Genomic DNA, 46,670 nt, shown 5'->3' on the forward strand with positions numbered 1-46,670 from the left:
TGACCACGACGTGAGCGAGAAGAAGCCGGGCACGCTGCTGCTCGCTCCGCTCGCCACGCGCCGCTCCGCATCCGCCCTGCTGGGCGCGTTCGGCTGCGGAGCCGCACGGCTGCACGTCGATCTGTGCCGCCTGTCCAGCGCCATGTGTCCGCGCTGCGCCGACGTCTGACCCGGCCGAGCCCGGGGCGTGCGGCTCCCGCCGTCCGTACCCCGTACCTCTCGCGTCACCCGACGCCCTTCCGTGGCACGTCGCACGTACCGCATATCCCGCACATACCGCCGTGCCACGGACGCACCGCCACCGTCACCGCACCCACTCCGACAGGAGAACTTCCCATGGCCATCGAGGTCCGCATCCCGACCATCCTGCGCAACTACACCGACGGCAAGAAGGCCGTCGAGGGCAGCGGCGATACTCTCGCCGACCTCTTCGCCGACCTGGAGAGCCGGCACACCGGCATCCGGGAGCGCCTGGTCGACGGCGAGCAGCTCCGCCGCTTCGTGAACGTCTACCTCAACGACGAGGACGTCCGCTTCCTGGCGGGCATCTCCACCAAGCTGGCCGACGGCGACAGCGTGACGATCCTGCCGGCGGTGGCCGGAGGAATGAGCTGACGGTGCGGTACGACTCCCCGCTGGCGGCGGTCGGGAACACCCCTCTCGTCCGCCTCCCGCGCCTCTCGCCCTCCGATGACGTCCGCATCTGGGCGAAGCTGGAGGACCGCAACCCCACGGGCTCCGTCAAGGACCGGCCCGCGCTGCACATGATCGAACAGGCCGAGAAGGACGGCCGGCTCACCCCCGGCTGCACGATCCTGGAGCCGACCAGCGGCAACACCGGCATCTCGCTCGCCATGGCGGCCAAGCTCAAGGGCTACCGCATGGTGTGCGTCATGCCGGAGAACACCTCGGCGGAACGGCGCGAACTGCTCGCCATGTGGGGCGCCGAGATCATCTCCTCGCCCGCGGCCGGCGGGTCCAACACGGCGGTCCGGGTCGCCAAGGAGCTCGCCGCCGAGCACCCCGACTGGGTGATGCTCTACCAGTACGGGAACCCCGACAACGCCGGTGCGCACTACGCCACCACCGGCCCCGAGATCCTCGCCGACCTCCCCTCCGTCACCCACTTCGTGGCCGGGCTGGGCACCACCGGCACGCTGATGGGCGTCGGCCGCTATCTGCGCGAGCACGTCCCCGGCGTGCAGATCGTCGCCGCCGAGCCGCGCTACGACGACGTGGTCTACGGTCTGCGCAACCTCGACGAGGGCTTCGTCCCCGAGCTGTACGACGAGTCCGTGCTCACCACCCGTTTCTCGGTCGGCTCCGAGGACGCGGTGCGCCGCACCCGTGAACTCCTCGCCGAGGAAGGCATCTTCGCGGGCATCTCCACCGGCGCGGTCCTGCACGCCGCGCTCGGTGTCGGCCGGAAGGCGGTCCGGGCGGGCCGGAGCGCCGACATCGTCTTCATCGTCGCCGACGGCGGCTGGAAGTACCTCTCCACCGGTGTCTACACCGCCGAGTCGACGGAGGCCGCGATCGCGGCGCTGCAGGGCCAGCTCTGGGCCTAGGCCCCGTTGTCATGGCGTAGGTCCTGTTGTCGTACGGGGTGCCCCGGGCGCGTGCCGCCGGGAGCACCCCGTACGGGCGTACGGGGGGTCAGCCCGGACTGGTGATTCCGCCCACAGCTCGCCCCGCCGGAGGAGCGACACGACCTCTCGCGCCTTACGCTCGTGGGCACCGCACCGACCGTCCAGGGCCCGGCACGACCCGGCAAGGCCCCGCCGGGACGACCCGACCGCCGGCCGCCGACCGCCGCCCCCGCCCACGGAGGTTCACGCCCGTATGAAGCTCACTGTCGTCGGATGCTCGGGGTCGTTCCCCTCCACGGAGTCGGCCTGTTCGAGCTACCTCCTGGAGGCCGACGGCTTCAGGCTGCTCCTCGACATGGGCAATGGCGCCCTCGGCGAGCTGCAGCGCCACTCCGGCCTCTACGACCTCGACGCCGTACTCCTGTCACATCTGCACGCCGACCACTGCATCGACCTGACCGGCTACTTCGTCGTGCGCTACTACCCGCCGGACGGCGACCGGTGCGCGCCCATGCCGGTCTACGGGCCGGCCGGCACCGAGCACCGGCTGACCGCCGCCCACGCCGACCTGCCGCACGACGGCGCGATGAGCGAGGTCTTCGACTTCCGCACACTGGAACCGGGCACCCGCGCCATCGGGCCGTTCACCGTCCGTACGGAGCGGGTCAGCCACCCCATGGAGGCCTTCGGCTTCCGTATCGAGCACAACGGCAGCTCCCTGACGTACTCCGGTGACACCGGGCCCTGCGCGGCGCTGGACACCCTCGCGGCCGGTACCGACCTCTTCCTGTGCGAGGCGTCGTTCACGTACGGGAAGGAGGACATCCCGGATCTGCACCTCAACGGGAGGGAGGCCGGTGAGCACGCCCGGCGGGCCGGCGCCGGCCGGCTGGTGCTGACCCACATCCCGCCGTGGACCGACCCGGACATCAGCGTCCGCGACGCGCAGAAGGTCTACGACGGGCCGGTCGAGGTCGCCAAGGCGGGTGCGGTCTACGAGATCTGACCCGGCCGGGCCACGGACCGCTGCTGCGGGTCAGGCGGACGGGACGGCCGGCGGCGGGGAGCCGGCGTGGGACAGCATCGTGCGGAGCGCGGTGATTTCGGACGCCAGTTTCGCGCCGGATCCCCATGCGGTCGCGTCATGGAGAGCGCTGAGGGTGTGTTCGTAGCGGCCGCTGGCGAGTGCGAGCAATCCGTGGAGCTCGTGGAGCCGTCCCGTCTCTCTCGCGGTGCGCCGCCCCTCCCCGCGCGCGGCGGCGGCGGCTGAATCGGCAAGCCGGGAGAGGTGATTCAGGGTCTGACTGGCGGAGACCACGACTTCGAAGTACGTGGCTTCGGCAGCCCGGCGGGCGCTGCGCAGCAGCGGGGCGTACTGGGCGATCTCGGCTGCCCCGCCGAAACGGAGGGCGAGCTCACACAGCAGTGCCCAACTGTCCTCCCGGCGCTCGGCAATGTAGTCGGCGGAATCAGCGGGGAGGCCCGACAGGGATGCCGCAAGGGCGGTGAAGAGTGCGTGCGCGCGGGCCGGGTCCAGGTTGTCGATCAGCTCGGCCCGGGTCTGGTAGAAGAGCCACTTGGGGTTGTGCGGCTCCTCCCCGCGGCAGATGTCCAGAAGTCGGGAATGGCGCCGCAGCTTCTCTTTGCTTTCGATGACTTCCGGACGGTATCCGTGGTGGGTGAAGTGGATGCCGGCGAAGGCCGTCGGGGGCTGGTTGCCGTCCTGGTCGTAGGGGCGTTCATGAATGCGTCCGCGGTAACGCAGCGCGGTGCCGGCCCGGAGCGCGCGGGGGAGATCGCGGTAGACACCACCGCTGTCGTTGACATCGGTGATGTGCGGGCAGACGACGAGGTCGGACTGGGGCACGACGGTGTCCAGCGCGGAAAGGCAGCGCCGAAGGTCTCCGGAGGATGCGGGATCCAGAATTTCGTCCGCGTCGACCATGACGATCCAGCCCTCGGTGACGTGGTCGAATGCCACGTTCCGCTGGAGCGCGAAATCGTCCGCCCAGGGGGACTGGATCACGCGTGTCGGCAGGCTCGTTTCCCGCACGATTCGCAGTGTGTCGTCCTGCGAGCCCGAGTCGATGACGAGCACGTCGTCGACGTCGGCGGCCAGAGCCTCGATGCAATGACCGACGGTCTCTTCCTCATCGCAGGTGAGGATCACCGCTGTGATACGAGGAGACGGCGCCTGCGCACCGGCCGGACGCGCACGTATACCGGTGGACGTTTCGGCCAACCGGGGAGAGACCTCGTGGATGAGTTGCAGATCTTCTTCCCAGGAGGGTGCCGCGCTGTCGCGCCGACGCGACGCGACCAGTAGTTCACCGAATTGCATGACCGACACTCTCCTTGGCCGTCTGGTTTCCGATGTGGCCGTCCAGGTTGACGACGTGGTCGAACGCGAGGTCGGCCGCGTCCGTATGGGAGACCACGACCTTCGATGCGGGCAGAGAGGCGAGATTCGCCCAGATTCTGCGCACCGTATCGCGGTCGATTCCGCTGAACGCCTCATCGAGGAGGTAGACATCCGGAGCATGCAGGACTGCTCGTGCCAGAGCCAGGCGTTGGATCTGCCCGCGCGACAGGCCGCTGCCATCCTCCCGGACTCCCCAGGCCAGCCCTTCGGGCAGACCTTCGACCACCTCGTCGAAGCATGCGAGGCGACAGGCCCGCTCGATCTCGTCCTCTCCGGCCGGCCTGCCGAGGGTGAGGTTTTCCCGCAGATCCGCCGTGAGCAGGAGGGGGCTGTCGCTGAGATACAGGATTCGCTGTCTGATGTCGCGCTCACGGAGGTCGCCGAGGTCGCGCCCTCCGATTCTGATACTTCCCTGATAGTGGGCGAAGAATCCGGCGACAGCCTTGAGGGCCGTGCTCTTTCCTTGGCCATTCGCGCCCGCGACGAGAATCGTGGCGCCCGGCGGAACGGTGAGTTGGAAGTCCTCGACAGCCGGGCGGGTGGCGGCAGGGTAGGCGACGCTCAGGTCACGGACATCGATACGTGCTCCCGCCGCGTCGCCGGGCCCGGCCTGTGGAGCGGGCTCCGCCTGCGGAGCGGTTGCGGCGGGCTCCAGCCGGGGATCCTCGGACTGGTTGATGACGTCGCGGTACCGCCCCACCGCGACGAAGAGCCTTTGCAGTGTTACCTGAAGTGCAGCGACCGAGTTGGCAGAGGACAGGAAGAACCCGGCGAGGGAGACCGAGGAAAAGATCTCTCCGACCGTCAGGGTTCCGGACAGGCAGAGTTCAAGGCAGATCCAGGTGGCGAATACCGTGGTCAAGCCCAGGTTGATGGTCATCACAACAGAGCCGGTGTTTCCGAGCCGGCCCAGGCGGGTTTCGGAGACGATCCTGCGGTCCAGGTGCTTGCGGACCCTGCTCATCGCGAAGTCTCGCTTGGCGTAGGAAACGACCTGCTCATAGTTGTGCACGATATTGAAGAGTTCAGCCTTGAGGCTGGCGTCCCGCTGCAGTGCTTCTTCGGAGGCGGTTCTGATGGGGGAGAAAAGGAAGCGTGACGTCAGCACATTCACCAGTGCGGAAAGCAGCAGAATGCCGAGTACGAACGTGTTGGTGTAGGCGAGATATGCGCCCACGCCGAGTATGACTCCGACGTCCATGGAAGCCTGCACCGTTGAGGTGGAGACGAGTGCTTGGATCTCCTGCACGTCGTCGAGGCGACTCACCAGGTCGCCGGCCCGTCGGCTGTGATGGAAGGTGACGGGCAGCCGCAGCAATTTGCGGACGTAGGACTCGGACAGCTGGCGCTGCAGCGCCTGCCCCAAGGAAACGGCCAGTCTGCCGCGTATGTATTGCGCGACGCCGATGACGACAATTACTCCGGCGACTGCGGCTGTCAGCATATTGACCGCTTGCATGGACTGCTCTCGCACCATGCGGTCCACCGCTACTTGCAGAAAAATGCTGGTCAGCATGGAGGCGCCGGAGACCAGCACGGTCAGCGCAAGAATTGCCGCCAGGACCGGCCAGCGGCTGCGAACCAGTGGCCACACCACTCGCTGAGAGCGCAGCTCTCCCAGCCTGGCGCGCAGGGAAATCCCGGCTGCGGGCGACTCCGTGACGAGGACGTCTCCCGTGAACATCTCCGCCAACGCGTCTGCGCCGACCTTCGTCGGCCGGGAGAGCAGCGGGTCGCTCACCATGAATTGGCCATGACGTTCGGCATGCACCACGACGAAGTGCGGCCGGCTCATCACACGTACGCGGACAATGGCCGGGCCGGCGATGTGCACCGCCTGCGCGAGCTGTTCGGCGTCAAGATGCAGGAGCTCTGAATCGACTCCGTACTCCGCCAGCACCTGTTGCAGGCGCAGCAGGGAAGAGCCGCGGCGCCCCAGACCCACCGACTCGCCGAGAACGGCCATGTCGACCAGTTTGCCGTGGCGCCTCAGGACGGTCCGCACACATGCTGGCCCGCAGTCCGTGTCCCCGGTCTGGCTCGTGTGATACCGCCGGAAGGTCTCCACTTCCCTACCCTTCACCTACACGCGTTCGGCCCTGGCTTCGAGGTGAAGCCAGGGCCGAACGGAGAATGCTACTTGCAGAACTGGTTGTACATCTTCAGGTAGTCCGTCGGCGTACCGCCGCAGGAGATGACCGTGCTGGTGAAGCTCAGGGCGTACAGGTGGGCGCACTGAGCCTTGCTCAGCTTGCGCCCCTCGCCGTCCGCCTGCTCCGCGGCGGCCTCGCTGAGCGCGGGAAAGTTCATCGAACGCAGCTGTGCCAGACTCATCGTCTTCAGCCTCTTCTCGGTCTATCGGTGTGTCAGAACACGCTGATCGTCCGTTCCGGGGCGCTGGTCGGGCAATCCATAGATCGGAGGGTGGATCCGCCACATGGCGGGGGTCGCGCCATGCGGCGGACCGCACGCCGGAGCCGGCTCAGCCCCTATACGTAGGCAAGGCGAGCAGTTGACGGAGTCGGCAGGTAGCCATGCGAGGCGATACTTTCGTGGTGCGCCTCGATGTCCGACGGCCAGTGGATGATGCCCGCCCGGTCGGCGATGACCGCGGCTTGCACTCGGGTGACGTTTCCGAGTTTCGTCAGCAGTGCACTCACGTGATCCTTGGCGGTGCTGGCCGCTATACCCATACGCCGTGCTATCTGGGTGTTGGTCAGCCCGCAGCCGAGAAGGGACAGCGCGTAACGCTCCCGAGGGGAGAGGCGAGCCACGAGTTCGGCGGCTTCATCGACCCGGCAGCGATCCAGGTAGCCGGTGATAATCGCCGAAGCGACATCTGGCGCCAAGGGCCGCCGTCCGGCTTTCAGGCTCCTGATGTCCTGGGCAAGCTGCTCCGGATCGGAGTCTTTCAGCAGATAGCCTGCGGCGCCGAGGAACAGCGCATCGGAAAAGTACTCCTCCTGGCAGGACTTGGTCAGTACGATGACCTTCGGGGAGTCCTTGAGGGATTGAATCTGGCGCAATACGGTCATTCCGTCGGCGCCGAGCATCTGGATATCCAGCAAGGCGACGTCGGGGCGATGGTGTGCGAGGAACGGGACGGCTTCCTGTCCGGCGCAGGTGCCCACAACTTCGATGTCGGGTGTTGTGTCGAAAAACCTTTGGAGGGTGATCCGCATCAGTGGTTCGTCATCCACGATGGCTACCCGCACGGAATCGGCCCTTGCCCGGCCTCCGCCGCCCGTCATGAGCATGATCAGTTCCCCCTGTCAGCTTTGCTAGGTCTCCGACATATTAGTTGTCGCCTCCTGACGCTGAACTCGTGGTGTCGTATGGGGTCGAATAAATCCGCTTCCGCTGACGGGGTACGCTGCCAACCGGAGAGACGCCGGGCGATTAGCGAGGAGAACCACGATGCTTGGGCCGGGACTTGCGGGTATGCCCATGGAAGAGTGGAAGATCCGGACGGCCAAGGGCAAGGAGTACGTCTTCGACAGCGAAGACGAAGCCTATGAGGCGCTGCCCGAGTACGGCGAGGGCAGCACTGTCTGGAAGCGCCGAGTACACCGGGGAATCGCGAACATCTCCCTGTCGTCGACTGGTTGGATCGATGTGACGCCGACCGGCCGGTAAGTGCGGCGCGCCACCGGAGAGCTCGGGTCGACCTCGATCCCGCATAAGGGCCTGTCAGTTTTCTGACGGCCCTTTTCTGCGTGTTCGGGGCCGCTCGGCACGGAAAAGCGGCAGTCCCCTCGCCCGTATGAGGAGGAGACTGCCGCCGGCCGTTGTGCGGTGGAACAGGCTTACTTGGTCTTCGCCTGCGCTGCCTCTAGATCGCCCTCTTCGGGTTCACGACCCGGCGTCGGGATGTTGAACTTGATGATCGCGAAACGGAAGACCACGTAGTAGAGCGCCGCGAAGCAGAGGCCCACCAGTGCCAGCAGCCACGGCTTGGTCGCGATGCCCAGGTTGAGCAGGAAGTCGATCGCGCCGGCCGAGAAGCCGAAGCCGTCCTTCATGCCCAGGGCCCAGGTCAGTGCCATCGAAATGCCGGTCAGCACCGCGTGGATCGCGTACAGAACCGGGGCGATGAACATGAACGTGAACTCGATCGGCTCCGTGACGCCGGTGACGAAGGCGGTCAGGGCCAGGGAGGCCATCATGCCGCCCACGACCTTGCGGCGCTCCGGGCGGGCGCAGTGCGTGATCGCCAGGCAGGCGGCCGGGAGGGCGAACATCATGATCGGGAAGAAGCCGGTCGTGAACTGGCCGGCGGTCGGGTCGCCGTGCAGGAAGCGGGCGATGTCGCCGTGGTACTCGACGCCCTTGTCGGTGAACGAACCTGCCTGGAGCCACGGGAAGGAGTTCAGCAGGTGGTGCATTCCCACTGGGATGAGCCCGCGGTTGGCGACGCCGAAGATGCCCGCGCCCACGGCGCCGGAGCCGACCAGCCACTCGCCGAAGCTGTGCAGAGCGGTGCCGAGGACCGGCCAGACGTAGCCGAAGGCCACGCCTATCAGCAGGCCGGCGAAGGACGACAGGATCGGCACGAGGCGCCGGCCGCTGAAGAAGCCCAGCCAGTCCGGGAGCTTCTTGCGGCTGTAGCGCTGGTAGAGCAGGGCGACCACGATGCCCATCACCACACCGCCGAGCACACCGGCGTTCACCGGCGGTGCGACCTCGGCCACCTTGCCGTCGACGACCTGCTGGACCTTGGGCAGGCTGCCGTCCGTGAAGGTGCCCAGCACCTTGCTGAAGACCAGGTAGCCGACGACGGCGGCCAGTCCGGTGGAACCGTCCGCCTTCTTGGCGAAACCGATGGCGATACCGACCGCGAACAGCAGCGGCATGTTGTCCAGGAGGGCACCGCCGCCCGCCGCCATGAACTCGGCGATCTTGTTGATGAAGGCGGGGAACGACTCCCGGCCGAGCATGTCGTCGTGGCCCAGGCGGACCATCAGCGCGGCGGCGGGCAGAGTGGCGATCGGCAGCATGAGGCTGCGGCCGATGCGCTGGGCCACGGCCATCACACTGGAGCCGCGGCCCTTCTTGTCGGGGGCCGCCGTGGCGGTGGCCGAACTCATCGGATTCCTCCTGGTGAGGCGGGCACTCGGGAAGGGGGACGGCCCGCTGGTTGGGGTGCACCTGGTCTACACCACTAGTGGTTTAGACCAGTTTTAGCATGTGCGCAAGGCGCAAAGGAATCCATTCTTCCAAGTGGTATGGACCACACGGTGACCGGCCCCCGGGGCATGCCGCCGATGCGGCTACGCGATGTTCTCCCGCTCCATGGCGTCCCCCACCTCAGCCGGCTCCCGCCCCGGAGTCTGCAGATCGAATTTCATGATCGCGAAACGGAAGACGGCGTAGTAGAGCACCCCGAAACACAGGCCGACGGGAATGATCATCCACGGCTTGGTCGCCAGCCCCCAGTTGATGACGTAGTCGATCAATCCGGCCGAGAAGCTGAAACCGTCATGCACCCCCAGCGCCCAGCTCACGGCCATCGACGCACCCGTGAGTACGGCGTGCAGTCCGTACAGCACCGGCGCCACGAAGAGGAAGGAGTACTCGATCGGTTCGGTCACGCCCGTGACGAGCGACGTCAGGCCGACCGAGAGCATCATCCCCGCGATCTCCTTGCGACGGTGCGCTCCGGCGCAGTGGGTGATCGCCAGTGCCGCGGCCGGCAGGGCGAACATCATGATCGGGAAGAATCCGGTGGTGAACTGGCCGGCGGTCGGGTCGCCCGCGAGGAACCGGTTGATATCGCCGTGGACGATCGTTCCGTCCGGTTTGGTGAAATCGCCGAACTGGAACCAGACGAACGTATTGAGGAACTGGTGCAGGCCCACCACCAGCAGCGCACGGTTCGCCACCCCGAAAATTCCCGAACCCCACGCATCCCGTGCCGTCAGCCATTCACTGAAATGCGTCAGCGCGTCACCCACCGGCTGCCAGGCGAACAGGCACAGCACCGCGAAGGTCAGCCCGGTGAACGCCATGATGATCGGGACCAGCCGGCGGCCGTTGAAGAAACCCAGCCAGTCCACCAGCTTCACCCGGTGAAAACGCCGCCAGAGCCAGGCGGTCAGAAACCCCAGCACGATGCCGCCGAAAACCCCCGGATTCTGGAATGCGGCCTGTGTCACCGTCGCGGACGTATCCACGCACACCCCGCCCCACAGTCCCGCCTGGGTATACGTCTGCCCCGCGGCGCACCCCGACGGGAAGGCGTGCAGCACCGAGTAATAGACCAGAAAGCCGGTCACCGCGGCGAGCGCGGTCGACCCGTCCGCCTTCTTCGCCATTCCGATCGCCACGCCGACGCAGAACAGCAGCGGCAGCCCCAGCCCCGAATCCAGCAGCGCCCCGCCGGCCGCCGCGAACACCGCGCCCACCGCATTCCAGCCCAGCCCCTCCGTGCCGAACACATCCGGCTGGCCGAGACGGTTGAGAATCCCGGCGGCGGGCAGTACGGCGATCGGCAGCTGGAGACTGCGCCCCATCTTCTGCAGCCCCTGGAAGAGGTTCGCCCCCCAGCGCTTCCCCGGCGCCGCCGCCGCATCCGAACTCATCCGCGTCCTCCCGGCAGTCGGCCCGTCGACGACCGGCCCGGTGCGTGCCGCATACTGGTGGCCATACTGGTGGTGTAGACCACTCGTAGACCACTCGGTGCGTACCGGACGGCCGGAGAGACGGCCGTCCGGCGCGCACCGTGGCGATCACCGTCCTGGTGATCGCCATCCTTCGCCAGGCGACGGATATCCGCCCAGATAGTTGGGCTGAACGTGCGTTAACGTGCGTTACGGTGTGAAAACCGCGCGGCTGAACCGCCGGCGGCCGAGACAAGCAGGAGTGGACATGGCCAGCAAGGCTGAGAAGATCGTCGCCGGGCTCGGCGGCCTCGACAACATCGAAGAGGTCGAGGGCTGCATCACCCGCCTCCGCACCGAAGTCAACGACGCCTCGCTGGTCGACGAGGACGCCCTCAAGGCCGCCGGCGCCCACGGCGTCGTCAAGATGGGCACCGCCATCCAGGTCGTCATCGGCACCGACGCCGACCCGATCGCCGCCGAGATCGAAGACATGATGTGAGCTGACACCGGCGAGCCCGGGCCCCGTTCCGGACCCCCTGACCATGCCGGAACGGGGCCCTCGGCATTCCCGATAGGGTCTGTGCCATGTCTCGCATCGACGGCCGCACCCCCGAACAGCTCCGCCCGGTCACCATCGAACGCGGCTGGAGCAAGCACGCCGAAGGCTCCGTCCTCGTCTCCTTCGGCGACACCAAAGTCTTCTGCACCGCATCCGTCACCGAAGGTGTACCGCGCTGGCGCAAGGGCACCGGCGAAGGCTGGGTCACCGCCGAGTACTCGATGCTGCCCCGCTCCACCAACACCCGCGGCGACCGCGAATCCGTCCGCGGCAAGATCGGCGGCCGTACCCACGAGATCAGCCGCCTCATCGGCCGCTCCCTGCGCGCCGTCATCGACTACAAGGCCCTCGGCGAGAACACCATCGTCCTGGACTGCGACGTCCTCCAGGCCGACGGCGGCACCCGCACCGCCGCCATCACCGGCGCCTACGTCGCCCTCGCCGACGCCGTCACCTGGGCCAAGGACAAGAAGCTCATCCGCCACGGCCGCCAGCCCCTCACCGGCACCGTCGCCGCCGTCAGCGTCGGCATCGTCGACGGCACCCCCCTCCTCGACCTCTGCTACGAGGAAGACGTCCGCGCCGAGACCGACATGAACGTCGTCTGCACCGGCGACGGCCGCTTCGTCGAGGTCCAGGGCACCGCCGAGGCCGAACCCTTCGCCCGCGAGGAACTCAACGCCCTGCTCGACCTCGCCGTCGCCGGCTGCGCCGAACTCGACGCCGCCCAGCGAGCGGCGCTGGCCGCGACCCTCTGACAGCCGACTACGCACCGGCCCGGGACGGGGGGGGAGAGTCACTCCTCCCCCGGTCCTTCCCGCCCTGCGGCGCTCCTGTGACGCGTTTCTCAGCGGCCCGTCCCCCTCCGGCTCTGGGCAAGCCGCCCCGGAACGCGCACTGTGGACCCATGCCCAGCACCTCCGCCACCGCGCCCCGCACCCGTACCGGCATCGGCACCCGCATCCGTACCGGCGGCCCCGGGGACGACGGCTCCACGCGCCTCGAGAACCTCGCCGGCTGGACCCTCGTCGTCGTCCTGGCCATGCTCCTCACCCAGACCGGCCTCCTCTGACCGGCCTCCTCTGACCGGCGTCCGGCCGAACTCCGCCCGCCCGTACGCCTTTTCGGGCAACCAAACACCCCCGCCCCGCGTTTCTTCCTTTGCCCAGGCATGACCATGACCTGGCCATGACACAACGGAAGGATCCGCGCCATGGCTCCTCGCACCTCCCGGACGCGCCGCCGCCCGCTCACGCCCGCCCTCGCCGCGCTGGCCGCCGCCACCGTCGCCGTCCCCCTGCTCGCCGCCTGCGGAGCGGTCCAGAAGGCCGTTGGCTGCGCCAGGACCGCCACCTCCGTCGTCAACGCCGTCGACAAGCTCCAGCAGGCCGCCGGCGACTCCCTCACCGACCCGCAGAAGTCCCAAGAGGCCCTCGACGACATCGAGCAGAACCTGAAGAAGGTCAGCGACGAGGCCGGCGACCCCGAGCTGTCCCAGGCCGTCGACAAGACGAACAACGGCATCAAGGACGCCCGCAAGGCGATCGAGGACGGCAAGGCACCCAACATCAAGCCGATCGCCGACGGTGCGAGCGAGATCGCCAAGGTCTGCACACCCGGATAGCCACTGCCGGACAGCCACTGCCGGCCGGGACGCGCCGGCCGGGACGCGCCGGCCGGGACGCGGCCGGGATAATGACGTCCCATGCAGTCACCAACCGGCGGTCACCCCGCGACCCCCCGCCGCCTCATCCTCGCCACCCGCAACGCCGGCAAGCTCACCGAGCTCCGCGCCATCCTCGACGCGGCCGGCCTCGCCGTCGAACTCGTCGGCGCCGACGCCTACCCCGACATCCCCGACGTCAAGGAGACCGGCGTCACCTTCGCGGAGAACGCCCTCCTCAAGGCCCGCGCCCTCGCCGAGGCCACCGGCCACCCCGCCGTCGCCGACGACTCCGGCCTCTGCGTCGACGTGCTGGGCGGCGCGCCCGGCATCTTCTCCGCCCGCTGGGCCGGGAGCCACGGCAACGACCGGGCCAACCTCGAACTCCTGCTGGCCCAGCTCTCCGACATCTCCGACGAACACCGCACGGCCCACTTCGCCTGCGCCGCGGCCCTCGCCCTCCCCGACGGCACCGAGCGCGTGGTCGAGGGCAGGCTCGAGGGAACCCTCCGCCGCGCCCCCGCCGGAACCGGCGGCTTCGGCTACGACCCGATCCTCCAGCCGGCGGGGGAGAGCCGCACCTGCGCCGAGCTGAGTCCCGAGGAGAAGAACGCGATCAGCCACCGGGGGAAGGCGTTCCGCGCGCTGGCCCCGGTACTGGAGGAACTGCTGGGCTGAGCCCCGGCGGCCGGCGACTGACCGGCGGCCGGTGAACGGCGAAGGCCCGGACCTGCGTTGCGCGGGGCCGGGTCGTCGAATCCAAGATCAGTGCGGCCGGTGGGACTCGAACCCACACGCCTCGAAGGCACTGGTACCTAAAACCAGCCTGTCTCACCAGTTCCAGCACGGCCGCGCGTCGTGGCCATACTACTGGTCGGCGGGCGCGCGGTGGCGAGGGGGCGGCGTCCCGGCCGCCTTTCCGGCGCCAATTTCCGGTGATCGCCCGGAAGTTGGGCCGGGGCGGGGCCGGAGGTGTCAACAGGCCCCCGGTGTCGCGCAGGTGGCGGAACATTGCCGCGCACCCGCGAGGGGGCGCAGGGCTTGTTACAGGACTGGTACAAAGCTGCGCGGTCACCGCAGTAATCGGGCAATCAGCCCGTGCAGCGGGGACGGGAGAGTGGTAGGGCCGGGCGCGGCATAGGTATGGGCAGGTGGGGGTACGGGGCGTGATCCCCGGGAGGAGATGGTGATGACCGACCGCGAAGGGTCCCGCTGGGTTCGGGGCCGTATCGCGCTGGTGGCCTTCGTCGTGGTGACGGCGCTGGCGGCCGGCGGGGTGTGGTTCAGCCAGGTGACGGACCGCGCGTCGGCGGTGGATGCGGCGCCGAAGACCTCGGCGGTGCAGGACGGCAAGCAGGCCGCCAAGCAGTCCGGGGGGCTGCCGGGCGTGCGGGACTGCGGGTTCGGCAAACCGGAGATCAAGCCCGAGGTGATCACGCTGGCCTGCGCCGATGCCGGGATGGTGGCGACCGGCATCAGCTGGGAGAAGTACGGCACGAAGGACGCGCTGGGTGTGGGCGTGGTGCAGGTGCAGAAGACCGCGGCGGGCGCGGGGGTGGACGCGGGGTTCCCGGCGACGTTCCGGCTGTACGGGCCGAAGGCGAGGGACGGCGAGCTGGCGTTCACCGGCCTTGAGGTGACGTACGAGGGCTCGACACCGTTCGGTGACACTACGGAGATGTACAACCTCGCGTGATGGGCATTCGAGGCCGGATCGCCCTGGCCATATCAGGTATGACGGCACTGGCCGCGGTGGTGCTGGGCATCGCCGTGCACCACATCGCCGGTGCGGAGCGGGAGCGCGCGGCGCGGGCGGCCGCGGACGACCGGCTGAGTGCGGCGCTGCAGATCTACGAGCGGGCCGGCACGCCGGTGCTGGGTGCGCAGCTGGACGATATGACGTTGCCGTTGCCGCTGCGCGAGGCGGTGTTCAAGGGCAGGTCGGGCACGTACGTCAGCGGTGGTGAGGATCCGCGGGTGTGGGCGGCGACCGGGGTGGGGGACCGGGGCGGGAGCGCCCCGGAGCGGACGCTGTCGGTGTCGGTGGCCTATCCGGACGACGATCCGACGCAGGAGGCGCTGGACCGGGCGCTGGTGATCGCCGGGTTCGGCACGGTGTCGTTGATGGCGGTGGTGTCGTGGTTCGTGGCGCAGCGGCTGTCGCGGCGGCTGCGGCTGAGTGCGGCGGCGGCGCGCCGGATAGCGGCGGGGGAGGCGCCGGACGCGGAGGCGCTGGCGAGCAGCGGCCGGGACGAGGTGGCCGAGCTGGGCCGCAGTGTGCATCACATGGCGACGTCGTTGGCGGCGCGGGTGGAGGCGGAGCGCGAGTTCACCGCGGATGTGGCGCATGAGCTGCGGACGCCGGTGGCCGGGCTGGTGACGGCGGCGGAGCTGCTGCCGGAGCCGCGGGCGGTGGAGATGGTCCGGGACCGGGCGCAGGCGATGCGGCGGCTGGTGGAGGACCTGCTGGAGGTCTCGCGGCTGGACGCGGGCGTGGAGCGGGCGGATCTGGACGCCTGTGAGCTGCCGTCGCTGGTGCGCGGGATCGTCCAGCGGGCGGCGCGGCAGCGTGGGGTGGACGAGGTGTCGGTCACCGTCGAGGGGGAGCCGCGGATCGTGGAGACGGACCGGCGCCGGGTGGAGCGGGTGCTGGTGAATCTGCTGGCGAACGCGGCGAAGCACGGGAAGCCGCCGATCGAGGTGGTGGTGTCCGGGGCGCGGATCGTGGTGCGCGATCACGGTCCGGGGTATCCGGCGGAGCTGTGTGCGGAGGGCCCGCGGCGGTTCCGTACGGCGGCGCCGGAGCGGGGTACCGGGCACGGTCTGGGGCTGACGATCGCGGCCGGGCAGGCGGAGGTGCTGGGGGCGCGGCTGGACTTCGGCGCCGCCGCGGAGGGCGGCGCCGAAGCGGTCCTGGAGCTGCCGGACCTGGCGGAGCAGGAACCGGCTCCGGCGGCTACAGCCCCAGGTCCTTGATGATCTTGGCGACGTGGCCGGTGGCCTTGACGTTGTAGAGGGCGCGCTCGACCTTGCCGTCCTCGTCGACGATGACGGTGGAGCGGATGACGCCGGTCACGGTCTTGCCGTAGAGCTTCTTCTCGCCGAAGGCGCCGTAGGCGGTGAGGACCGTCTTGTCAGGGTCGCCGAGGAGCGTGACCTTGAGGTCCTCCTTCTCCCGGAACTTGGCGAGCTTCTCCGGCTTGTCGGGGGAGATGCCGATGACGTCGTAGCCGTGGCCGGCCAGGAAGTCGAGGTTGTCGGTGAAGTCGCAGGCCTGCTTGGTGCAGCCGGGGGTCAGGGCGGCCGGGTAGAAGTAGACGATGACCTTGCGGCCCTTGTGGTCGGCGAGCGAGACCTGCCGGCCGTCCGCGTCGGGCAGGGTGAAGGCGGGGGCGGTCTCGCCGGGCTGCAGTCGCTCGGTCATGGCTCTCCTTGCGGGGCGGTTCGGAGTGGGTGGGTGGCTCGGTCGGTACGCCCCCGACATTAGCCAGCCGGGGCGCGGGGCGGCCGCCGGGGCGGCGTGCGCGTGCGAAACGGGGGTGCTGTGGGGCGCGTCCGCAGGTGAGCTGACAGACTGGCCACCACGAATGACGCGAGATTGACGCGAGATGACGGAGGCAGCGCGGTGGCGGAGGCCAGGACCCCGGCGCAGATCGAGGCGGACATCGCCGCAAGACGGCAGGAGCTCGCCGTCACGCTCGACGAGATCGGGGTGCGGCTGCACCCGAAGACGATCATCGACGGCGCGAAGGCGAGGACGATGGCCGCGGTGGACCGTACGGCGGGGCGGGCGTACGTGGTCGCCAACCGCGCGATCTCGGACGTCCGGGCACAGCTGGTGGCGGAGGACGGGGCACCGCGGCTGGAACGGATCGTTCCGGTGGCCCTGGTCGGTGTGGCCGTGGTGGGCCTGCTGTCGATGCGGGCCAAGCGGCGCCGCTGACGGACGCCGCGCGGCAGCCCGCCGGACCGCCTCCCCGGACCGGCCCGGGGACCCACCCGGCCCGGTCCGCGGTGCGTGGCGGCGCCGCCGGGCAGGTACGGTCATGCCGTGAGCCCGAATAACACCAAGGACACCCACGACAAGCTGCCGATCCGGATGCTGCACGACCGAGTGCTGGTCCGGACGGACATCCCCGAGGGCGAGCGGCGCTCGTCCGGCGGCATCGTCATCCCCGCGACCGCGGCCGTCGGCCGCCGCCTGGCCTGGGCCGAAGTGGTCGCGGTGGGACAGAACGTGCGGACCGTCGAGGTAGGGGACCGGGTGCTGTACGACCCGGAGGACCGCGCCGAGGTCGAGGTGCGCGGTGTGGCGTATGTGCTGATGCGTGAGCGTGATCTGCACGCGGTGGCCGCGGAGCGGCTGGAGGGCGCAGAGGACTCGACCGGGCTCTACCTGTAGCGGTAGCCCATTCTGCGGTTCTGCATCCCCTGCGGTTCGGTAACCCCTGCGGTTCGGTATCCGCGCGGTGCGGGCGGTGACCTGGGTCACCGCCCGTTTCGCTGCCCTTTGCTAGCCTCGGAGGCATCCCGACGAGACGCGCCGTACCGGGTCAGGACAAGACGACGCACCCCAGATGAAGCTGCTCGGGCTCCTGCGCGGAGCGCGAGCTCCTGCGTGGAGGTGCCGTCATGGCCTGGATCCTGCTCATGGTCGCCGGTCTGCTGGAGGTCGGCTGGTCGGTCGGGATGAAGTTCACCGAGGGATTCACCCGGCTGTGGCCCAGTGTGTTCACGGGTGCGGGCATCGTCGCGAGCATGGTGCTGCTGTCCTGCGCCGCCAAGACCCTGCCGATCGGCACCGCGTACGGAGTCTGGGTCGGCATCGGTGCGGCGGGCGCGGCCGTCGTCGGCATGCTGGTCCTGGGTGAGCCCGCCACCGCCGCCCGTATCTTCTTCATCTGTCTGCTTCTGGTGGCGGTCGTCGGGCTGAAGGCGACGTCCGGCCACTGACGCGACGTCCGGCGGCCGGCCCGGCGGGGCCGGTCAGTCGCCCCAGTCCCTCTTCAGGCGCCAGTCCAGGTCGTCGTCCCCGGGGTCCGCGGTCGGGAAGTCGTTGGTGGGTTCGGTGGCCGGCGGGGTTTCCGGGGGGACGGTGGGGGTGCCCGGGCCGGTGGTCGGCGGGGTGGTGGGGGACGTGGTGCCCGGCCCGGTGCCGGTCGGGGAGGGGGACGGGCCGCCGGGGGTCGGGGAGGCCGGGCTTCCGCTGGCGGAGGGCGAGGCGCTGTCGGAGGGGTCGTCGGAGGGCGGGGGTTCGGCGCCGGGGGCGAGCTGGAGGTCGAAGTTGCGGGCGGGGCGGGTGCTGAGGGCGGCCGCGGTGTAGTCGGCCCAGATCTGGGCGGGGAAGTCGCCGCCGTTGACCCGCGGCAGGCCGCCGGCGCCGTACAGCGGCTCCTGTGCCGCGCTCTCCGGGTGCTGCCCCAGTACGGCGACGACGGTGGCGAGATCGGGCGTGTAGCCGGCGAACCAGGCGGCCTTGTCGTTCTCCGCGGTGCCGGTCTTGCCGGCCGCGGGCCGCCCGGCGCCCTGGGCCGCGGTGCCGGTGCCGTTCTCGACGACGTCGCGCAGGATCGAGGTGGTGGTGTCGGCGGCCTCGCGCGGGATGGCGGTGGTCTCCTCGCGGTCGGGGAGCGTGAGGTCCTCGTCGTTCTTGGTGACCTTGTCGACCAGGCTGTACGGCCGGTGGGTGCCGTGCTGGGCGAGGGTGGCGTACGCCTGTGTCATGTTCAGGACGCTGGGGGTGGCGGTGCCCAGGGCGATCGCGCCCCGGGACGCGGCCAGGCCCGGGGTGGCGGCGGGGATGCCCAGGTCGACGGCGGTGGCCTTCACCTTGTCGGGTCCGACGTCGATGCCCATCTGGGCGTAGACGGCGTTGACGGACTTGTCGGTGGCCTCGGTGACGGTGATCGGGCCGTAGGACCGGTCGTCCTCGTTGGCGGGGGCGAAGCCGGTGGCGCGGCCGTGGCTGACCGTCATCCGCTTGTTGGTGCCGTCGTAGACGGTGTGCGGGGTGATGGCGTCGCCGTCCTGGGTGGTGGAGTGGTGCTGGACGGCGGAGGCGAAGACGATCGGCTTGAAGGTGGAGCCGACCTGGTAGTCGCTGCGGGTGGCGCCGTTGACGTACTGCTTGGCGAAGTCGATGCCGCCGTAGAGGGCGACGACCCGGCCGGTCCTGGGGTCGATGGAGGCGCCGCCGGCCCGGACGTAGCGGTCGACCGGGCGGGAGTCGTCGAGCCGGTCCATCAGCCGGCTGTCGACCGCCTTGACGAAGGCGTTCTGGCGTTGCCTGCTGATCGTCGTGGTGATGCGGTAGCCGCCGGCCCGCAGGGTGTCCTCGTCGAGGATGTGATGGTCCCTCAGGTACTCCTTGACGGCTTCGACGAGGTAGCCGCGCTGGCCGGCCAGGCCGGGGGAGGTCTTGGCCGGCCGGGGCACGGGGAACCGCGTCGCGGCCCGTTCGCCGGGGCTGAGCCACTTCTGCTTGACCATGCCGTCCAGGACGTAGTTCCACCGGGCCAGCACCCGCGGCTTGTTCCCCGGATGGGCGGTGATGTCGTAGAGGCTGGGGGCGTTGAGGAGGGTGGCGAGGTAGGCGCCCTGAGCCAGCGTCAGCTGCTCGGCGTCGCGGCCGTAGTAGGCCTGGGCGGCGGCCTGGATGCCGTAGGCGTTGCGGCCGTAGTAGCTGGAGTTGAGGTAGCCGAGCAGGATGTTGTCCTTGGTCTCCTCGCGGTCGAGTTTGATGGCGATGAAGAACTCCTTGGCCTTGCGGGTCAGGGTCTGCTCCTGGCCGAGGTAGTAGTTCTTCACGTACTGCTGGGTGATGGTGGAGCCGGACTGCGTGCCCTTGCCGGTGGCGGTGTTCCAGGCGGCGCGCAGCATGGCCGCGGGGTCGACCGCGGACTCGGAGTAGAAGTCGCGGTCCTCGGCGGCGAGTACGGCCCGCTGGACGTGCCGGGGGACCTGGCTCAGCTGTACGTTCTGCCGGTTGACGTCGCCGTCGCGGGCCAGTTCCGAGCCGTCGGAGTAGAGGTAGATGTTGCTCTGTGCCTTGGCGGCGCTGTTGGCCGGCGGGATGTCGACGAGGAGGTAGCCGGCGATCAGGGCGCCGACGAGGAGCAGCAGGAACAGCAGTACGGTGCCGAGCATGGTGCGCCAGGTGGGAAGGGCGCGGCGCCAGCCTGTGCGTTGTCCGCTCATATCGGTGTGGACTCCTCGGCGGCCGCCGGAGGTTGTCCTGCGGCGGGGATGGGTGTCGTGTCGGGGCATTCGCGCCGTACGCCGGAGAGCAACGGTCGCCCGTTGAAGGCGACTGCCGCCCGTTGGGCAACTTTCGCATCATGCGTCCCGGCCGGCGGGGGTGGCGCGCACCTGGGACCGCCACCTGACCGGCCGGATGGCGCCCATGCCTCACCCGAAAGGGTGGTAATTCGATGGTGCCCGCCGCGTCCGCGACTTAGGCTCCGGTGCTTTGGCGGCGGATACCGACGGGCGGATACCGACGGGCCGTCCGCCGCGGTACGGGAACGGGCGGGGGGAGCACGGCGTGTGGTACGTGGCGGTGGCGGCCGGCAGCTTCCGGCGGTACGCCACCTATCGGGTGGCCATGGCGGCGGGGGTGTTCACCAACACCGTCTTCGGCTTCATCCTCGCGTACACCTACCTCGCCCTGTGGGACGCCCGGCCGCACCTGGGCGGCTACGACCAGGCGCAGGCGCTGACGTTCATGTGGACCGGGCAGGCGCTGCTGGCGGCGGCCGCGCTGATGGGCGGCGGGAGCCTGGAGGAGCTGCTGGAGCGGATCCGGACCGGCGACATCGCGGTGGACCTGTACCGGCCCGCGGATCTGCAGGTGTGGTGGCTCGCCGCGGATCTGGGGCGGGCGGCGCTGCAGCTGGTCGGCCGCGGGGTGGTCCCGATGGCGGTGGGCGCGCTGGCCTTTCCGCTGGCGCTGCCCGGGGACGTGGCGACCTGGGGCTGGTTCCTGGTGTCGGTGCTGTTCGGGGTGGTGGTCAGCTTCGGACTGCGGTATCTGGTCGCGCTGTCCGCGTTCTGGCTGCTGGACGGCGCGGGGCTGGTCATGATCGCCGGCCTGGCCTGCCTGTTCTTCTCGGGCATGCTGCTGCCGCTGCGGGTCTTCCCGGGCGGCTTCGGCGAGGTCGCCCAGCTGCTGCCGTGGGCGGCGGTGCTCCAGGTGCCGGCCGATGTGCTGGTGGGGGTGCGCACCGGCGGCGCCCTGGTGAACGGGCTGCTGTTCCAGGCGGCGTGGGGCCTGGCGCTGCTGGCGCTGGGCCGGCTGGTGCAGTCGGCGGCGACCCGGAAGGTGGTGGTGCAGGGTGGCTGAGACCCCTCCCGGTGACCGCCGGATCCCCGGGTCCCGTCCCGGCGGGGGCCGGTTCGCCCAGGGGCTGTACGCGTACGGGCTGATCGTCCGGATGTGGGTGCGCTCCACGCTCGCCTACCGGGCGTCGTTCGTGATGATGGCGTTCGGCAACTTCGCCGCCACCGCGCTGGACTTCGTCGCGATCCTGCTGATGTTCTCGCACGTCGACGCGCTCGGCGGCTTCTCGCTGGCCGAGGTGGCCTTCCTGTACGGCACGTCCGGTGCCGCGCTGGGCCTGGCGGATCTGCTGCTGGGCAGCATGGACCGGCTGGGCCGGCGGGTCCGCGACGGCACCCTGGACGTCCTGCTGCTGCGTCCCGCGCCGGTCTTCGCGCAGGTCGCCGCGGACCGTTTCGCGCTGCGCCGGCTGGGCCGGATCAGCCAGGCCCTGCTGGTGCTCGGCTGGGCGCTGACCCGGCTGGACGTGGACTGGACGGTGGGCCGGGTGCTGCTGGTGCCGCTGATGGTGCTGTGCGGTACGGCCATCTTCGGGGCGGTGTTCACCACGGGCGCCGCGTTCCAGTTCTGGGCGCAGGACGCGGCCGAGGTGCAGAACTCCTTCACGTACGGCGGCAACACCCTGTTGCAGTACCCGCCGACGGTGTTCGCCAAGGACCTGGTGCGCGGCGTCACCTTCCTCGTCCCCCTCGCCTTCGTCAACTGGCTGCCCGCGCTGCGCCTGTTGGGCCGTGACGATCCGCTGGGGCTGCCCGGCTGGGTGGACTTCCTGGGCCCGGCGGTGGCGGCGCTGATGTGCGCGGCGGCCGCGCTGGCCTGGCGCACCGGGCTGCGGGCGTACCGGAGCACCGGAAGCTGACGACGGCTCAACGGACGGAGGACGCATGGGGAGCGGGAGCGGTGCCGCGGCGGAACGGCCGCTGATCGAGGTGGACGGGGCCGAGAAGGTCTTCTCGGTGCGGCGCAGGACGGGCCGGCTGCGCCGGACCCGCCAGGAGGTGCGGGCCGTGGACGGCATCACCTTCCGGGTGCCGCGCGGTGAGATGGTCGGCTACATCGGGCCGAACGGCGCGGGGAAGTCCACCACCATCAAGATGCTCACCGGCATCCTCACCCCCAGCGGTGGCCGGCTGCGGGTCGCGGGCATCGACCCCGCCCGCGAACGCACCCGGCTGGCCCGCCGGATCGGGGTGGTCTTCGGCCAGCGCACCACCCTGTGGTGGGACCTGCCGCTGCGGGACTCGTACGAGCTGGTGCGCCGGATGTACCGGGTCCCGGACGCCGTCTACCGCGCCAACCTGGACCGCTGTGTGGAGCTGCTGGACCTGGCCCCGCTGCTGGCCGTCCCGGTCCGCCAGCTCTCCCTCGGCCAGCGGATGCGCGGTGACATCGCGGCGGCGCTGCTGCACGACCCCGAGGTGCTCTATCTGGACGAGCCGACCATCGGGCTCGACGTCATCAGCAAGGCGAAGGTCCGCGGCTTCCTCCGCGAGCTGAACGCCGAGCGCGGCACCACGGTCCTGCTGACCACCCATGACCTGACCGATATCGAGCAGCTGTGCCGCCGGGTGATGGTCATCGACCACGGGCATCTGATCTACGACGGCGGGCTGGAGGGCCTGCGGGCGGCCGGCGACGGCGAGCGGACGCTGGTGGTGGACCTGGAGCGGGAGCTGCCGCCCATCGAGGGCATCCCGGGCGCCCGTACGGTCAAGGTCGACGGCCCCCGGCAGTGGCTGGCGTTCCCGGCGGCGCGGAGCGCGGCGCCGCTGGTCACCGCGGTCGCCGAACGCTATCCGCTGGTGGACCTGTCGGTGCGGGAGCCGGACATCGAGGAGGTGATCGCCCGGCTGTACGCGGCGGGCGGCCGCCGGCCGGAGCCGGGACGGGAGTCCGGACGGCAGCCGGGCTGAGCGGCCGGGCTGAGCGGTCGGCTGTCCACGCACGGGCCCTGGTCCTACAGCGCCGCCGGCGCCGCCTGCCGCAGGCGGCCGAGGTCGACGGCGTCGGCCATCGCCAGGTAGCCCGCGTCGCTGGGGTGGAGGTGGTCGCCGGAGTCGTAGGCGGGGAACAGCCGGTCCGGGGCGGCGGGGTCGCGGAGGGCCGCGTCGAAGTCGACCACCTCGTCGTAGACGGTACCGGCCCGGATGACGCGGTTGACCTGCTCGCGGACCGCGTCCAGCCGGGCCGAGTAGCCGCGGTGCCCGCCGAACGGCAGGAGGGTGGCGCCGGTGACCCGAACCCCGCGGGCGTGCGCCTGGCGGACGAGCTGCCGCATGCCCGCGACGATCTTCTCCGGGTCGAGCTGGCGCGGGGACTTCAGCAGGTCGTTGACGCCGATCTCGACGATCACGGCCCGCACGCCCGGACGGGTCAGGGCGTCCCGCTCGAAGCGGGAGAGCAGGCTGGGGCCGTTGTTGGGGGAGAACCTGCTGCCGTCGAGCAGCAGGCGGTTGCCGCTGATGCCCTGGTTGAGGACGCCGTAGCGCGGTGCGCCGGGCTCGTCGCGCAGCCGCGCCGCGAGGAAGTCGGTCCAGCGGTGGTTGGCACCGGCGGTGGAGGTGATGCCGTCGGTGATCGAGTCGCCGATCGCGACGACCGTGCCGTGCGCCTTGGAGCTCCAGACGTCCACGCCGGTCAGGTAGCGCCAGTACGGGCTCTGCTCGGTGTACGCGGCACCCGTGGCGTCCTCGGCGCGGTCGCCGCGCGCCAGGTAGGAGGTCTGGCGGGCGTACGGGTGGTACGTGGCGGGGCCCGAGGGGGACGGGGAGTACGTGGTGACCAGCACGTCCGTGTCGCCGGGCACCGTCAGCCGCACCGGGTCGCTGGTGACCGCGCCACCGGCCGGGACGGTCACTGCGGGCTTGCCGCCGAAGGCCAGCCGGCGCATGGTGCCGGCCGCGGCGGTGGGCTCGCTGGGGGCCAGGGCCAGGGCCAGCGAGGCGTGGCCGACCACCAGCGGGCGGGTGCCGTAGAGGTTGGAGAGCCGGATACGGACGGCGGAGCCGCCGACGCTGGTGTGCACGACGTTCCGCATCGACATCCCGGCGTACCCGTCCAGGGTTCCGGGCTCGGCCGCCGCCGCGGCCGCCGACCAGGTGCCGACCCACTGCCCGGAGACCGCCGGTTCCGCGGGGTCGTGCGGCGTGTGCGGCCCGCGGCCGGGGCCGCCGTCCGGGCCGCCGAAACCGACGAATATCGCGGTCGAGATCAGCACCACCGCGGATGCCAGGCCGATGAACGGCGTGTAACCCACACTTCTCTTCATACGGGAGCGGTCTCCTGGGTGAAGCGGAGCGGGGTGCTCCGGGCGGGCAAGGGCGGCGGATGAGCAGCGGCACCGTTGCGGTCCGATCGGGCCCTCATGATCCCACGGACCTCCCTGGAGCCGCCTGGCGCCCCGCTCGGCGCTTCGGTGTCAGGGACGCGGGGAACTCGTGGCGCGTTCCGGGAGTAGGTCAGAGTGGGACCGGGGACCCATGGCCGGAAACCACGGCCGGCCGGTGGCCGGACGCGCGGCGCAGGACGGGCCGCGCGGACGACCGGCCGCAGGACGACGGGGGCAGGCAGGAGCAGTGGTGGAGCGGATGGAACGCACTCAGGCGGATACGGGCCCGCATCGGGAGACCGCCCCGATGGCGGGCGCCCGGAAGGGCCCGGCGGGGCCCGGCGGCTTCGCGTACGACGCGGCCGACGCGGCCCGCCGGCGCGCCGTACGCCGGATGAAGACGCTGGCCACCGGCCTGCTGCTGGCCGTCGCGCTGGTGTACGTCCTGGCGAAGTGGGCCGGGAACGCCGGGGCGGGCGGCTGGACCGGGTTCGTCGCCGCGGCGGCGGAGGCCGGGATGGTCGGTGCGCTGGCCGACTGGTTCGCGGTCACCGCGCTGTTCAAGCGGCCGATGGGGCTGCCGATCCCGCACACCGCCATCATTCCGACGAAGAAGGACCAGCTCGGACAGAGCCTGGGCGAGTTCGTCGGCGAGAACTTCCTCTCCGGCGAGGTGGTACGGCGCCGGCTGCGCTCCGTGGGCATCGGCCGCCGGCTGGGCGGCTGGCTCGCCGAACCGAAGAACGCCGACCGGGTCACCGCCGAACTGTCCACCGCGCTGCGCGGTGCGCTGACCGTCCTGCGCGACTCCGACGTCCAGGCGGTGGTCGGCGAGGCGATCACCCGCCGTGCGGACGCGGCGGAGATCGCTCCGGGAATCGGCACGATGCTGGAGAAGGTCGTCGCCGAGGGCGGCCACCGGCGGGTGGTGGACCTGTTCGTGGCCCGCGCCCATGACTGGCTGGTCGAGCACGGCGACTCCGTCATGACGGCGGTCTCCGGCGGCGCTCCCGGATGGACCCCGCGGTTCGTCGACCGCAAGGTGGGCGAACGGGTCTACAAGGAGCTGCTGCGCTTCGTCACCGAGATGCGGGACATGCCGGAGCACCCGGCGCGCGGCGCCATCGACCGCTTCCTGCGGGACTTCGCGGCCGATCTGCAGACCGACCCGGACACCCGCGCCAAGGTGGAGCGGCTGAAGTCCGAGGTCCTGGGCCGCGGCGAGGTACAGGACCTGATCGCCTCGGCCTGGGGCGCGGTCCGCGCGATGATCGTGGCCGCCGCCGAGGACGAGCGCAGCGAACTGCGGCTGCGGGTGCGCGCGGCGCTGCTGTCCCTGGGCCGCCGGCTCTCCGACGAGCAGCGGCTGCAGGGCAAGGTGGACGGCTGGCTGGAGGGCGCGGCGGTGTACGTGGTGACCACGTACCAGGGGGAGATCACCTCCCTGATCACCGACACCGTGGCCGGCTGGGACGCCGAGCACACCTCGCGGAAGATCGAGGCGCACATCGGCCGTGACCTGCAGTTCATCCGGATCAACGGCACGGTCGTCGGCGCGCTGGCCGGTCTGGCGATCTACACCGTCTCGCAGGTCCTCGGCGGCTGACGGCGGCACGGCCCGACGAGGGCGGGGCCCGGGGCCGCGGCAGGGCCGCCCGGCCGCGCCGTTACGCTCGTAGGTTGTGCTCTCCCACTCCTCCGGCGGGCGGCCCCCGCGCCGCCGTCCCGGCCGCCCCACGCTGCTGTGGCTCCTGGTCCCGTACCTGCTCCACCTGGGCGCGCTGCCCCTGGTGAACCGGGTGACCCCCACCGTCCTCGGCCTCCCCTTCCTCTTCTTCTGGCTGCTGCTGGCCACCCTGCTGACCCCGGTCGCGGTATGGCTGGCCCGGCGCGGTGACAGGAAGCGGGGCCGGGTATGAACGCCGCGGTCGCGACCTCGGTCTTCGGGGCCTTCATGGTGCTCACCGTGGCCCTCGGCCTGCTCGCGGTACGCGGCAGGGGCAGGGGCGGGGGCCTCACCGAGTGGTCGGTGGGCGGCCGGAGCATGGGCACCGTCTTCATCTGGGTGCTGATGGCCGGTGAGGGCTACACCAGCTTCAGCTACCTCGGCGCCGCCGGCTGGGGCTACAACACCGGCGCCCCCGTGCTCTACGTGCTGGCCTACATGTCCTGCGGGTATGCGATCGGGTACGTCGTCGGCCCGATGCTGTGGGCCTACGCCCGCCGGCACGGCCTGGTCGGCATCACCGACATCGTCGCGCACCGCTACCGCCGGCCCTGGCTCGGCGCCGCCGTCGCCCTGCTCGCCACCGTCTGCCTGCTGCCGTACATCCAGCTCCAGATCACCGGCATGGGCGTGGTCGTCTCGACGGTCTCCTACGGGACCATCAGCCTCAACTGGGCCTACTTCATAGGCTTCGCGGTCACCACCGCCTTCGTCGTGATCAGCGGGCTGCGCGGCAGCGCCTGGGTCTCCGTCCTCAAGGACGTCCTGGTCATCGCCACCCTCGGCTTCCTCGCGGTCTATGTGCCGCTGCACTACTTCGACGGCTACGGGCCCTTCCTGGACCGGATCGTCGCCGAGAAGCCGCAGTGGCTGACCTTCCCCGGACACGGCCCGGGCGGCCTGGGCCAGGTCTGGTTCATCACCACCACCGTCGTCAACTCCCTCACCGTGGTGATCTTCCCGACGACCGTGGCGGGCTACCTGGGCGCCCGCAACGCCGACGCGCTGCGCCGGAACGCGATGTACCTCCCCTTCTACAACGTGCTGCTGTTCGTGCCGATGCTGCTGGGCATGGCGGCGCTCTTCGTGGTGCCGGGGCTGACCGGCGCGGACTCCAACCTGGCGCTCTTCAAGCTGGTGGTGGACTCCCTGCCGGCCTGGGCCGTGGGCGTGATCGGGGTGGCCGCGGCCCTCTCCTCCATCGTGCCGATGGCCGTGTTCATGCTGGTCATCGGCACGATGTGGGGGAGGAGCGTACTGGGCGCGCTCCCCGGCCGAGCCGCCCGGCCGGACCGTCAGAAGCGGTGGTCGCAGCTGGTCGTGGTGGCGGCCGGCACGGTGGCGCTGCTGCTGACCTACACCGCCCCCAACACCCTTGTCCGGCTGTCCCTGATCTCGTACGAGGGCATGGCGCAGCTGGTACCGATGCTGCTGCTGGGACTGGTGTGGCGGCGGCTGACGCTCCGTGCCGCGGTGAGCGGCCTGGCGGCGGGCTTCGCCCTGGTCTGTGTCCTGGTCTTCCGGGGGCACGACCCGGTGTGGGGGGTGAACGCGGGGCTCGTCGGGCTCGCCGTGAACGTCGCGGTGGCGCTGGCGGTCACCTGGCTGGGCCCGCCCGATACGGACGACGACCGTCCGGACGCCGAAGTGCTGGCGCTGGACGACGCGTTCCCCGAGGACTCCGCCCGGCCCGAGGAGTCTCCCCGGCCCGAGGAGTCTCCCGAGGTGGATGCCGCGCCGCTCAGGGCGTCGCCGTGACCTTCTTGCCGTCCTTGGAGACCGCGAACCACAGGCCCGTCTTGCCCTGGCCCTTGATGTCCCCCGGCTGTTTGTCGCCGGTGAAGGTGTAGACGGGCCAGCAGTCGACGGCGAGCTGGCGCAGCCCGTCCGGGCGGGTGACGGTGGTGATCAGCTTGGGCGGAATGCCCTTCAGCCGGGAGCGGTCGGCGGGTTTGACGGGCTTCCAGGTGTCCAGGCAGGCGTCGTTGCAGCCGAACTTCATCGGCCAGGCACTGTCCTTGTCGAAGCGGTAGAGGGTCATGCCCTTGCCGTCGACGAGGATCTCGCCGAGCTCGGGCTGCCGGAACACCGAGACGTCACCGGTCTGCCGGTCACCGGCCTTCGTGCCGTCGGCGGCGAGCGCGTGCCAGGTGCCGCCGACCCCCTCGCCCTTGGTGTCGCCGGGCGCGGTGTCCTTGGCGAAGCGGTAGGCGGGCCGGCCGCCGATGGTCAGCTGCTCGGTACCGTCGGTGCGGGTGACCGAACCCAGTGCGCTCCGGGCGATCCCCGCAGGCGCCGAGGCGCCGTCGGACGGGACCGGCGGCCAGGCGGTGGCGCAGGACCCCGAGCAGTTGGACTGCGGTGGTTTCGCGGTGTCCTTGTCGAAGCGGTAGAGGGTCATGCCCCGGGAATCGGTGACGACGGGGCCGAGCTCGGCGTCCGGGCGCAGCGCCAGCGTCCCGGCGCCCGGCCCGGCCGCCGCCGGCTCACCACCGCTGCCGCCGGAGCCCGACGCGCTGCCGCCCGGGCCGGACCCGCCGTAGCCGTAGTCATTGGTGCCCTGCCCGGCGGGCTGGACGGTGTCGGTGGCGGGCGTGGTGCTGCCGGCCCCCTGGCTGCCGCTGCTGCCGCAGGCGGCGGTGAGCGCCAGGGTGGCGACCGCCGCGGTCGCGAGGCCCGCACGACGTCGCATGCTGCTCATGGTGTCTCCTTCGTTGTCCGTTGAGTTGGCCGTCAGTAGTCCGTCAGTTGTCCGTGGAGCGGGGGTCGGGGCTGCTGGGGGGAGGCTCGGAAGGTTCTGGAGGAGGCCGGAAGCCTTGCGGGTGTGGTCAGTTGCCGCCGGCCTGTACCCGTAGCGCCAGTGCCGGACAGCGGCGCACCGCCAGCTGCGCGCGGCGCCGCATCCGGGGCGGCAGCGGCATGCCGGCCCGCTCCGGGTAGCCGTCCGGCCCGAGCTTGACCACGCCGGGCACCACATCGGCGCACAGGCCGTGGCCCCGGCACAGCGTCCAGTCGACCAGCAGCCGCTCCTGCGGCGGGGCGGGCTCCGGCGTGGCGGCGGGAGCCGGGGCGGTGACGGGGGTGGCGGAAGGGGGCGTCCGGTGCCCGGTGACCGGCAGGGCCCCGGTCACCGGGCGGCCGCACCCGAACCCGTGCGCATGGCGCTCGAACTCCTCGGGGAAGGCCGCGAGAGCCGAGGCGACGAAACGCGCGGTGCCGTCCGGGTGGCTGCACGCGCCGCGCCGCTCCACCGCCCGCATCCGGGCCCGTACGGCGTCCAGCGCGGCCTCGCCGCCGCCCCGTACGGCGCGGGCCAGGGCATCGGCGAGCGCCGGCAGCCCCAGTACGCAGGGGCCGCACTGCCCGGCCGACTCGGCGGCCATCCACCGCGCGACCCGTACCGTCTCCCCGGCCGGACAGGTCTCGTACGGCAGCGGCAGCACCGCGCCCGCGCCCAGTACCGCGCCGTGGCCGGCCAGCGCCTCCCGGGACAGCGTCGCGGTCCGGGCGTCGGCGGGGGAGAGGAAGGTGCCGTGGTAGCCGCCGAGCAGGACGCCCAGCCCCGGATCGGACCCGCACAGGGCGAGGACCCGCATCAGGGAGACCCCGTAGGGGACCTCGACGACCCGGCTGCCGCCGACCGTCAGCAGCAGTGTGCCGGGCTCCGTGGGCAGTCCCGCCGTGCGGTAGCCGAGCGCGCCGAGCCGGGCGGCGACGGCGAGCTGGGCGTAGGTCTCGGTGTTCGACAGCAGCGTCGGCACACCGTTCAGGCCGCGCTCGCTGGAGCGGACCTTACGGCCCGACGGCAGGCCCGGCCCACCGCCCAGCCCGCTGGTCATCGCCGTGCCCTCGCCGGTGACGAACCGCTCGGTCAGCAGGGTGACCCGCAACAGCGGCCGGACCGGCCCGCGTTCGCGGATCGCCCGCCGTACCGACACCTCGACGTCCTTACGGGTCACCCCGACGGCGACCTCCTGCGCGCCGAGCGCGTCGGCGGCCAGCAGCGCGCCGTCCAGCACCAGATGCGGGACGTGCAGCAGCAGCGCGGTGTCCTTCAGGCAACTCGGCTCGCCCTCACTGCCGTTGACGACCACCGCACCCTTCCCGTCGGCGCGCCGCATCCCGTCCATGACGGCCGTCAGCTTGCGCGCGAACGGGAAGCCGGCGCCGCCCCTGCCCCGCAGACCGGTGTCCTCGGCGAGCGCCACCAGCTCGTGCGGCGCGAGCCGAGGCAGACCGCCGTGCAGGGTCAGGTGGGCCACCCGGTCCAGCCGCGGCACCTCGTCGAGCCCGGCCAGCAGCCGTGGCGGCCCGACGGACGCCAGCGTCGGCACGGACCCCGGCACGGACTCCGGTCCGGGCACGATCACCGGCAGCGGGCGGGTGGGCGCGGGAACGGAGGGTGGAGCGGGAACGGAGGGGAGAGCAGGGGCGGAGGGGAGCGCGGGGGCGAAGGCAGGGGTGAGGACGGGGGCGGGAGCGTGGGCGTGAGCGGGGGCGGTCATGCGAGATGTTCTCCGGGTTCTCCTGATTTCCTGCGGGAATCGCGCAGCCGCAGGGCCAGCCGTCCGGCCACCGCGGCAAGACATACGGCGTATCCGGCGACGGCCCAGCCGGCCGCCGGACGGCCCGACTTCAGGCCGTGCACCAGGGCCAGCGCCCAGGCGAGATACGCGCTCATGTGCAGCGCCCGCCACCAGCGGGACGTGGCGGCGCCGGTGAACGCACCACGTACCGCACCGGTCACCGCGACCGCGACGAACGCGTACGCGGCGAGCGTGCCCAGGCCCATGAGCACGGGCCGGGCGGCGTCGGTGAACGGCACCGCGACCGACGCCGTACCGACGTGTCCCCCGGCTGCTTTCACCCAGATGTGCAGGCCCAGGAAGCCGAGCCCGGCGGCGCCGGTGCCGCGGTGCACGGCCTGGGCGAGCAGCCGGTGGCCGGAGCGCAGCACCATCCGGTCCGTGGCGGCCAGCCCCCACAGCACCGTGACCGACAGCGAGACCAGTGCGAGCACCCCGGCGCCGTAATCCAGGAAGCGCATCAGGGTGTCCATCGCGCCGGAGTGCAGGGTGACGGCGATGAAGAGCAGCAACGCGGCCGGAAGTGCCGGACGCAGCAGGGCGGTTGGGGGAAGGCCCCCGGCCGGACGGCGGGCCGGCGGCCGGGGCTCGCCCGGCGGGCGGCGGGGGCGGGGCCGGGGCCGGAGCCGGGGGGCGGCCGGGGAGGGCCGCGCGCGGTGGCGGCTCCGGCGGCTCTCCAGGCGCGGTGCGGACATCGACCCTCCGTAGTCGGGGCGCGGGGTCATCGGGTGCGGGACGGCGCAGGGCGCGAATTTCGACGACATTTCCCCGCGGCGGTATTTGCCCGGCGGCTTTTGTATGGGTGACCGCCGGTAACGCAAACCTTCCGTAACCAGCCGCATACGCAGGGCCGTTATGCGGCCGTGATCCCGTCGTGATCCGGGTGTCGAAAGCATCGCCGAGCGCGTTAAGGCTTTCGTAGGGTTTATCGCGCTGTGACAAATTCCGGTACCGGCATCGCGGGGGCCCGCCGGTACTCCGGATGATGCCGACTCAGGCGCACGGAGCGCCCAACTCCCCCAACTCCCCCATGTCCAAGCCGCATCCCCGCCAGGATCGAGGTAGCGATGTGTGATCTGCTGAACCGCATCTGGTCGCGTCCCCGAGGCGAGTGGAGCCGGGTAGTGAGAAAAGAACTCCCGGACCTCGCCGAGAAGGTGGTCGCGGAGTTGCAGCGGGGATTTCCCGCATTGGCGGCGCTACTTGGCGATACCCCCGTAGAAGAGGCGCAATGGGCCCTGGAACAGGCTCTGCTGACAGTTCTGGGTTACCAAAAAGAGTCGGAAAGTAAACGTCCGGAGGTATCGTCCGTCGTCACGCCGATGCCCGTCGCACGGGCCCGCCAGGACCTCTTCGAGGTGCTCGCCGGACAGCGCACGGCGCCCGGTGAAGGCCTCGGCGAGCTGGCCCGCGCGGCCGGCTGGCCGGTCCCCGAATCCCTCCAGGCCGTCGTCCTCGCCACCCCCGCCGAGGCCCCCCAGCTCGCCGCGGCCCTGGGCCATGCCCTCATCGGCACCGTCGACGGCTACACCTGTCTCTTCGTCCCCGACCCGGTCACCCAGACCCGTGCCCGCCTGGAAGCGGCCCTCAAGGGCCGCCCGGCGGCCGTCGGCCATGCCGTCCCCGCGACCGACACCGCGTCATCCCTCCGCTGGGCCCGCTACCTGCTCACCCTCGCCCCCGGCCGGGTGGGACCCGACTCGCGCCCCGCCTTCGTCGACGACCATCTCTCGGCCCTCCTGCTCCTCCAGGACGAGTCCCTCGCCGACGCGCTGACCTCCCGCTGGCTCGGCCCCCTCGAACAGCTGACCCCCCGCCAGAGCGAGCGCCTCGAAGTGACCTTGCTGGCCTGGCTGGAGGGCGGCGGCGCCCCCGAGGCGGCCAGGCTCCTGCACGTACACCCCCAGACGGTCCGCTACCGCCTCCGCCAGATAGAGAAGCTCTTCGGCCCGGTCCTGCGCGACTCCCGCGCCCGCTTCGAACTGGAGATGGCCCTGCGCGGCCGCCGCTTGATGGCCCACGTCCGCACCCACCGCGCCCGCGCGGGCCGCCGGGCCCGCGCGGCGGCCTCGTCGATCCGCCCCCTGGGTGTGGCCCGCGAGGCCCGCGTCAACGGCCTGTGACGAAGGGTGGATCCGGCTCGCGCGCCCCGGGCCTGGCCCCGGCCCCGGAAGAACCTCCGGCCCGGGGCCACTGGCCTGCGCGCGACACTCAACCCACCGCGGCAGCGCGCTCACGTACGGCTAAAAACTTCCTGGTAACGGTCACCCTGGAACGGCCAGCCTGGTCCCCGCGAAGATCTGTACCTCCGCCGGTCCACAGGCACCGAAATTCCTCATCATCCCTCATCGGGAAGGAAGTTCACGATGTCCGCGTCGTCGCCCCTGCCGCGTCGCCCCCGCTCGGCACGCAAGGCCTCGCTCGCTGCCGCCACCGGCCTCGCCCTGGCGGCCCTCCTCACCCCGCCGGCGACCGCCCAGCCCACCGCCGCCCAGCCCGCCACCACGCAGCCGGCCGCCGGGCACGCCGCTGGGGCGCGGGCCGTCGGCGTACAGGCCGAGCCCCTCACCCCCGGAAAGCCCTACTACCTGCTGGCCTCCAGCAAGGAGAACCGGGGCGTCACCTTCGAGCCGTACGCCGACCGGGACTACGCCCTGCTGACGAACACGGCGAACACGAACGGCACCGCCGTGGTCTTCGAGAAACAGGACGACGGCTACGTCATCAGGTCGACCCGGTCCAACTGGTCCGGCCACCACGTCTGGTGCGCCACCGGCAGCGGCATCAGGCTGGACAAGGAAGGCGGCTGCGCCACCCACTGGCAGCTCTTCCCGACGTACGCCGGCTACCTCCTCAAGGCCGCGACGGGCGACGCCTACCTGTCCAACCCCGCGGGCCGCGGCAAGCAGTGGCTCCGAACCGTCAGCTCCGCCCTCCCCGGGTCCCGCGAGTTGACCGCTTTCAAGCCGATCGCAGCGGAGTAGCCCCGGTGGCGGTGGAAACGGCGGTGGAAACGCTGTCGGGCGGACGGCGGCGCCGGTGTGCGGGGTCCGGTTGCGGCGCTGCCGCCCGCCGCGCCGCCGCCCCTATCGGCAACGGCGCCCGGTGTTGATGCAGTTGACGGCCGTGTTCATCAGGGCGTCCGGCATCACATTGATGAAGTCGCCGTGGTCGGTGACCGGTTTGCGGAGCTGCTCCGGGAAGCTGTCGACGGCGAAACCGGTTCCCGGGGGAACGTCGTAGGTGACCCGCTCGACCAGTTGGGGGATGCGCCGGAAGGTGTCCGGGCAGTTGCCGTTCCGGTCGGAGAAGGCCACATGGGCGCGGTGGTTCGCGCTGTCGGTGCCGCGGCCGTCCCAGCAGTTCTGGAAGGCGAAGGTGCGGACCACCTGGGACCCGTTCGGGCAGAGCGGGTACCTGTCCTTGAGCTGGCGGTCCTCGAAGCCGGTGCAGCTCCAGGAGGCGTTGGCGTTCTGCGTACCGTTGGTGAAGGCCTTCGCGTCGCCGGTGATGACGCGGAGGAAGCGCGGCATCGCCTGGACGGTGCCGGCCTGGCTGCCGCGGAAGGTGAGCGTGACGGTGGCCGGTGTCAGGACCGAGCCGATGTTGCCGTCCAGTGCGGCGCCCGGCTTGCGCTCCGCGTTCTGGTCGAGCCGGCGGAGCACCGGCCAGTAGTAGGTGGACTGATCGCCGTTGCGGCAGGTGGTGCCGGAGGCGGCGAGGGACCGGTCGGTGGAGAAGCCGTCGGTGGAGGTGTTGCCGACGTAGTCGTGGGTGTGGTGGGCGCCGTTTCTGACGCCCGGGGTGACGATGACGTTGTCGGAGTTGAAGTGGCCTTCCTCGTTGCGGCCGCACTCGGTGGTGAACGTGCCGGTCGTGGCGTCGCGCCCCTGGGGGGCGGCGAACGGCGGGGCGTCCGCGTTCGGCCGGACGGTGGTGATGTCGACGAAGTCGGCGGGCGAGGGTCCGCCGGGCCGCCCCTGCCCCCGGTTCCGGGCTTGTTGTGCGGGCTGGCCGGGCTGGCCGGGCTTGGTGGTGCACCCGCTCAACGTGGTGAGATATTCCGGCCGTTCGGCGTCCTTGGCGATGGCGGTGACGATCGTGCCGATGGTGCGGTCGCGCTGCTGCCGGAGCCGGGGGAGGAGGGTGCCGCTGTCGGTGCCGCCCATCATCGCGTGGTAGGCGTCGTGGACCTGGCGGTCGAGGGCCGCCAGGCCCTTGGAGACCTGGAGCTGGGCGCTGCGCGGCACCTCGCGCAGCCGTTCGCCGACATCGGGGCACGAGAGCGTGGCGGCCACGACGGCGCTGTGCCGCTGATGACCGTCGGCCGCCTCGGGGGCGGCGTCGCCGGCCAGGGCCGTGGTGGCGACCGCTGCCAGTCCGCCGCCGCCCAGCAGGAGCGCGGCCGCTGCCACCAGCATTCTGTTCGCCAGTCGGGAGCGTTTGTGGACGGGCTGGGGCTGCCCATGTCGTTGCCTCATGAGATCACTTCGCTTTGTCCGGTGTGAGGGGGCTGAGCCGCTGGTGTGGCGGGCGGGTCAGCTGCTGTGGAGGACGGTTCAGTTGCTCTGGCGCGCGGCTCAGCTGCTGTGGAGGGCGTCGAAGTCGACCTGCCCGGTCTTCTCCAGGACGGTGATGTGGTCCAGCACGACGGCGTTGGCGCGGTCCGCCAGGGCGCGCACCATCGCGTTACGGGTCCGGTCGCGGACCATCGCGATCAGACCGAAGACCTTGCCGTGCGACCGGCGCAGCAACTCGGCGAAGAGCCGGGGGTACTCGGCGTCCGCGGCGGAGTTCAGCTGGCCCAGCCAGCCCTGCTGCTCGGGGGTGGGCTGGTTGGCCAGCGCGATGCCCAGCGTCCGCCCGGCCTCCACCGACCTCCGGTCCAGCTCGGTGTGGCCGGCCACGAGATGGTCACCGGCCGTACGTACCGCCGCGGTCCGCCCGCGGGCCTGGGCCTGCCGCCCCGCGGGCAGCTCCCACAGCCCGGCCAGTCTGACCTTGCGTACGAAGTCCCGGTCCATCGCGGTCAGCGGACCGTGGCGGGTGTGCACGGTGCCGCCGCCGTCATCGTCGTACGTCACGGTGTTGCCGGCCGCGGACGCGGTCTCACCGAAGAGCTGGACGGGTAGCAGCAGTGCCGCGAGCGTGGCCACGAGCGCGGTGACCACCAGTCCGGTGGCGAGGGGCCGCCCGGATGTCGCGGAGTTGCCGAGGGCGGATGCGGAGGTGCTGAGGATCGACCGCACAGGGCCTCCCATTCGTTCGCACGGAATCCGTCGGAGCCGCTGGGCCTGCCGGACCCGCTGGGCCTGCCGGACCCGCTGGGCCTGTGGGACCTGTTGGGCCTGTGGGACCTGTTGGGCCTGTGGGACCCGCTGATTGCCATCGGACGCTAGGGCCCGCACCAGCCCCTCCGGCGGGTCTTCTCACCCCTGGACAAATAACGGCCCGACCCGCCACGGCACTGCTACGGTCCCCGCACGCATACGGATGTCCCGCCCGGCGTTTCCCCGCGGCGCCCTGGTCCGCCGCCCGCCCCGTCCTGTGGTTAGGCTTGAGCGGACGACGACAAGTCTGGATACGAGCCCACGCGAGGAGGACGCCGGATGTACCGCGCCGTCGAGGCATCGCGGATGTACGCCTGCGCGCTGCTCTTCCTCGCCGTCGGACTCCTGCTCGCCCAGACCGGGCTGGCGACGGCGCTGACCACCGCCGCGATGACCGCCGCGGTGCTGCTGCTCTGCAGCGCCTTCCTGATCGTCGCCTGCACGCGGTCCGTCCCACCGGGCCGTATCCGTACGGCGCTTCGCGACCGCGAGCGACGTACCGCCTTCCTGCCGCAACGCGACCCGGACGCGGATGGCCGGCCGCGCCCCCGAGCACCGGGCCGTGCCCTCCTGACGGCCGCGTAGACGCCGGGCGCTCATTTCCGCGTCCGCGCGGCTCGTCACGCCGAATCCACATCCCGGTACGACGAGACCCGTGGAGGGCTCACCCATGTCCGTTTTCGGCTTCCTCGGCGATGCGTTGGCGCGTGGCGCCGAGGCGATCACCCCGCTCTTCGGCGCCACGTCCATGGCCGCCGCCATCGTCCTGTTCACCGTTGCCGTACGCGCCGCACTGCACCCGCTCGCCCGCGCCGCGGTCCGCGGCGAGAAGGCCCGTGCCGCGCTCGCCCCGGAGATCGCCGAACTACAGCGCAGATACCAGGACGACCCCGAGCGGCGGACGGAGGCGATGGCCGGCCTGTACGCCAGGACCGGCGCCTCGCCGCTGGCCGGCTGCCTCCCGGCGCTGCTCCAACTGCCGGTCTTCTTCCTGATGTACCGCCTGTTCTCCGACGGGGGCGGCGGGCTGCTCGACCACACGCTGTTCGGTGCGCCGCTCGGCGGGCACTGGAGCCAGGCGCTCGCCGACGGCGGGGCCTTCGGACCGCAGGGCCAGGTCCACCTCGTGCTGTTCGTACTGATGGCGGCGGTCGCCACCTGGAACTACCGGCGGGGACGGGCCGCGCAGGCCAAGGCCTCGGCGACGGCCGCGGGCGGCAACGGGGCGGCCGCGCTGCCGGGGACGGCGTCCGTGGCCAAGGTGCTGCCGCTGCTGTCCTTCGGGATGCTGATCACGGTGGCCGTGGTGCCGCTCGCGGCCGGGCTGTACACGGTGACGACGACGGCCTGGACCGCATGCGAACGGGCCCTGCTGCAGCGGGACCGCGCCTCATCCCCGCCGTCCACACCATGACCGCTCATCCCCGCCGTCCGCTCCATGACCGCGTCGCCTCGTCCGCACCATGACCGCATCAAGGTGTCCACTCCGTGGACGGTGGGGCTTGTGGACCGGGCGCCCCTCCTGGAGGATCGGCCGAAGCGCTCGATGGCCGTCCCCATCGGCCGGCCCGGAAGGCCCCTTCCGGAGCCGACCCTTCGATCAGGGGAGAGGTATCGATGAAGCTGCTGCGTGTCGGATCGGCGGGGGCGGAACGCCCGGCGCTGCTCGACGGGTCCGGGGCCCTGCGGGACCTGTCGGGCCTGGTGCCGGACATCGACGGAGCGCTGCTCGCGGACGACGGGAAGCTGGCCCGGATCCGCGCCGCCGCGGCCTCGGGTGAGCTGCCCGCACCCGACGGCGCCGGGCTGCGCACCGGTCCGCCGGTGGCCCGGATCGGCAAGATCGTGGGCATCGGGCTGAACTACCACGACCACGCCCGGGAGACGGGAGCCGCGCCCCCGGAGGAACCGATCGTCTTCCTGAAGGCCCCGGACACGGTGGTCGGCCCCGACGACACCGTGCTGATTCCGCGCGGCAGCGTGAAGACCGACTGGGAGGCGGAGCTGGCGGTCGTCATCGGACGTACCGCCCGCTGCCTGGCGGACGACGCGCAGGCGCTGGCGGCGGTGGCCGGCTACGCGGTGGCGCACGACGTCTCCGAGCGCGCGTTCCAGCTCGAACGCGGCGGCCAGTGGGACAAGGGCAAGAACTGCGAGACGTTCAACCCGTTGGGCCCGTGGCTGGTGACCGCCGACGAGGTGCCCGACCCGCAGGCGCTCGGCGTACGGCTGTGGGTCAACGGCGAGCTGAAGCAGAACGGCACCACCGCCGAGCAGATCTTTCCGGTGGCTGAAGTCGTCCGCTACGTAAGCCAGTTCATGACCCTCTACCCAGGTGACGTCATCAACACCGGCACACCGGCCGGCGTCGCCATGGGCCGGCCGGAGCCCAAGCCGTATCTGCGGGCGGGCGATGTCGTCGAGCTGGAGATCGATGGCCTGGGCCGCCAGCGACAGACGCTGCGCCCCGCCGCCGCGCTCGACTGACCTCCGGCAGGCCGGCCGAGCGCGGCGGTCCCCGGCCTCCGGCAGGTCAGCCGAGCGTGACGGTCCGGCCTTCGGCCGCTGACCGTTTCGCGGCCTCCAGGACACGCAGTGCGGCGGCGGCCTCGGCGGCGGTGACCGGCGGGGCGCCGCCCTCGCGCAGGGCGCGGGCGATCGCGGCGTAGTACGCGGGGTAGTCACCCGGCAGGGTCGGTACGGGCTCGCCGCCCCCCATCCGCGGGGACGCTCCGGCGCCGAGCCGGCCCCAGCGGGTCTTCGGCTCCACGCCCCACTCCCCGCTCTCGCCGCTCTCGTCGTCGGGGCGCCGGCCCTCGCGCAGGGCGGCTTCCTGCGGGTCCAGGCCGTGCTTGGTGTAGCCCGCCTGGTTGCCCAGCACGCGGAAGCGGGGACCCAGCAGGGCGGCGGTGGCGCTCATCCACAGATGGGAGCGGACCCCGTTCGCATGGGTGAGGGCGAGGAAGGTGTCGTCGTCCGCCTCGGCGCCGGGGCGGCGGATGTCGGACTCGGCGTAGACGGAGACGACCGGGCCGAAGAGGGCCAGCGCCTGGTCGACGAGGTGGCTGCCGAGGTCGTAGAGCAGCCCCCCGAGCTCCGCCGGGTCACCGGACTCCCGCCAGCCGCCCTTGAGCTGCGGCCGCCAGCGCTCGAAGCGGGACTCGAAGCGCCAGACTTCGCCCAGCGTGCCCTCCTCGACCAGCTTGCGCACCGTACGGAAGTCGTTGTCCCAGCGGCGGTTCTGGAACACGGAGAGCAGCAGTCCACGGTCCTGGGCGAGGGTGGCGAGCTTCTCGGCCTCGGCGGCGGTCGAGGCCAGCGGTTTGTCGACGACCACCGGCAGACCGGCCTCCAGCGCGGCGGTGGCGAGCGGTACATGGGTCTTGTTCGGCGTCGCCACCACGATCAGATCCAGATCGGCGGCACGGTCGAGCACCTCGTCCGGGGTGGCGACCGTACGTACCCGGGGATGCGCGGCGCGGGCCCGGGCCTGCCGCTCAGGATCGGCGGTGGAGACGGTGTCGAGCACCAGGCCGTCGGTGGCCGCGATCAGCGGGGCGTGGAAGACCGAGCCCGCCAGGCCGTAGCCGAGGAGGCCGACGCGGAGCGGTGCGTGCTTTTCGTTCGTCTCACTCATGCTGTCCGTCCCGCCATTCGCTTCCACCGCTCACTCCGCTCGTATGTCCGGCATGTCCCGTCCATCCCGCCCACTCACTCCACTTAAGCAACACTGTTGCCTAAGTGCAAGCCTCCGCCGACAATGGAGGGGTGACCAGCAGCGATCAGACCTCCGACCGCCACGTGACCGTGACCGTGACCGGCCGGGTTGCCGTGGGCAATCCGGGTGCCAACCTCCCCGCCCTCCGCGGGCACAACGCCGCCGTGGTGCTCGGGCTGCTGCGCGCGGCCGGCGAGAGCGGGGTCAGCAGGCGGGAACTGGCCGCGCACACGGGGCTCACTCCACAGGCGGTCAGCAAGATCACCGCTCGACTGCGGGCCGAGGGCCTGGTCACCGAGGCGGGCCGCCGCGCGTCCACGGGCGGCAAACCGGCCACGGTCCTGCGACTGGTTCCCGGTGCCCGGCACGCCGTCGGGCTGCATCTGGACCGCGATGAGCTCATCGCCGTCCTCGTCGACCTCGCGGGCCGGGCGGTCGCCGTCCGGCGCGCCCCGCTCGCCTTCGAGGCGGGCGCCGAGCCGGTACTCACGACGGCCGAGCGGGAGATCGCGGCGCTGCTCCGGGAGCCGGCCGGACCACTGGACCGGGAGTCCGGCCGACCGCCGGTCCTGGGAGTCGGGGCGGCCTGCCCGGGCCCGCTGGACCACGCCACCGGGGTGCTGCACCGCGTCACCGGCGCACCCCAGTGGGACGGCTTCCCGCTGCGGGACGCCCTCGCCGAACGGCTCGGCCTGCCCGTCCTCCTCGACAAGGACACCAACGCGGCGGCCCTCGGCCTGGCCCAGGGCGCGCCGTCCGGTGCCGGCTCCTTCGGCTACCTCCATCTGGGTACGGGCCTCGGCGCCGGGCTCGTCCTGGACGGTGGTCTCTACCGCGGTCCCCGCACCGGTGCCGGGGAATTCGGCCACCAGATAGTCCAGTTGGACGGCCCGCGCTGCGGCTGCGGACAGCACGGCTGCATCGAGGCGCTGTGCCTGACGGCGGTGGCCCGTGGCGATCTGCCGGGCGCCGCCCGGGCGCTCGGCGTGGGCGCGGCCAACCTCGTCGAACTCCTGGATATCGACCGCGTGCTGCTCGGCGGGCGCACCGTACTGGAGAACCCGGAGCCGTTCCTGAGCGGAGTGGCGCGGGCCCTGGCCGCCCAGGCCCGCACCCGTGGCAGCGGCCGGCCCGGCGCCCGCGGCGCGGTGTCGGTGGCGCTCGCCCCCGGCGGCGCCCGGGCGGTCGCCGGCGGAGCGGCGGAGCTGGTGCTCGCACCGCTCTTCGGGCCGGTCCGGCCGGTCGACGGCCACTGCGCCGCATAGCCGTGGCCTGGGCGTACGGCCACCGGGCGGGCGGGGCGCAGGAAGATCGGGAGTGATCGACAGGGCCGGTACGCGGACGGCTGACTTAGGGTGGGGAGGGTCGGCCGTTCGTGCGACGCGCGGGGTAGTGGGGCGGCTCTTGCGTGTCCGGGTGGCGGTCGGCGCCCCTGGTCACCACGCACGGCAGGAGTTCGGCAGTGGCAGAGCGCAAGCCGATCGAGTCATGGCTCACCGACATGGACGGCGTCCTGATGCACGAGGGCGTGCCGGTCCCCGGGGCGGACGCCTTCATCAAGCGGCTGCGCGAGTCGGGGAAGCCTTTCCTTGTACTGACCAACAACTCCATCTACACCCCGCGTGACCTGCACGCCCGGCTGAGCCGGATCGGACTGGACGTGCCCGTCGAGTCGATCTGGACGTCCGCGCTGGCCACCGCGCAGTTCCTGAACGAGCAGCGGCCCGGCGGCACCGCACACGTCATAGGGGAGGCGGGGCTGACCACCGCCCTGCACGACATCGGCTATGTCCTCACCGACCACGCCCCCGACTACGTCGTCCTCGGTGAGACCCGGACCTACTCCTTCGAGGCGCTGACCAAGGCGATCCGCCTGATCGACGACGGGGCGCGGTTCATCGCGACGAACCCCGACGAGACGGGACCCTCGCCTCAGGGACCGCTGCCCGCGACCGGCGCGGTGGCCGCGCTGATCACCAAGGCGACCGGCGTCGAACCGTACTTCGTGGGCAAGCCCAATCCGCTGATGATGCGGCACGGGCTGAACGCCATCGGCGCCCACTCCGAGACCTCCGCGATGATCGGCGACCGGATGGACACCGATGTGCTGGCCGGTCTGGAAGCGGGCATGACGACGTTCCTGGTGCTCACCGGGCTGACCCGGCCCGAGGAGGTCGAGCGGCATCCGTTCCGGCCGTCCCGGGTCGTGGACTCGATCGCGGATCTGATCGACCTGGTGTGACCGGCTGACATGGCCGGGATGGCCGGGATGGCCGGGATGGTGTGGCCCGGCTGGTGTGCCGGGCTGCTGTGACCCGGCGGGTGTGACCGTCCCTGTGAGGCCGATGCCGCACTCGAACGGCTCAGGCCGGTATGGCACCGGGATGCGGCGCGGCGGGCATGGGCGGACCTTCGGAACTATCGGAGGTCCACCATGCGCTCACCGCGAATTGCTCTCTGCGCCGCGGTCGCGTGCTGTGCGGTGACGACGATGCCCGCTTACGGCAACGCGCCGGCACTCGCGTGCGGCGTGGACGCACGCAGCGCCGGCACCGCGACGCTCTCCGCCGCCACACCCCTCCCTGCCGTCGCCCCGCTCTCCGTCGCCCCGTCGTCGGTGTCCACCCCGGCGCAGCCCGCGCCCGCCCGGTCCGACCCCGCCCGGTCCGCTCGGGTCTTCTCGGCTCCGGTCTCCTCGGTTCCGGCCCCCTCCGAGCCGGCGGCCCACTCCGCCGCGCGCCGTGAACTGAGCAGCACCTCCGCCGTTGGCCTGGTGCTGGCCGGCGGGACCGTCCTGGTCATCGCCGGGCAGTTGCTGAGGCTCCGGCTGCGGCTGCGCCGCGAGCGCCGGAGCGACGCCGACGAGAGCTGACCTCACATCAGCCTGTTCTCTGTTCCCGGCCGAGTGAAAAGGACATGACTGAGGCCCCCCGCATGGCGAGGGGCCTCAGTGTGACGTGCGCCGCCAGGGACTCGAACCCCGGACCCGCTGATTAAGAGTCAGCTGCTCTAACCAACTGAGCTAGCGGCGCGCGCTGACCTGAAGAACTCTACACGACGTCGGGAGGTGCTCCTTACCCAGGACCGCGCCACCCACGCCTCCGACCCCTGTGATTCCCGTCACGCCACCTTTGGTCGTCGCGCCCCGCCCCCCCCGCGGGGCGAAAGACTCTTGATCTCGGGACCTTCGTCTGGCGGACCGCCCGAATTGCTCTGTGAAGATCGAGTTCGGCACGTCCGTATCCGTAGATCACCAGTTGCCCCGTCAACATGCGATATCTCCAGCCGGTTGAGAGGCTGAGGCGAACGCCGAGGTGAAGCCGGGGCGAAACCGAGGCGGGAGGGCGGAGCGACGGAAGAGACGGGGAGCGGATGAGGAGGGTGCGGGGCCATGGCGTCCGTCACTCCTCACGCGCCTCCTGCAACCCCACCCTCCACAGCAACGTCTGCCAGGACGCGTGCCCTGGACCGGTTCCCGTGGCTCGCCCCTCCGACGGAAAGGTTGATCGTCGTGGTGTCGACAGCCAAGCGCACCTTTGAGATGCAGCTCCTCCTCGGGCCGGACGACACGGTTCCGGTGGCCGGCCGGTTCAGCTATCGCAGCGACCGCCCGTACGAGGTCGAGGTTGCCTTCATCAGCCGCGGCCACACGGTCACGACCTGGGTGTTCGCCCGTGACCTGCTGCTGGGCGGGCTGTGCGGCGAAGTGGGGGAGGGCGACGTGCGGGTGTGGCCGTTCCGTCGGCCGGGCGAGGCGCGCCGCGTCCATATCGAGCTGGCCACCGTCGACAGTCTCTGTGAGCTGTCCGTACGGGCGACGGAGCTGACCGCGTGGCTGGAGCAGACCGCGGCGATCGTCGCGCCCGGCGAGGAGGGCCGCTATCTGGACCTGGACGACCAGCTGGCCCGGCTGCTGACGGGGAAGTACTGATGGGGGGCGCGACGATGATGGATACGGCTGTGAACGGAGCCGCTGCCGAGGCCGCGGAGGGCATGGCGGACACGGCGGGCATGGAGGCCGCGGAGGCCGTGGAGGTCGCGGAGGCCGTGGAGGTCGCGGGCGGGACGGTGGCCGGACCGGGCCGCTCCATACCCGTGGCGCGGCGGGGCGCGGAGCCGTCCGAGGCGGGCGGCGACTGCCCCGAAGCGGTGGCGGTCGGCGCCTCCGCGTCCCACGACCCCTGCGCACACGGGTTCCTGCCCGAGCGGCCGCCGGTCCGTTCCATGATCGGCACCTGGACCCGGCTGGACGCGATGGCGCGCGCCGCCGCGGTCGCGCCGGACCGCGAGGCCGCCATCGCGCTGGTCGAACGGGCCCGCCGGGCCGATGAGTTGTCCGCCCTGCGGCAGCGGGTCTCCCGGCTCTCCGTGCGCAATGCGGAGGCCGCCGCGATGCGTATCGCGGTGATCGCGGTGTCGTGCGGCTGGTGCGGACTCGACCCCCAGGCGCCGGCCGCACGCGAGGTCGCCGACGAGGCGTTCCTCGACCTGTGGGCGGCCATCGCGCACCGCATCGACCACGACCAGTTCGTCGCGCTGCCCACCCTCGCGTTGCACAACTGGGCCCCGGAACGGAAACCGCGCCGCCACATCCCCATCGACCAGCTGGCCCGCACCGAGCCGCTGGTGCCGATCGTCCGCTGGGCGGGGGAGGGCCAGCCGCTCAGCCGGCTGGACCGGCTGATGCTGGCCGCGACCCGTCTGGAGGCGCACGGCATCTGGCTCTTCCGGCTCGCCGAAACCCTCGCCGGCCGGTCGCCGGACGACTGCTCCACTCCGACGGCGCTCCGCCGACTGGTTCGCGTCCACCACTCGCTGCGTATCCAACTGCACTCCGAGGCAGCCGAGTTGGCGGCGGCTCCGGCGGCGACGCCGCAACAGCGCGCGGTGCTCACCGCGCTCGCCGAGCAGGGTGCCCTGGAGCCGCCGGTGCTGCAGGCAGCCGAGGCGGTGCTGGGGGTGGGGGGCCGCCGCCTGGGCGAAGGCCGGCGTCAGCTGCTGCGCCGCCACCTCCCGGTGCAGCACCGCGCCTGGCTCAGCGCCATGGAACGGCACTGCGCGCCGGTACGCACCCTCGCCCACCGGGGCGGCCCCGACGCCGCCGTCTACCGCGAGGCGCAGGAGTCCTTGATTGCTCTCCGCCGTACCTATACGGCCCTGGTGCAGACGGCCGCCCGCCCCGCGGAGGCGCCACTGCCCAAGGCCGCCTGAATCACCGAGGCCGTCCGAGTCGCGCCGGAGCGTCCGAAGTCGCCTGACGTGCCCGCATGGGTACGTCAGGCGCACGAGGGCATCTTGATCACGATATGGCGCTATCGGTGGCCAACGACGAAGTGGGCGTTCCCGGAGAACCGGAAACGCCCACTTCCTACGTGCGCCGCCAGGGACTCGAACCCCGGACCCGCTGATTAAGAGTCAGCTGCTCTAACCAACTGAGCTAGCGGCGCGCGCTGACGAAAGAAATACTACCTGGTCGAGAGGGGTGCTCATGACCACTGCCGTGATCACCCTCATGACCACCCTCATGACCGCCTTCATGACGTCTCTGACGACCGCCCTCATGGCCACCCTCATGACTGACCTCTGACCGCCCCCGTCAGGAAGCTCGGGCCGAAGCTCAGATCGCCAGCGAGAGCAGTACCGGAGCGGCCTTGCGGTTGAGGGTGTCGGCCGCCTGCCGCAGGCGGTGGGCGTTCTCCAGCGGCATGGACAGCGCGAGGCAGCCGACCGTGGCGCCGGCGGTGATCGGTACGGCCGCGCAGACCGTGCCGACGGCGTACTCCTGGAGATCCAGGACGGGCACCGTGGGCGGCTGGCTGTCGAGCTTGTGGAAGAGGATCTTCTCGTTGGTGATCGTCCGGGACGTCAGCCGGGCGGTCTTGTGACGCGAGAGGTGATCTCTTCGGTCGTCGTGGTCGAGCTGGGCGAGCAGGCATTTGCCGACCGCACTGGCGTGTACCGTACGGCGGAATTCGGCCCACTCGTTGACCTTGGGCGCCGTCGGTCCGTCGGCGTAGTGGAGGATCTTGACCTCGCCGTCGATGTACCGGCTGATGTAGACCGCCGCGCCGACCGAATCCCGGAGCTGGTCCAGGGTGAGCTGGAGCTTGTCGCGCAGGGCCTGGTCGCGGTTGTCGCCCGAGCCCAGGAGCAGGAGGGAGGCACCGACGACGTACGCCCCGTCGGAGAGCTGCTCGACATAGCCCTCGTGCCGGAGCATCGCCAGCATATGGGTCAGCTGGCCCGGGGACATTCCGGTTTCGCGGGCGATCTGCACATCGGAGACGCCACCGGTGTGCCTGGAGATCGTTTCGAGTACGCGAAGTGCGTACTGCACCGAATGGAACGGCGCGGTCGGCTCGGGCTTCAGCGCCACGGTGTCCCCCTAGCAGGTTGTTACCGCTTGCTTTGTGGCCGCCGTTGTCCGGACACGCTCGGCATACACGCAACCGATGCCGGACCGCGAGGCTGCTATCACGATAGCGGCCAACAGGCCTCGAGGGAGGGGGTCTTGACTGAAAAGAGGTGCATCCCGGTTTTCTGTACTGCGGCTTGAGACGCTGGCATATGCCAAGGTCACCGGGCAAGGCGCCGGTCAACGGCGTGCGCCGGTGACACCCGGCCACCCCGGCGCAGAGCCGGAGGAGGGCGCCGGAAGGGGAGGATTCCAGCCACCCACTACCCGCTCCTGCGTCCCCTCCCCGCTCCTTCCGGCTGTTCTGCCCCGGAGTCCATCCCGGTTCCATCCCGGTTCTTTTCCGGTCCATCCCGGTTCCTCCCCGTGTTCGCTCCTGTTCCGAACGCCGGAA

General features: G+C 71.3%; 47 protein-coding genes, 3 tRNA genes and 1 riboswitch. Of the genes, 31 read left to right on the forward strand and 19 right to left on the reverse strand.

All coding sequences use genetic code 11. From position 1 onward, the window contains the following. The first annotated feature begins 10 nt into the window (after positions 1-10). From AZE13_RS39265 to AZE13_RS16045, 4 genes are all read left to right on the forward strand, one after another. Positions 11-169, forward strand: coding sequence for a putative leader peptide (locus AZE13_RS39265; protein WP_181690365.1), 159 nt, complete (start codon positions 11-13; stop codon positions 167-169). 167 nt (positions 170-336) lie between these two features. Then, positions 337-615, forward strand: a complete 279-nt coding sequence (locus AZE13_RS16035; protein WP_066931597.1) for a MoaD/ThiS family protein — start codon at positions 337-339, stop codon at positions 613-615. Positions 616-617: 2 nt separating this feature from the next. After that, positions 618-1,568, forward strand: a complete 951-nt coding sequence (locus AZE13_RS16040; RefSeq protein WP_066931599.1) for a PLP-dependent cysteine synthase family protein — start codon at positions 618-620, stop codon at positions 1,566-1,568. A 274-nt stretch (positions 1,569-1,842) separates the two neighbouring features. Beyond that, positions 1,843-2,595, forward strand: coding sequence for an MBL fold metallo-hydrolase (locus tag AZE13_RS16045; RefSeq protein WP_066931601.1), 753 nt, complete (start codon positions 1,843-1,845; stop codon positions 2,593-2,595). A gap of 30 nt (positions 2,596-2,625) precedes the next feature. Here the strand turns inward: AZE13_RS16045 and AZE13_RS16050 are convergent, their stop codons facing one another. From AZE13_RS16050 to AZE13_RS16060, 4 genes are all read right to left on the reverse strand, one after another. Beyond that, entirely contained in the window at positions 2,626-3,930 is a 1,305-nt protein-coding gene (locus AZE13_RS16050; RefSeq protein WP_181690356.1) for a glycosyltransferase, read from the reverse strand. Beyond that, positions 3,917-6,094 carry a peptidase domain-containing ABC transporter gene (locus tag AZE13_RS16055; RefSeq protein ID WP_079124054.1) on the reverse strand — a complete coding sequence of 726 codons (2,178 nt, stop codon included), beginning with the start codon at positions 6,092-6,094 and terminating at the stop codon, positions 3,917-3,919. The genes AZE13_RS16050 and AZE13_RS16055 overlap by 14 nt, the downstream gene beginning before the upstream one ends. Positions 6,095-6,147: 53 nt before the next feature. Continuing rightward, on the reverse strand, positions 6,148-6,345 hold the full coding sequence (locus AZE13_RS36355; RefSeq protein WP_147264671.1) for a hypothetical protein: 198 nt from the start codon (positions 6,343-6,345) through the stop codon (positions 6,148-6,150). A 155-nt stretch (positions 6,346-6,500) separates the two neighbouring features. Further along, positions 6,501-7,268, reverse strand: a complete 768-nt coding sequence (locus AZE13_RS16060; protein WP_066931607.1) for a response regulator — start codon at positions 7,266-7,268, stop codon at positions 6,501-6,503. Positions 7,269-7,452: 184 nt separating this feature from the next. On the opposite strand from AZE13_RS16060, the gene AZE13_RS16065 reads away from it, so the two are divergent. Beyond that, on the forward strand, positions 7,453-7,647 hold the full coding sequence (locus tag AZE13_RS16065; RefSeq protein ID WP_066931609.1) for a hypothetical protein: 195 nt from the start codon (positions 7,453-7,455) through the stop codon (positions 7,645-7,647). 170 nt (positions 7,648-7,817) lie between these two features. Here the strand turns inward: AZE13_RS16065 and AZE13_RS16070 are convergent, their stop codons facing one another. Both AZE13_RS16070 and AZE13_RS16075 read right to left on the reverse strand, forming a co-directional pair. After that, positions 7,818-9,098 (reverse strand): PTS transporter subunit EIIC, encoded by a 1,281-nt coding sequence (locus AZE13_RS16070; protein WP_066931611.1) that lies wholly within the window; start codon positions 9,096-9,098, stop codon positions 7,818-7,820. A 183-nt stretch (positions 9,099-9,281) separates the two neighbouring features. Next, complete coding sequence (locus tag AZE13_RS16075) at positions 9,282-10,592, reverse strand: PTS transporter subunit EIIC (protein WP_066931613.1); 1,311 nt, start codon at positions 10,590-10,592, stop codon at positions 9,282-9,284. Positions 10,593-10,878: 286 nt separating this feature from the next. On the opposite strand from AZE13_RS16075, the gene AZE13_RS16080 reads away from it, so the two are divergent. The 5 genes from AZE13_RS16080 (at position 10,879) to rdgB (ending at position 13,513) form a co-directional block, all read left to right on the forward strand. After that, positions 10,879-11,112 (forward strand): glucose PTS transporter subunit EIIB, encoded by a 234-nt coding sequence (locus AZE13_RS16080; RefSeq protein ID WP_066931615.1) that lies wholly within the window; start codon positions 10,879-10,881, stop codon positions 11,110-11,112. Between the two features lie 86 nt (positions 11,113-11,198). Next, on the forward strand, positions 11,199-11,930 hold the full coding sequence (gene rph, locus AZE13_RS16085; protein ID WP_066931617.1) for a ribonuclease PH: 732 nt from the start codon (positions 11,199-11,201) through the stop codon (positions 11,928-11,930). A gap of 149 nt (positions 11,931-12,079) precedes the next feature. Beyond that, positions 12,080-12,244, forward strand: coding sequence for an SCO1431 family membrane protein (locus AZE13_RS35650; RefSeq protein WP_107288363.1), 165 nt, complete (start codon positions 12,080-12,082; stop codon positions 12,242-12,244). A gap of 141 nt (positions 12,245-12,385) precedes the next feature. Further along, a complete protein-coding gene (locus AZE13_RS16090; protein WP_066931619.1) occupies positions 12,386-12,796 on the forward strand; it encodes a hypothetical protein in 411 nt (136 codons plus the stop codon). Positions 12,797-12,877: 81 nt separating this feature from the next. Next, complete coding sequence (gene rdgB, locus AZE13_RS16095; protein WP_066931622.1) at positions 12,878-13,513, forward strand: RdgB/HAM1 family non-canonical purine NTP pyrophosphatase; 636 nt, start codon at positions 12,878-12,880, stop codon at positions 13,511-13,513. A gap of 91 nt (positions 13,514-13,604) precedes the next feature. Here rdgB and AZE13_RS16100 read toward each other — a convergent pair. Further along, a tRNA-Leu gene (locus tag AZE13_RS16100) sits at positions 13,605-13,688 on the reverse strand. A gap of 336 nt (positions 13,689-14,024) precedes the next feature. On the opposite strand from AZE13_RS16100, the gene AZE13_RS16105 reads away from it, so the two are divergent. Then, on the forward strand, positions 14,025-14,531 hold the full coding sequence (locus tag AZE13_RS16105) for a hypothetical protein (protein WP_066931624.1): 507 nt from the start codon (positions 14,025-14,027) through the stop codon (positions 14,529-14,531). Continuing rightward, entirely contained in the window at positions 14,531-15,811 is a 1,281-nt protein-coding gene (locus tag AZE13_RS16110) for a sensor histidine kinase (protein WP_066931626.1), read from the forward strand. Before AZE13_RS16105 ends, AZE13_RS16110 begins: the two co-directional genes overlap by 1 nt. Here AZE13_RS16110 and bcp read toward each other — a convergent pair. After that, positions 15,792-16,259, reverse strand: coding sequence for a thioredoxin-dependent thiol peroxidase (gene bcp / locus AZE13_RS16115; protein WP_066931628.1), 468 nt, complete (start codon positions 16,257-16,259; stop codon positions 15,792-15,794). The two genes, AZE13_RS16110 and bcp, sit on opposite strands and share 20 nt — an antisense overlap. Positions 16,260-16,460: 201 nt before the next feature. On the opposite strand from bcp, the gene AZE13_RS16120 reads away from it, so the two are divergent. The 3 genes from AZE13_RS16120 (at position 16,461) to AZE13_RS16130 (ending at position 17,788) form a co-directional block, all read left to right on the forward strand. Continuing rightward, positions 16,461-16,778 carry a DUF3618 domain-containing protein gene (locus AZE13_RS16120; protein WP_066931630.1) on the forward strand — a complete coding sequence of 106 codons (318 nt, stop codon included), beginning with the start codon at positions 16,461-16,463 and terminating at the stop codon, positions 16,776-16,778. A 156-nt stretch (positions 16,779-16,934) separates the two neighbouring features. Next, entirely contained in the window at positions 16,935-17,237 is a 303-nt protein-coding gene (locus AZE13_RS16125) for a GroES family chaperonin (RefSeq protein WP_052287519.1), read from the forward strand. Between the two features lie 109 nt (positions 17,238-17,346). Beyond that, a riboswitch (guanidine-III (ykkC-III) riboswitch) is annotated at positions 17,347-17,408 on the forward strand. A gap of 59 nt (positions 17,409-17,467) precedes the next feature. Beyond that, positions 17,468-17,788 carry a DMT family transporter gene (locus tag AZE13_RS16130; protein ID WP_066931632.1) on the forward strand — a complete coding sequence of 107 codons (321 nt, stop codon included), beginning with the start codon at positions 17,468-17,470 and terminating at the stop codon, positions 17,786-17,788. Positions 17,789-17,821: 33 nt separating this feature from the next. Here AZE13_RS16130 and AZE13_RS16135 read toward each other — a convergent pair whose 3' ends face one another. Then, positions 17,822-20,032: a transglycosylase domain-containing protein gene (locus tag AZE13_RS16135; RefSeq protein WP_066931634.1), complete on the reverse strand. Its 2,211-nt coding sequence runs from the start codon at positions 20,030-20,032 to the stop codon at positions 17,822-17,824. A gap of 346 nt (positions 20,033-20,378) precedes the next feature. On the opposite strand from AZE13_RS16135, the gene AZE13_RS16140 reads away from it, so the two are divergent. The 3 genes from AZE13_RS16140 (at position 20,379) to AZE13_RS16150 (ending at position 23,086) form a co-directional block, all read left to right on the forward strand. Next, positions 20,379-21,176 carry an ABC transporter permease gene (locus AZE13_RS16140; RefSeq protein WP_066931636.1) on the forward strand — a complete coding sequence of 266 codons (798 nt, stop codon included), beginning with the start codon at positions 20,379-20,381 and terminating at the stop codon, positions 21,174-21,176. 91 nt (positions 21,177-21,267) lie between these two features. Continuing rightward, positions 21,268-22,032 (forward strand): ABC transporter permease, encoded by a 765-nt coding sequence (locus AZE13_RS16145; RefSeq protein WP_079124092.1) that lies wholly within the window; start codon positions 21,268-21,270, stop codon positions 22,030-22,032. Between the two features lie 25 nt (positions 22,033-22,057). Further along, positions 22,058-23,086, forward strand: a complete 1,029-nt coding sequence (locus AZE13_RS16150; RefSeq protein ID WP_066931638.1) for an ATP-binding cassette domain-containing protein — start codon at positions 22,058-22,060, stop codon at positions 23,084-23,086. Between the two features lie 44 nt (positions 23,087-23,130). On the opposite strand, the gene AZE13_RS16155 is transcribed toward AZE13_RS16150, so the two are convergent. Further along, positions 23,131-24,441 carry an SGNH/GDSL hydrolase family protein gene (locus AZE13_RS16155; protein ID WP_066931640.1) on the reverse strand — a complete coding sequence of 437 codons (1,311 nt, stop codon included), beginning with the start codon at positions 24,439-24,441 and terminating at the stop codon, positions 23,131-23,133. Between the two features lie 367 nt (positions 24,442-24,808). Between AZE13_RS16155 and AZE13_RS16160 the strand changes: the two genes are divergently transcribed. The 3 genes from AZE13_RS16160 (at position 24,809) to AZE13_RS16170 (ending at position 27,985) form a co-directional block, all read left to right on the forward strand. Further along, a complete protein-coding gene (locus tag AZE13_RS16160) occupies positions 24,809-26,107 on the forward strand; it encodes a DUF445 domain-containing protein (RefSeq protein ID WP_258527847.1) in 1,299 nt (432 codons plus the stop codon). Between the two features lie 76 nt (positions 26,108-26,183). Then, positions 26,184-26,420: a DUF3311 domain-containing protein gene (locus AZE13_RS16165; RefSeq protein WP_258527830.1), complete on the forward strand. Its 237-nt coding sequence runs from the start codon at positions 26,184-26,186 to the stop codon at positions 26,418-26,420. Continuing rightward, positions 26,417-27,985, forward strand: coding sequence for a sodium:solute symporter (locus AZE13_RS16170; protein ID WP_066931642.1), 1,569 nt, complete (start codon positions 26,417-26,419; stop codon positions 27,983-27,985). The genes AZE13_RS16165 and AZE13_RS16170 overlap by 4 nt, the downstream gene beginning before the upstream one ends. Here AZE13_RS16170 and AZE13_RS16175 read toward each other — a convergent pair. The 3 genes from AZE13_RS16175 to AZE13_RS16185 form a co-directional block, all read right to left on the reverse strand. Next, positions 27,969-28,928, reverse strand: coding sequence for an SCO0930 family lipoprotein (locus tag AZE13_RS16175; RefSeq protein WP_066931644.1), 960 nt, complete (start codon positions 28,926-28,928; stop codon positions 27,969-27,971). The genes AZE13_RS16170 and AZE13_RS16175 overlap by 17 nt on opposite strands. Before the next feature lie 127 nt (positions 28,929-29,055). Then, positions 29,056-30,732, reverse strand: coding sequence for an NADH-quinone oxidoreductase subunit NuoF family protein (locus AZE13_RS16180; RefSeq protein WP_079124057.1), 1,677 nt, complete (start codon positions 30,730-30,732; stop codon positions 29,056-29,058). Beyond that, on the reverse strand, positions 30,729-31,508 hold the full coding sequence (locus tag AZE13_RS16185) for a hypothetical protein (RefSeq protein WP_258527831.1): 780 nt from the start codon (positions 31,506-31,508) through the stop codon (positions 30,729-30,731). The genes AZE13_RS16180 and AZE13_RS16185 overlap by 4 nt, the downstream gene beginning before the upstream one ends. 627 nt (positions 31,509-32,135) lie before the next feature. Between AZE13_RS16185 and AZE13_RS16190 the strand changes: the two genes are divergently transcribed. Next, complete coding sequence (locus AZE13_RS16190) at positions 32,136-32,936, forward strand: PucR family transcriptional regulator (protein ID WP_079124060.1); 801 nt, start codon at positions 32,136-32,138, stop codon at positions 32,934-32,936. 243 nt (positions 32,937-33,179) lie between these two features. After that, on the forward strand, positions 33,180-33,797 hold the full coding sequence (locus AZE13_RS36905; protein ID WP_066931649.1) for a hypothetical protein: 618 nt from the start codon (positions 33,180-33,182) through the stop codon (positions 33,795-33,797). A 102-nt stretch (positions 33,798-33,899) separates the two neighbouring features. On the opposite strand, the gene AZE13_RS16200 is transcribed toward AZE13_RS36905, so the two are convergent. Then, positions 33,900-35,234, reverse strand: a complete 1,335-nt coding sequence (locus AZE13_RS16200; RefSeq protein WP_079124062.1) for a DUF1996 domain-containing protein — start codon at positions 35,232-35,234, stop codon at positions 33,900-33,902. A 159-nt stretch (positions 35,235-35,393) separates the two neighbouring features. Further along, the gene (locus AZE13_RS16205; RefSeq protein WP_066931653.1) at positions 35,394-36,062 is read right to left on the reverse strand and encodes a DUF4142 domain-containing protein; all 669 of its coding nucleotides are present in this window, start codon (positions 36,060-36,062) and stop codon (positions 35,394-35,396) included. A 360-nt stretch (positions 36,063-36,422) separates the two neighbouring features. Here AZE13_RS16205 and AZE13_RS16210 point away from each other — a divergent pair, with 360 nt between their 5' ends. The 3 genes from AZE13_RS16210 (at position 36,423) to AZE13_RS16220 (ending at position 38,630) form a co-directional block, all read left to right on the forward strand. Next, positions 36,423-36,728, forward strand: coding sequence for a DUF6412 domain-containing protein (locus AZE13_RS16210; RefSeq protein ID WP_066931655.1), 306 nt, complete (start codon positions 36,423-36,425; stop codon positions 36,726-36,728). 85 nt (positions 36,729-36,813) lie between these two features. Continuing rightward, entirely contained in the window at positions 36,814-37,557 is a 744-nt protein-coding gene (locus tag AZE13_RS16215; RefSeq protein WP_066931658.1) for a YidC/Oxa1 family membrane protein insertase, read from the forward strand. 203 nt (positions 37,558-37,760) lie between these two features. Then, positions 37,761-38,630, forward strand: coding sequence for a fumarylacetoacetate hydrolase family protein (locus tag AZE13_RS16220; protein WP_066931660.1), 870 nt, complete (start codon positions 37,761-37,763; stop codon positions 38,628-38,630). A 46-nt stretch (positions 38,631-38,676) separates the two neighbouring features. Here AZE13_RS16220 and AZE13_RS16225 read toward each other — a convergent pair whose 3' ends face one another. Beyond that, positions 38,677-39,780 (reverse strand): Gfo/Idh/MocA family oxidoreductase, encoded by a 1,104-nt coding sequence (locus AZE13_RS16225; RefSeq protein WP_066931662.1) that lies wholly within the window; start codon positions 39,778-39,780, stop codon positions 38,677-38,679. A 164-nt stretch (positions 39,781-39,944) separates the two neighbouring features. On the opposite strand from AZE13_RS16225, the gene AZE13_RS16230 reads away from it, so the two are divergent. From AZE13_RS16230 to AZE13_RS16240, 3 genes are all read left to right on the forward strand, one after another. Beyond that, a complete protein-coding gene (locus AZE13_RS16230) occupies positions 39,945-41,126 on the forward strand; it encodes an ROK family transcriptional regulator (protein WP_066931973.1) in 1,182 nt (393 codons plus the stop codon). Between the two features lie 197 nt (positions 41,127-41,323). Beyond that, positions 41,324-42,103: an HAD-IIA family hydrolase gene (locus AZE13_RS16235; RefSeq protein ID WP_066931664.1), complete on the forward strand. Its 780-nt coding sequence runs from the start codon at positions 41,324-41,326 to the stop codon at positions 42,101-42,103. A 249-nt stretch (positions 42,104-42,352) separates the two neighbouring features. After that, positions 42,353-42,733 carry a hypothetical protein gene (locus AZE13_RS16240; protein WP_066931666.1) on the forward strand — a complete coding sequence of 127 codons (381 nt, stop codon included), beginning with the start codon at positions 42,353-42,355 and terminating at the stop codon, positions 42,731-42,733. An 86-nt stretch (positions 42,734-42,819) separates the two neighbouring features. On the opposite strand, the gene AZE13_RS16245 is transcribed toward AZE13_RS16240, so the two are convergent. Next, positions 42,820-42,893 (reverse strand) — tRNA-Lys (locus tag AZE13_RS16245). Positions 42,894-43,372: 479 nt separating this feature from the next. Here AZE13_RS16245 and AZE13_RS16250 point away from each other — a divergent pair. Then, positions 43,373-43,792, forward strand: a complete 420-nt coding sequence (locus tag AZE13_RS16250; RefSeq protein WP_258527832.1) for an SsgA family sporulation/cell division regulator — start codon at positions 43,373-43,375, stop codon at positions 43,790-43,792. Positions 43,793-43,821: 29 nt separating this feature from the next. Then, entirely contained in the window at positions 43,822-45,072 is a 1,251-nt protein-coding gene (locus AZE13_RS16255; RefSeq protein ID WP_258527833.1) for a hypothetical protein, read from the forward strand. A 162-nt stretch (positions 45,073-45,234) separates the two neighbouring features. On the opposite strand, the gene AZE13_RS16260 is transcribed toward AZE13_RS16255, so the two are convergent. Together AZE13_RS16260 and AZE13_RS16265 are read right to left on the reverse strand one after the other, a co-directional pair. Next, positions 45,235-45,308: transfer RNA gene (locus AZE13_RS16260), tRNA-Lys, on the reverse strand. A gap of 170 nt (positions 45,309-45,478) precedes the next feature. Continuing rightward, on the reverse strand, positions 45,479-46,237 hold the full coding sequence (locus AZE13_RS16265) for an IclR family transcriptional regulator (protein WP_066931668.1): 759 nt from the start codon (positions 46,235-46,237) through the stop codon (positions 45,479-45,481). Positions 46,238-46,670 lie beyond the last annotated feature (433 nt).

Origin of the sequence: Streptomyces sp. NBRC 110611 (genome assembly GCF_001590865.1) — a bacterium.
GTDB lineage: Bacteria > Actinomycetota > Actinomycetes > Streptomycetales > Streptomycetaceae > Streptomyces.

Bases quoted from the DNA above. Each gene is read 5' to 3' on its own strand.
- AZE13_RS16135 (WP_066931634.1), bottom strand. From the start codon at position 20,032: ATGAGCGGACAACGCACAGGCTGGCGCCGCGCCCTTCCCACCTGGCGC.
- AZE13_RS16090 (WP_066931619.1), top strand. From the start codon at position 12,386: ATGGCTCCTCGCACCTCCCGGACGCGCCGCCGCCCGCTCACGCCCGCC.
- AZE13_RS16110 (WP_066931626.1), top strand. From the start codon at position 14,531: ATGGGCATTCGAGGCCGGATCGCCCTGGCCATATCAGGTATGACGGCA.
- AZE13_RS36355 (WP_147264671.1), bottom strand. From the start codon at position 6,345: ATGAGTCTGGCACAGCTGCGTTCGATGAACTTTCCCGCGCTCAGCGAG.
- AZE13_RS16185 (WP_258527831.1), bottom strand. From the start codon at position 31,508: ATGTCCGCACCGCGCCTGGAGAGCCGCCGGAGCCGCCACCGCGCGCGG.
- AZE13_RS16130 (WP_066931632.1), top strand. From the start codon at position 17,468: ATGGCCTGGATCCTGCTCATGGTCGCCGGTCTGCTGGAGGTCGGCTGG.
- AZE13_RS16035 (WP_066931597.1), top strand. From the start codon at position 337: ATGGCCATCGAGGTCCGCATCCCGACCATCCTGCGCAACTACACCGAC.
- AZE13_RS16125 (WP_052287519.1), top strand. From the start codon at position 16,935: ATGCTGCACGACCGAGTGCTGGTCCGGACGGACATCCCCGAGGGCGAG.
- AZE13_RS16170 (WP_066931642.1), top strand. From the start codon at position 26,417: ATGAACGCCGCGGTCGCGACCTCGGTCTTCGGGGCCTTCATGGTGCTC.
- AZE13_RS16155 (WP_066931640.1), bottom strand. From the start codon at position 24,441: ATGAAGAGAAGTGTGGGTTACACGCCGTTCATCGGCCTGGCATCCGCG.
- AZE13_RS16105 (WP_066931624.1), top strand. From the start codon at position 14,025: ATGACCGACCGCGAAGGGTCCCGCTGGGTTCGGGGCCGTATCGCGCTG.
- AZE13_RS16075 (WP_066931613.1), bottom strand. From the start codon at position 10,592: ATGAGTTCGGATGCGGCGGCGGCGCCGGGGAAGCGCTGGGGGGCGAAC.
- AZE13_RS16065 (WP_066931609.1), top strand. From the start codon at position 7,453: ATGCCCATGGAAGAGTGGAAGATCCGGACGGCCAAGGGCAAGGAGTAC.
- AZE13_RS16200 (WP_079124062.1), bottom strand. From the start codon at position 35,234: ATGCTGGTGGCAGCGGCCGCGCTCCTGCTGGGCGGCGGCGGACTGGCA.
- AZE13_RS16220 (WP_066931660.1), top strand. From the start codon at position 37,761: ATGAAGCTGCTGCGTGTCGGATCGGCGGGGGCGGAACGCCCGGCGCTG.
- rph (WP_066931617.1), top strand. From the start codon at position 11,199: ATGTCTCGCATCGACGGCCGCACCCCCGAACAGCTCCGCCCGGTCACC.
- AZE13_RS16145 (WP_079124092.1), top strand. From the start codon at position 21,268: ATGTGGGTGCGCTCCACGCTCGCCTACCGGGCGTCGTTCGTGATGATG.
- AZE13_RS16175 (WP_066931644.1), bottom strand. From the start codon at position 28,928: ATGAGCAGCATGCGACGTCGTGCGGGCCTCGCGACCGCGGCGGTCGCC.
- AZE13_RS16050 (WP_181690356.1), bottom strand. From the start codon at position 3,930: ATGCAATTCGGTGAACTACTGGTCGCGTCGCGTCGGCGCGACAGCGCG.
- AZE13_RS16070 (WP_066931611.1), bottom strand. From the start codon at position 9,098: ATGAGTTCGGCCACCGCCACGGCGGCCCCCGACAAGAAGGGCCGCGGC.
- rdgB (WP_066931622.1), top strand. From the start codon at position 12,878: ATGCAGTCACCAACCGGCGGTCACCCCGCGACCCCCCGCCGCCTCATC.
- AZE13_RS16225 (WP_066931662.1), bottom strand. From the start codon at position 39,780: ATGAGTGAGACGAACGAAAAGCACGCACCGCTCCGCGTCGGCCTCCTC.
- AZE13_RS16180 (WP_079124057.1), bottom strand. From the start codon at position 30,732: ATGACCGCCCCCGCTCACGCCCACGCTCCCGCCCCCGTCCTCACCCCT.
- AZE13_RS16045 (WP_066931601.1), top strand. From the start codon at position 1,843: ATGAAGCTCACTGTCGTCGGATGCTCGGGGTCGTTCCCCTCCACGGAG.
- AZE13_RS16190 (WP_079124060.1), top strand. From the start codon at position 32,136: ATGCCCGTCGCACGGGCCCGCCAGGACCTCTTCGAGGTGCTCGCCGGA.
- AZE13_RS16215 (WP_066931658.1), top strand. From the start codon at position 36,814: ATGTCCGTTTTCGGCTTCCTCGGCGATGCGTTGGCGCGTGGCGCCGAG.
- AZE13_RS35650 (WP_107288363.1), top strand. From the start codon at position 12,080: ATGCCCAGCACCTCCGCCACCGCGCCCCGCACCCGTACCGGCATCGGC.
- AZE13_RS36905 (WP_066931649.1), top strand. From the start codon at position 33,180: ATGTCCGCGTCGTCGCCCCTGCCGCGTCGCCCCCGCTCGGCACGCAAG.
- AZE13_RS16160 (WP_258527847.1), top strand. From the start codon at position 24,809: ATGGCGGGCGCCCGGAAGGGCCCGGCGGGGCCCGGCGGCTTCGCGTAC.
- AZE13_RS16080 (WP_066931615.1), top strand. From the start codon at position 10,879: ATGGCCAGCAAGGCTGAGAAGATCGTCGCCGGGCTCGGCGGCCTCGAC.
- AZE13_RS16060 (WP_066931607.1), bottom strand. From the start codon at position 7,268: ATGCTCATGACGGGCGGCGGAGGCCGGGCAAGGGCCGATTCCGTGCGG.
- bcp (WP_066931628.1), bottom strand. From the start codon at position 16,259: ATGACCGAGCGACTGCAGCCCGGCGAGACCGCCCCCGCCTTCACCCTG.
- AZE13_RS16240 (WP_066931666.1), top strand. From the start codon at position 42,353: ATGCCCGCTTACGGCAACGCGCCGGCACTCGCGTGCGGCGTGGACGCA.
- AZE13_RS16150 (WP_066931638.1), top strand. From the start codon at position 22,058: ATGGGGAGCGGGAGCGGTGCCGCGGCGGAACGGCCGCTGATCGAGGTG.
- AZE13_RS16210 (WP_066931655.1), top strand. From the start codon at position 36,423: ATGTACCGCGCCGTCGAGGCATCGCGGATGTACGCCTGCGCGCTGCTC.